General features: G+C 69.7%; 56 protein-coding genes (2 of these 56 cut by a window edge). 28 read left to right on the top strand and 28 right to left on the bottom strand.

The window, feature by feature from the left end:
• Positions 1-200: 200 nt before the first annotated feature.
• Positions 201-896 (bottom strand): helix-turn-helix transcriptional regulator, encoded by a 696-nt coding sequence (locus tag RCH12_RS06970; protein ID WP_327016449.1) that lies wholly within the window; start codon positions 894-896, stop codon positions 201-203.
• 73 nt (positions 897-969) lie between these two features.
• Here RCH12_RS06970 and RCH12_RS06975 point away from each other — a divergent pair, with 73 nt between their 5' ends.
• From RCH12_RS06975 to RCH12_RS06985, 3 genes are all read left to right on the top strand, one after another.
• Positions 970-1,710, top strand: a complete 741-nt coding sequence (locus tag RCH12_RS06975) for an alpha/beta fold hydrolase (protein ID WP_327016450.1) — start codon at positions 970-972, stop codon at positions 1,708-1,710.
• Between the two features lie 104 nt (positions 1,711-1,814).
• Positions 1,815-2,597 (top strand): hypothetical protein, encoded by a 783-nt coding sequence (locus RCH12_RS06980; RefSeq protein WP_327016451.1) that lies wholly within the window; start codon positions 1,815-1,817, stop codon positions 2,595-2,597.
• Between the two features lie 88 nt (positions 2,598-2,685).
• A complete protein-coding gene (locus RCH12_RS06985; RefSeq protein WP_103430123.1) occupies positions 2,686-3,303 on the top strand; it encodes a hypothetical protein in 618 nt (205 codons plus the stop codon).
• 67 nt (positions 3,304-3,370) lie between these two features.
• Here RCH12_RS06985 and RCH12_RS06990 read toward each other — a convergent pair whose 3' ends face one another.
• Complete coding sequence (locus tag RCH12_RS06990) at positions 3,371-4,300, bottom strand: NmrA family NAD(P)-binding protein (protein WP_327016452.1); 930 nt, start codon at positions 4,298-4,300, stop codon at positions 3,371-3,373.
• Positions 4,297-4,887 carry a MarR family winged helix-turn-helix transcriptional regulator gene (locus RCH12_RS06995; protein WP_327016453.1) on the bottom strand — a complete coding sequence of 197 codons (591 nt, stop codon included), beginning with the start codon at positions 4,885-4,887 and terminating at the stop codon, positions 4,297-4,299. Before RCH12_RS06995 ends, RCH12_RS06990 begins: the two co-directional genes overlap by 4 nt.
• 77 nt (positions 4,888-4,964) lie before the next feature.
• Between RCH12_RS06995 and RCH12_RS07000 the strand changes: the two genes are divergently transcribed.
• The 3 genes from RCH12_RS07000 to RCH12_RS07010 all read left to right on the top strand — a co-directional run bounded on the left by RCH12_RS07000 (position 4,965) and on the right by RCH12_RS07010 (position 7,406).
• On the top strand, positions 4,965-5,486 hold the full coding sequence (locus RCH12_RS07000) for a hypothetical protein (RefSeq protein ID WP_327016454.1): 522 nt from the start codon (positions 4,965-4,967) through the stop codon (positions 5,484-5,486).
• 84 nt (positions 5,487-5,570) lie between these two features.
• On the top strand, positions 5,571-6,701 hold the full coding sequence (locus tag RCH12_RS07005) for a hypothetical protein (protein WP_327016455.1): 1,131 nt from the start codon (positions 5,571-5,573) through the stop codon (positions 6,699-6,701).
• Between the two features lie 207 nt (positions 6,702-6,908).
• Entirely contained in the window at positions 6,909-7,406 is a 498-nt protein-coding gene (locus tag RCH12_RS07010; protein ID WP_327016456.1) for a hypothetical protein, read from the top strand.
• Positions 7,407-7,512: 106 nt separating this feature from the next.
• On the opposite strand, the gene RCH12_RS07015 is transcribed toward RCH12_RS07010, so the two are convergent.
• The 4 genes from RCH12_RS07015 to RCH12_RS07030 are packed head-to-tail and all read right to left on the bottom strand — an operon-like array spanning position 7,513 to position 10,501.
• Positions 7,513-8,181 carry an HAD family hydrolase gene (locus tag RCH12_RS07015; protein ID WP_327016457.1) on the bottom strand — a complete coding sequence of 223 codons (669 nt, stop codon included), beginning with the start codon at positions 8,179-8,181 and terminating at the stop codon, positions 7,513-7,515.
• Entirely contained in the window at positions 8,178-9,143 is a 966-nt protein-coding gene (locus RCH12_RS07020; protein ID WP_134480356.1) for a TIGR03557 family F420-dependent LLM class oxidoreductase, read from the bottom strand. The genes RCH12_RS07015 and RCH12_RS07020 overlap by 4 nt, the downstream gene beginning before the upstream one ends.
• 9 nt (positions 9,144-9,152) lie before the next feature.
• Positions 9,153-9,536 (bottom strand): GntR family transcriptional regulator, encoded by a 384-nt coding sequence (locus RCH12_RS07025; RefSeq protein ID WP_088456922.1) that lies wholly within the window; start codon positions 9,534-9,536, stop codon positions 9,153-9,155.
• A complete protein-coding gene (locus RCH12_RS07030) occupies positions 9,533-10,501 on the bottom strand; it encodes a hypothetical protein (RefSeq protein ID WP_327016458.1) in 969 nt (322 codons plus the stop codon). Before RCH12_RS07030 ends, RCH12_RS07025 begins: the two co-directional genes overlap by 4 nt.
• 243 nt (positions 10,502-10,744) lie before the next feature.
• On the opposite strand from RCH12_RS07030, the gene RCH12_RS07035 reads away from it, so the two are divergent.
• The 4 genes from RCH12_RS07035 to RCH12_RS07050 are packed head-to-tail and all read left to right on the top strand — an operon-like array spanning position 10,745 to position 14,677.
• Positions 10,745-11,773 (top strand): iron-siderophore ABC transporter substrate-binding protein, encoded by a 1,029-nt coding sequence (locus RCH12_RS07035; protein WP_327016459.1) that lies wholly within the window; start codon positions 10,745-10,747, stop codon positions 11,771-11,773.
• A gap of 44 nt (positions 11,774-11,817) precedes the next feature.
• Positions 11,818-12,819 (top strand): FecCD family ABC transporter permease, encoded by a 1,002-nt coding sequence (locus RCH12_RS07040; RefSeq protein ID WP_327016460.1) that lies wholly within the window; start codon positions 11,818-11,820, stop codon positions 12,817-12,819.
• Entirely contained in the window at positions 12,816-13,871 is a 1,056-nt protein-coding gene (locus RCH12_RS07045; protein ID WP_327016461.1) for a FecCD family ABC transporter permease, read from the top strand. The genes RCH12_RS07040 and RCH12_RS07045 overlap by 4 nt, the downstream gene beginning before the upstream one ends.
• Positions 13,868-14,677 (top strand): ABC transporter ATP-binding protein, encoded by an 810-nt coding sequence (locus tag RCH12_RS07050; protein WP_327016462.1) that lies wholly within the window; start codon positions 13,868-13,870, stop codon positions 14,675-14,677. Before RCH12_RS07045 ends, RCH12_RS07050 begins: the two co-directional genes overlap by 4 nt.
• A gap of 58 nt (positions 14,678-14,735) precedes the next feature.
• Here the strand turns inward: RCH12_RS07050 and RCH12_RS07055 are convergent, their stop codons facing one another.
• A complete protein-coding gene (locus RCH12_RS07055) occupies positions 14,736-15,623 on the bottom strand; it encodes a MerR family transcriptional regulator (RefSeq protein ID WP_327016463.1) in 888 nt (295 codons plus the stop codon).
• 278 nt (positions 15,624-15,901) lie between these two features.
• Here RCH12_RS07055 and RCH12_RS07060 point away from each other — a divergent pair, with 278 nt between their 5' ends.
• The 6 genes from RCH12_RS07060 to RCH12_RS07085 all read left to right on the top strand — a co-directional run bounded on the left by RCH12_RS07060 (position 15,902) and on the right by RCH12_RS07085 (position 21,804).
• Positions 15,902-16,945: an iron-containing redox enzyme family protein gene (locus RCH12_RS07060; protein WP_207795432.1), complete on the top strand. Its 1,044-nt coding sequence runs from the start codon at positions 15,902-15,904 to the stop codon at positions 16,943-16,945.
• Complete coding sequence (locus RCH12_RS07065; RefSeq protein WP_103430137.1) at positions 16,942-17,241, top strand: CDGSH iron-sulfur domain-containing protein; 300 nt, start codon at positions 16,942-16,944, stop codon at positions 17,239-17,241. Before RCH12_RS07060 ends, RCH12_RS07065 begins: the two co-directional genes overlap by 4 nt.
• Before the next feature lie 63 nt (positions 17,242-17,304).
• Positions 17,305-17,844 (top strand): DUF2510 domain-containing protein, encoded by a 540-nt coding sequence (locus RCH12_RS07070; protein ID WP_327016464.1) that lies wholly within the window; start codon positions 17,305-17,307, stop codon positions 17,842-17,844.
• 52 nt (positions 17,845-17,896) lie between these two features.
• Positions 17,897-18,247, top strand: a complete 351-nt coding sequence (locus RCH12_RS07075; protein WP_103430139.1) for a GntR family transcriptional regulator — start codon at positions 17,897-17,899, stop codon at positions 18,245-18,247.
• A 3-nt stretch (positions 18,248-18,250) separates the two neighbouring features.
• Positions 18,251-19,231, top strand: coding sequence for a hypothetical protein (locus RCH12_RS07080; protein WP_327016465.1), 981 nt, complete (start codon positions 18,251-18,253; stop codon positions 19,229-19,231).
• Between the two features lie 281 nt (positions 19,232-19,512).
• The gene (locus RCH12_RS07085) at positions 19,513-21,804 is read left to right on the top strand and encodes a putative bifunctional diguanylate cyclase/phosphodiesterase (RefSeq protein WP_327016466.1); all 2,292 of its coding nucleotides are present in this window, start codon (positions 19,513-19,515) and stop codon (positions 21,802-21,804) included.
• Positions 21,805-21,891: 87 nt separating this feature from the next.
• On the opposite strand, the gene RCH12_RS07090 is transcribed toward RCH12_RS07085, so the two are convergent.
• On the bottom strand, positions 21,892-22,467 hold the full coding sequence (locus RCH12_RS07090; RefSeq protein ID WP_103430142.1) for a dihydrofolate reductase family protein: 576 nt from the start codon (positions 22,465-22,467) through the stop codon (positions 21,892-21,894).
• Positions 22,468-22,606: 139 nt separating this feature from the next.
• Between RCH12_RS07090 and RCH12_RS07095 the strand changes: the two genes are divergently transcribed.
• Positions 22,607-23,074, top strand: a complete 468-nt coding sequence (locus RCH12_RS07095) for a ribosomal maturation YjgA family protein (protein ID WP_327016467.1) — start codon at positions 22,607-22,609, stop codon at positions 23,072-23,074.
• A gap of 92 nt (positions 23,075-23,166) precedes the next feature.
• On the opposite strand, the gene RCH12_RS07100 is transcribed toward RCH12_RS07095, so the two are convergent.
• Positions 23,167-23,967 (bottom strand): nuclease-related domain-containing protein, encoded by an 801-nt coding sequence (locus tag RCH12_RS07100; protein ID WP_327016468.1) that lies wholly within the window; start codon positions 23,965-23,967, stop codon positions 23,167-23,169.
• Between the two features lie 400 nt (positions 23,968-24,367).
• Between RCH12_RS07100 and RCH12_RS07105 the strand changes: the two genes are divergently transcribed.
• Together RCH12_RS07105 and RCH12_RS07110 are read left to right on the top strand one after the other, a co-directional pair.
• Positions 24,368-25,576, top strand: coding sequence for an MFS transporter (locus tag RCH12_RS07105; protein ID WP_327016469.1), 1,209 nt, complete (start codon positions 24,368-24,370; stop codon positions 25,574-25,576).
• 156 nt (positions 25,577-25,732) lie between these two features.
• Positions 25,733-26,521, top strand: a complete 789-nt coding sequence (locus tag RCH12_RS07110) for an alpha/beta fold hydrolase (RefSeq protein WP_103430145.1) — start codon at positions 25,733-25,735, stop codon at positions 26,519-26,521.
• A 147-nt stretch (positions 26,522-26,668) separates the two neighbouring features.
• Here the strand turns inward: RCH12_RS07110 and arsM are convergent, their stop codons facing one another.
• Together arsM and RCH12_RS07120 are read right to left on the bottom strand one after the other, a co-directional pair.
• Complete coding sequence (gene arsM, locus RCH12_RS07115; RefSeq protein WP_327016470.1) at positions 26,669-27,430, bottom strand: arsenite methyltransferase; 762 nt, start codon at positions 27,428-27,430, stop codon at positions 26,669-26,671.
• Positions 27,431-27,656: 226 nt separating this feature from the next.
• Positions 27,657-28,508, bottom strand: coding sequence for a pyridoxamine 5'-phosphate oxidase family protein (locus RCH12_RS07120; protein WP_327016471.1), 852 nt, complete (start codon positions 28,506-28,508; stop codon positions 27,657-27,659).
• Positions 28,509-28,619: 111 nt separating this feature from the next.
• Here RCH12_RS07120 and pdxR point away from each other — a divergent pair, with 111 nt between their 5' ends.
• A complete protein-coding gene (gene pdxR / locus RCH12_RS07125; RefSeq protein WP_327016472.1) occupies positions 28,620-30,041 on the top strand; it encodes a MocR-like pyridoxine biosynthesis transcription factor PdxR in 1,422 nt (473 codons plus the stop codon).
• Positions 30,042-30,059: 18 nt separating this feature from the next.
• Here the strand turns inward: pdxR and RCH12_RS07130 are convergent, their stop codons facing one another.
• Together RCH12_RS07130 and RCH12_RS07135 are read right to left on the bottom strand one after the other, a co-directional pair.
• Positions 30,060-31,301 (bottom strand): ABC transporter permease, encoded by a 1,242-nt coding sequence (locus tag RCH12_RS07130; protein WP_327016473.1) that lies wholly within the window; start codon positions 31,299-31,301, stop codon positions 30,060-30,062.
• 1 nt (position 31,302) lies between these two features.
• The gene (locus RCH12_RS07135) at positions 31,303-32,226 is read right to left on the bottom strand and encodes an ABC transporter ATP-binding protein (protein WP_243399040.1); all 924 of its coding nucleotides are present in this window, start codon (positions 32,224-32,226) and stop codon (positions 31,303-31,305) included.
• Positions 32,227-32,525: 299 nt separating this feature from the next.
• Between RCH12_RS07135 and RCH12_RS07140 the strand changes: the two genes are divergently transcribed.
• The 3 genes from RCH12_RS07140 to RCH12_RS07150 all read left to right on the top strand — a co-directional run bounded on the left by RCH12_RS07140 (position 32,526) and on the right by RCH12_RS07150 (position 35,307).
• Positions 32,526-33,203, top strand: coding sequence for a response regulator transcription factor (locus tag RCH12_RS07140; protein WP_327016474.1), 678 nt, complete (start codon positions 32,526-32,528; stop codon positions 33,201-33,203).
• Entirely contained in the window at positions 33,196-34,530 is a 1,335-nt protein-coding gene (locus tag RCH12_RS07145) for a sensor histidine kinase (RefSeq protein WP_327016475.1), read from the top strand. Before RCH12_RS07140 ends, RCH12_RS07145 begins: the two co-directional genes overlap by 8 nt.
• Before the next feature lie 111 nt (positions 34,531-34,641).
• Positions 34,642-35,307 carry a PepSY domain-containing protein gene (locus RCH12_RS07150; RefSeq protein WP_327016476.1) on the top strand — a complete coding sequence of 222 codons (666 nt, stop codon included), beginning with the start codon at positions 34,642-34,644 and terminating at the stop codon, positions 35,305-35,307.
• A 19-nt stretch (positions 35,308-35,326) separates the two neighbouring features.
• On the opposite strand, the gene RCH12_RS07155 is transcribed toward RCH12_RS07150, so the two are convergent.
• The 6 genes from RCH12_RS07155 to RCH12_RS07180 form a co-directional block, all read right to left on the bottom strand.
• Complete coding sequence (locus RCH12_RS07155; protein WP_327016477.1) at positions 35,327-36,448, bottom strand: NmrA family NAD(P)-binding protein; 1,122 nt, start codon at positions 36,446-36,448, stop codon at positions 35,327-35,329.
• A gap of 113 nt (positions 36,449-36,561) precedes the next feature.
• Complete coding sequence (locus RCH12_RS07160) at positions 36,562-38,661, bottom strand: alpha-galactosidase (RefSeq protein ID WP_327016478.1); 2,100 nt, start codon at positions 38,659-38,661, stop codon at positions 36,562-36,564.
• Between the two features lie 165 nt (positions 38,662-38,826).
• Positions 38,827-40,158, bottom strand: a complete 1,332-nt coding sequence (locus RCH12_RS07165) for an ABC transporter substrate-binding protein (RefSeq protein ID WP_103429574.1) — start codon at positions 40,156-40,158, stop codon at positions 38,827-38,829.
• 98 nt (positions 40,159-40,256) lie between these two features.
• A complete protein-coding gene (locus RCH12_RS07170) occupies positions 40,257-41,126 on the bottom strand; it encodes a carbohydrate ABC transporter permease (protein ID WP_198415085.1) in 870 nt (289 codons plus the stop codon).
• Between the two features lie 41 nt (positions 41,127-41,167).
• The gene (locus RCH12_RS07175; protein WP_103429573.1) at positions 41,168-42,109 is read right to left on the bottom strand and encodes a carbohydrate ABC transporter permease; all 942 of its coding nucleotides are present in this window, start codon (positions 42,107-42,109) and stop codon (positions 41,168-41,170) included.
• Positions 42,106-44,169: a beta-galactosidase gene (locus RCH12_RS07180; RefSeq protein ID WP_327016479.1), complete on the bottom strand. Its 2,064-nt coding sequence runs from the start codon at positions 44,167-44,169 to the stop codon at positions 42,106-42,108. The genes RCH12_RS07175 and RCH12_RS07180 overlap by 4 nt, the downstream gene beginning before the upstream one ends.
• Positions 44,170-44,307: 138 nt before the next feature.
• On the opposite strand from RCH12_RS07180, the gene RCH12_RS07185 reads away from it, so the two are divergent.
• The 3 genes from RCH12_RS07185 to RCH12_RS07195 all read left to right on the top strand — a co-directional run bounded on the left by RCH12_RS07185 (position 44,308) and on the right by RCH12_RS07195 (position 46,585).
• Positions 44,308-45,330, top strand: coding sequence for a LacI family DNA-binding transcriptional regulator (locus RCH12_RS07185; RefSeq protein WP_103429572.1), 1,023 nt, complete (start codon positions 44,308-44,310; stop codon positions 45,328-45,330).
• A 153-nt stretch (positions 45,331-45,483) separates the two neighbouring features.
• The gene (locus tag RCH12_RS07190; protein ID WP_370290109.1) at positions 45,484-45,753 is read left to right on the top strand and encodes an acylphosphatase; all 270 of its coding nucleotides are present in this window, start codon (positions 45,484-45,486) and stop codon (positions 45,751-45,753) included.
• Between the two features lie 61 nt (positions 45,754-45,814).
• The gene (locus tag RCH12_RS07195) at positions 45,815-46,585 is read left to right on the top strand and encodes a Pr6Pr family membrane protein (RefSeq protein WP_327016480.1); all 771 of its coding nucleotides are present in this window, start codon (positions 45,815-45,817) and stop codon (positions 46,583-46,585) included.
• Between the two features lie 20 nt (positions 46,586-46,605).
• Here RCH12_RS07195 and RCH12_RS07200 read toward each other — a convergent pair whose 3' ends face one another.
• From RCH12_RS07200 to RCH12_RS07230, 7 genes are all read right to left on the bottom strand, one after another.
• Positions 46,606-46,875: a hypothetical protein gene (locus RCH12_RS07200; RefSeq protein ID WP_133163662.1), complete on the bottom strand. Its 270-nt coding sequence runs from the start codon at positions 46,873-46,875 to the stop codon at positions 46,606-46,608.
• A gap of 277 nt (positions 46,876-47,152) precedes the next feature.
• Complete coding sequence (locus tag RCH12_RS07205; protein ID WP_327016481.1) at positions 47,153-48,589, bottom strand: flavin monoamine oxidase family protein; 1,437 nt, start codon at positions 48,587-48,589, stop codon at positions 47,153-47,155.
• Between the two features lie 217 nt (positions 48,590-48,806).
• Positions 48,807-50,438 carry a class I SAM-dependent methyltransferase gene (locus RCH12_RS07210; protein WP_327016482.1) on the bottom strand — a complete coding sequence of 544 codons (1,632 nt, stop codon included), beginning with the start codon at positions 50,436-50,438 and terminating at the stop codon, positions 48,807-48,809.
• A gap of 80 nt (positions 50,439-50,518) precedes the next feature.
• Positions 50,519-51,685 carry an FAD-dependent oxidoreductase gene (locus tag RCH12_RS07215; RefSeq protein WP_327016483.1) on the bottom strand — a complete coding sequence of 389 codons (1,167 nt, stop codon included), beginning with the start codon at positions 51,683-51,685 and terminating at the stop codon, positions 50,519-50,521.
• Complete coding sequence (locus RCH12_RS07220) at positions 51,678-52,445, bottom strand: class I SAM-dependent methyltransferase (protein ID WP_327016484.1); 768 nt, start codon at positions 52,443-52,445, stop codon at positions 51,678-51,680. Before RCH12_RS07220 ends, RCH12_RS07215 begins: the two co-directional genes overlap by 8 nt.
• Positions 52,446-52,448: 3 nt before the next feature.
• Entirely contained in the window at positions 52,449-53,705 is a 1,257-nt protein-coding gene (locus tag RCH12_RS07225) for a type III polyketide synthase (protein WP_243399096.1), read from the bottom strand.
• Between the two features lie 110 nt (positions 53,706-53,815).
• Positions 53,816-54,652: a phosphatase PAP2 family protein gene (locus RCH12_RS07230; protein ID WP_327016485.1), complete on the bottom strand. Its 837-nt coding sequence runs from the start codon at positions 54,650-54,652 to the stop codon at positions 53,816-53,818.
• Between the two features lie 125 nt (positions 54,653-54,777).
• On the opposite strand from RCH12_RS07230, the gene RCH12_RS07235 reads away from it, so the two are divergent.
• Positions 54,778-54,987: a hypothetical protein gene (locus RCH12_RS07235; protein ID WP_088456958.1), complete on the top strand. Its 210-nt coding sequence runs from the start codon at positions 54,778-54,780 to the stop codon at positions 54,985-54,987.
• Positions 54,988-55,144: 157 nt separating this feature from the next.
• A protein-coding gene (locus RCH12_RS07240) for a phosphodiesterase (RefSeq protein ID WP_103430699.1) crosses the window boundary here: on the top strand, positions 55,145-56,052 show its 5' portion. Its footprint extends 31 nt past the window's final position; 908 of the gene's 939 nt are visible here — the first part of the coding sequence; its start codon is at positions 55,145-55,147; its stop codon lies off the right edge, out of view.
• Positions 56,013-56,052, bottom strand: the 3' end of a protein-coding gene (locus RCH12_RS07245; protein WP_103430698.1) for a stealth family protein. The gene runs 1,778 nt beyond the window's last position; only the last 40 of its 1,818 coding nucleotides appear in the window; its start codon lies off the right edge, out of view — the gene reads right to left on this strand; its stop codon occupies positions 56,013-56,015. The two genes, RCH12_RS07240 and RCH12_RS07245, sit on opposite strands and share 71 nt — an antisense overlap.

A 56,052-nucleotide genomic window follows, 5' to 3' on the forward strand; every position in this document is an offset into this window, starting at 1 on the left:
GAGCAGCGAGGCTCAGCGCACAACCACGCCCCAGCACGCCGCCGCAACTCAAATCAGAACACGACTCCCAACCTCAGCCGATCGGTGGAATGAGGATTAGCCGGCGCCTAAACACCTCGCCGTGAGCGCCTATGGCTGGTGATGGTCCCCGCTCCACTCCATCCGCGGGTGTCGTTTTCGCCCTGTGGCTCCTTCTCTGCTCAGCCCCGCTCGTGCACCGGTCTGGCACTCGCCGGGGGCTCTCCGACCTCTTGGATCGAATGGCCGCCGCAGGCCGTCTTGGTAACGCTGGCCCGTTCGATTCGAGACACGGTGAACCATCGCATTGCGTCGCGCAGTCGGCACCACCCGACCAGGTACCACTGGCCGTTCGCGCAGGCGAAGAGCACGGGTTCGACGTCGCGTGTGGTCGTGGTCCCGTCTCCCGATGTGTAACGAATACGGAGTACTCGCTGCTCGGCCATCGCCTCCTCCAGTGCCGATCTGATTGCTCGTGACGCGGAGGGCGGCGCGTTGACCCACACTCGGCCGGCCAGCTCGTCGGCTCGTGCTCGGGTTCGGGGATCGAGGACGTCCAGGATCTTCTTGATGCCGGCTGCGGCCAGATCGGCGTAGGGGGCATCGGACGCAGCGGACACGGCTGCCATGAGCGCCACGGCCTGCGACGGGGACAGGCTGACCGGCGGCAGGGACGCGCCTATAGCCAATCCGTAGCCGCCGCCCGGACCTGGGCGCGACCAGAGAGGCGCGCCGCTGTTCTCTAGCGCAGCGAGGTCTCTCTTGACGGTGCGCACCGACACTTCGAACTCTCTCGCCAGCCGCTCGGCGGAGCAACCCCGCGATCCGTTGCGGCGTAGCATCTCGGTCAACGCATGGAGTCGTTCTGTTCGCTTCACCGTTCGACCCGCAGCAAATTCATGACATAAATAGTGACACACACCTGCCGGTAGTGCCTACGAGAGTAGTGACATGACAACTACATCGAGCAGTCCCACCATCATTCTCATCGCCGGTCACTGGCTCGGCGCTTGGGCGTGGGATGAAGTTCTTGAACACCTGAAGACCGACCTCTCTCGGGCAATCGCGCTGACTCTGCCCGGTCTCGACGGGGACGATCCTGAGCGTGCGGCGAAGACCCTCGACGATCAGGCCGCAGCGATCCTGGACGTCATCACTCGACTCAATGACTCTGAGCATCAGCCCGCGATCATCGTCGCTCACAGTGGCGCAAACGCCCCCGTCAGCCTCGTCCTGGACCGGCACCCTGAGCTTGTCCATCGGGTGGTGTGGGTCGATTCCGGCCCAGTGGCGACGGGAAGCGTCTACGCCCCCGACCTCCCGGAGGGGATGGAGGAGCTTCCGCTGCCGCCGTTCGACGTTCTCGCCCAGCAGGCGAGCCTCGAAGGTCTCAGCGCAGAGGTCCTCGAGCGTTTTCGGGCCCGGGCGGTGCCTGAGCCCGGCCCCGTGCTTCGTCAGCCCGTCGAGCTCACGAACGACGCCCGTCGCATGGTCCCGACCACCCTGGTGTGCTGCTCGCTCCCGAGCGCGCAGGTGCTGGAGCTGGCCCGAGCAGGCCATGCCATGTTCGCCGAGGTCGCGAACCTCGAGCACCTCGATGTCGTCGACCTCCCGACCGGGCACTGGCCGATGTGGAGCCGCCCCGGCGACCTCGCCAAGGCCATTCGGTCGGCGGCATCCCGAACCGACTGAGCCCGCATGCGCGCGGCCGACCTCGCGAGTACCATTCCGGGCATCACTAATCCGTGACCGGCTCGCCAGCACTGCCAGCGCGGAGCCACCCAGAGGAACGCACCGTGCGCGCAGCCAACGAAGACAACAGCGGGACCGCGGCGGCAGGGATCGCCGCGAACACCAATCGGGCAGCGTTGCGTGCCGGTGGAATAACGGTGGTCATTGCCGGGCTCGGGGGTATCGCCTGGTTCACCCTCGAGCTGCTGCCACCGGTGCTCGGCTTCGATGACACCGACAACCCCGCGGTGAGCCTCGACTATCTGCGCCAGTATCCCCAGTTTTACCCTCTGGCCGGGGTCGTACTTGTCACCATGGCACTCGCATTCGTGGTGGCGAGTTTCGCCGTCTCGGACGCGCTCGCACCCCGCGCCAGCAGCATCACGCGCCGAAGCCTGAGCGCGCTCGGAGTCCTGTCGGCGGCGTTTCTCTTCATGCACGGGGTCTTGCGCTTGTCGGTGGGGCCGTTGCTCTACATCGACGGAATGAACAGCAGCTGGGGTGAGTCCGCCTACCTCACCATTCAGACGTTGGGAATCCACGGTTTCGCCCAAGCGAGCCTCCTCTCGCTCTGTGTCTGGACCGTGGGCATCAGTGTCGCCGGGGCACGCTCCCGTGCCCTGCCGATCTGGCTGTGCGTCCTGGGGATCGTCAGCGGCCTCCGGCTCGTGGTGGTCCTCGCGGGTCCCCTCCTGATGGCAGCGAGTATCGAGCTGCCTGAGATCTTCTGGTTTGGCTCGATGGCACTGATTCCGCTGGCGATGCTGTGGTGGCTGGCGCTCGGGGTCGTGCTGCTGGTCATGTCCCGCCCCATCCGCAAGCAGAAACCTGTCGATTCGGTGCCGTGAGCTACGTCGAAGCGGGGGCTTGACCGCACAAAACCACGGCGCTATGTTCCGCCGTGTCGGTGTGGCACGCCTCGGAAGGAGTCCTCGGATGTCCCATGTGTTCTACGGTGTCTGGTTGGTTCGGCGGGGAGGTCTGGGTTGGGCCACGCACGAGGCGAAGTTCCCCACCCTCCCGATTTTGGCTCACATCCAGTTGAGCTCTGTTCACCTGCAGGACGGTGACAGGTTCCAAATGTTTCGACAACAGTATGCGCTGGCCTATATCGAGACTGTGAATACTCCCAGCGGAATCTGGGGGATCCCGAACCCGAACAAAGAGACGGACAACAACGTCTGGCTCACGACGGACCATCTCACATTCCAGCTGCAGGTCGACGGCGTCGTGACCGCTTCGGCGTTCGGTCTGATCCACGACCTGAGCCCGGGAGCAGGCAGCGAAGCCAAGGTGACCTACAGTCGGGATCTCGCCATCTTCGATGACGAGGGCCGGGTGCTGGGCACTCATCGAGTGGTGCAGCTGGAAGGCGGCGGGCGAATCGACCTTGACGACGTGCAGGAACGCGTGCTGGAGCGCGCCACGGCACGGTCCGATCGGCACGTCGATGTGGTTCCGGTCGACCTGGAGGGCATTCCGCCAGACGCCGAGTTCCGCATCAACCTGCGTACGCGCCGCCCGGCGCCTCCCCGCGGTTCAAGTCTGGGCTGATCGTTAGGGGTGCTCTCGCTCGCTCCCCCGCTCTCGTTTACAGAAGGAGTGCGTGCAGGCGACGGACCTACTTGCCGGCTGCCGCAGCGACTTCGGGCTGGCTTGCCAGGTGCGCGGCGAGCACGTCCCGCACTGTTGTCCAGGCATGGGAGCCATAGCGGTCGTTGTCGACGTGGTGCAGCTGGGCCTGGCCGCTGAACATGCTCACGAAGTACTGCATGCCCTGCCAGGCGGGGAAGGTCGCATCCTCGCTCTTCGACAGGCGCCGCACGCCCTTGGCCATCGCCGAGAGGGTGCCGGTGGTGCCGGCCCACTGCAGCGTGAATTTGGTGCCGGTCAGCTCCGACATCGTTTGGGCCACGCTCCGCGCGGTGACCCGGTCGCCGGCGATCTCCACGACCCGGGGCGAGTCGGGGTCGAGGGCGACGAGAGCCACGACCCGGGCGACGTCGTCTTTGGTGGTGAAGTCGAGGATCTGGTCGGCCGAGGACCAGTACATGACTTTGCGGCGACCGAACGCGATCATCGGCGCGGTGCCGGTGAGCATGTCGGCAAACGCACCATTGAGAACGGAGGTGACCTTGATCGGGGCCGCGTCGAGGTCGGCGGCGAACTCGCGGCGCAGCTCGAAGTTGCGATTGGTGCCCAGCGCGATCTGGCGGTAATCCGACGAGTAGTCCGAGGGGATGAACCGCGGCACGCCGGCGGCCACGGCCGCGGCCAGCAGCGCGCGCTGCGCATCCACGATCACCGGTCGGGTTCCGCTCACGGCCGACACGACAACGTCGGAGGCGGAGACGGCTTGGGTGAGCGCCGCGTGGTCGGTGTACTCGGCCGTGACGATGTCGACGCGATCGTTGGCGGCGTAGAGGCCGGCGGCCGAGGCGCTGCCCGGTCGGGTGAGCACGCGGATGCGGGTGTCGTGGGTGAGCAGTTCGCGAACGATGCGCTGGCCGAGGTCACCGGTGGCGCCGGCGACGAGAACGGATGTGGTCATGGGCGGGTCTCGGTTTCTGTCGTGGTCTGGGGGCGGCGGCGGGATCGCTCCGGGGCCGGCACCGGAAGGTTGAGGTCGGAGTTGGTGTCGGGGAGGGATGCCGCGGTGGCGCCGGCGCCGAGAGCGGCCTTGGCCAGCAGCTGCCGCAGTTGGGTTTGTTCGTCGGCGGACAGGCCGCTCATCAGGGCGCCTTCAACCGTGCGGAGAGCCACGCGGGCCGTGCGGAGCAGCGCGTGGCCCGCCTCGGTGGGGTGCACCTGACGGATGCGCCGGTCGCGCAGATCGGGGCGCCGCTCGACGAGCGCATCCGTCTCGAGCGCATCGATGATGTAGGTCATCGCGGTCTTGTCGATGCCGAGCCGGTGCGCCAGCGCGAGCTGCGACGTGGGCTCTTCGGTGGTGATCGCCACGAGCACCTGGTAGCCGCGGGGACCGCCGGGCACATCGGCCACGGCCACGCTGCCGGCCCGGGAGTAGCCATGGAACATCAACGTGAGCGACCAGCCCAGCTCGGTCTCGATGCCGTTGCTGGTCCAGTCGATCTGCGCCGCGGCATCCGTGGGCGAGGTGGGGAGTGATGCGTGCATGCAGAGATCGTATCAGTTTCAGATCATCTCAGAGCCAGAAGGTACCTGTGGAGGCACCGACCTCTAGGGTGAACAGCATGGAGCGAACATGGGGACTTCGATGGATTGGCGTGGTTGGGCTTCCGGTCGCGTTGGTGTTGAGCGGATGCACATCGACTGCAGATGCGGTCTCGCCGCCACCGGCTACCGCCTCCGACTCTGCAACAGATTCGGCAGATGACCAGGCGTCGGATCTGAGCGCGTTCGAACAGCAGCTACCGCTCAGCGGGGAGTTCGTCTCGCAAGCAACGGCCACTGAAGGCACCGTCGACATAGAGCGCCGTAGCGACGGGTCCGTCTGGGTCCTGCTGGACGATTTCCAGACCGGCGACGCGTCAGACCTGCGTCTGTACCTGAAGGAAGACGCGCTGGTTCAGGATGCGGACGGGTACTGGGGCTCCGCCGAGGGCGGTTACGAAATTGCCGTGATCGATCCGGACGCGACGGCCCAAGAGATTGAGGTTCCCGGCGCGTGGGACATGCCGGAGATCCGTTCGCTCACCGTCATGGACTACACCCCGCCCAACTTCCCGGCACTGGGTTCTGTCGCGCTCGACTGACGGCGTGAGTTTGCCGCCGTCGCCCGACCGCTACCCTCTGTAGGAGCCGAGTGTTGGCGGACAGGGCACGCGTGGGGTGGACGGATGCGAACGATAGACAGCACGACGAGCCTGCACACCGCGGCGCTCACCGATCGGGTGAAGCGCGGGGACGTGCGGAAGTTCTACCGGAAGTTTGCGACGCGGTACCCGTCGGTGCGCAACCCGCTCATGCTCATGCGGCGGGTGTGCATGTTCATCGGTACCGGCTGCGTCCCCATCGGAGCCCTCGCCCTGGCCTACGGCATAACGGAGGTGGTCAGCGAAGGCGCACCCGTCGCCGATGTCGTCGCGCCGGTCGCCGTCGGCGCTCTGCTGCTGAGCGTGGGAATCATGATGGCGCGGTTCTTCATGCGCACGTTCAAGCGCCGGGACACCCCCAAGCGGCACTACCGGTTGGCCCGGTTTGCCACCGCCAATAGCCTGAGTTACCTGCCCGGGCCGGTCTCCGGCAAGCACCTGAAACCGTGGGCCTCGCGAGGCGTTCTCACGCTCACGCGGGTGATGCGGCCCGCGTCGGAACGCACGATCGAGTTCGCCAACTACGAGCTGCGGGTTGACACGCTGGGCAGCAGCAACGCCCAGTTCGGCGGATTCTGCGCCGTGCGGCTGAGCACGCCCCTGCCGCACATCCTGTTGCGCGCCCAGGCCGCAAAGGCCGGAAAGTTCGCCCTGGCGGCACTGCCCGACAGTGCCCAGCGGCTCTCTCTCGAGGGAGACTTCGACGACCACTTCACCCTGTACTGCCCGGAGGAGTACGAGCGAGACGCGCTGTACCTCTTTACTCCGGATGTGATGGCCCGCCTGATCGATCGGGTGCGCGGATTCGATGTGGAGATCATCGACGACTGGCTGCTCTTGGTGAGCAGCCGCGACGTGGTGACCCTCGACCCGGAATCTTGGCAGGGACTCTACGACGCCGTGGGGGCCCTGGGCGACAAGATCGGCCGCTGGGAGCGCTGGCGCGATGACCGGCTGCCGGCGGTGCCGCGGGTCGCAACGGGCCCGGATGCCGGTGCGGTGGCGGTCGGGCTGAAGCCGGCCGCTTCCGCGGGCCGGGTGGCTAGGCGCGGGCGACGACTGCGGATGCGCCTGGGCTGGGGTGAGGCGATCGGGCTGATCGCGCTCGGATCGCTGCTCGTCGGCGGCGTGGTGTCGCTCTTCTACTCGCCCTGACCCGCGCCCGGGCCTGGCCGGGGCTGGCGCCCCCAGAACGGCACGAGAACGGGACGGTCGGTGGCTCGACCGGAACCGGTCCGGCGGTCCTTGACACAACTGGCCATAGCTACGGACCATCGCTGCTGGAAGGGTTGTCTTCATCGAGCATCCGCTCGTCGCAGCCGGCGATAGTGCAGTCGCACTGCCCGAGTTCTGCGCCACCGATTGAACGGACCGCTCATCTCCTCCACCGCTTCCCACCCCGCGCCGACCGACTTCGACTTCGTGATCGGCGACTGGACCGTTCATCACGAACGCTTGGACGGGATCTTCGTCGGCGCCGACACCTGGACGGCATTCGAGGGGCTCTCCTCCACGCGCAAGATCCTCGGTGGCCACGGCAACCTCGAGGACAACCTCCTTAGGCATCCGTCGGGCGACTTTCATGCGGTGGCGCTGCGCTCCTACTCCGTCGCCGATGGCGAGTGGCGCATCTGGTGGCTCGACGGGCGTAACCCCACGCACCTCGATACGCCCGTGCGCGGGGCGTTCAGGGAGGGTATCGGTACCTTCCTGGCGGAGGACGTGTTGGAGGGAGTGCCCATCCGCGTGCGCTTCATCTGGGATGCGACCGGGTTTCAGCCCACGTGGGAGCAGGCGTTTTCGAACGATGCGGGCCTGTCGTGGGAGACGAATTGGCGAATGACGTTTCGGCGCGCATAACCGTCAGGCCCGAGGCGGCCGTTGGTTGCAAACGCGGTCGGCCCGCGGGATCTCGACAAGCTCGATCAACGGAGAGGGGCGTGGCATCTTGATCGGTTCAGCCCGCCTATTCGAGCCAGCCCATCTCGTCGAGCCGGTCGAGGAACTCGGCCGGGCCGGCGAAGACCCTCTCGGCACCGGCCTGCATGAGCAGGTCTCCAGCGATGCCTCCGGTGAGCACCCCGAACGAGCGCACACCCGCGCTGGATGCGGCTTTGATGTCCCACTCCGAGTCGCCGACGAAGACGGCCTCGTGGGCTTCGACACCGGCACGGTCGAGAGCCACGCGCACGATGTCGGGGTTGGGCTTGGCCACATCCACGTCGTCGGAGCTGGTGGTGGCATGGATGGCGTCGTCGGCGTTGATGAGATCGAGCAGGATTTCCAGCTCGTCCTCGGGCGCGGAGGTGGCGAGCACCACGATGATGCCCTCGTCGTTGAGGGCTTCGAGCAGCTGCCTGGCGTCCGGCAGCAGCCTGAGCCGCGGGGCGAGAGCCTTGTAGTTCTCGGCGTGCAGGTCTTTGGCGCGGGTGATCCAGGCCTCGTCCCTCTCCCCCACCAGCGAGGTCAACAGCTCACCGGCATCCTGCCCGATGGAGCGGTGGATGAGCCAGGCCTCGACGTCGACGCCGAGGGTCTGGAAGGCCTGATGCCAGGCATCGACGTGCAGGTAATTGGAGTCGACCAGGGTGCCGTCGATGTCGAAGAGCACGGCCTGGGGCGCATGTGTGGTCATCGGGTGCTTTCGTCGAGCAGTCGGGGGCGGAGGTCGTTTTCGAAGAAGTCGAAGAAGCCGTCTTGGTCGGGGCCGGCGTTCATGAGGGCGATGTGGTCGAAGCCGGCCTCGGTGAATTCACCGATCACCTCGAGGTGTCGCTCCACGTCCGGGCCGCAGGCGAACTGCTCGCGGATGTCGTCCTCGCGCACGGTGGCGGCCGCGGCCTCGAAGTTCACCGGGTTCGGCAGCTCGCTCATCACCTTCCAGCCGCTCAGCGCCCAGGCATTGGTGCGGTGGGCGGCCGTGACGGCTTCTTGCTCGGTGCGCGCCCAGGCGAGCGGCGCCTCGGCGTAGAGCGGGCCGGTTCCGCCGGCCTCGCGGTAGCCGGTGACCAGGTCGGCCTTGGGCTCGGTGGCGAACAGGCCGTCGCCGTGCTCGGCGGCGAGCGCCACGGACTTGGGCCCGCTCACCGCGACGGCCAGGGTAGGCAGCACGTCGGGCAGGTCGTAGATGCGGGCGTCTTCGAGCTTGAGGTACTTGCCGTCGTAGTTTTGGAAGCCGCCCTTCCAGAGCAGGCGGATGATGTCCAGCGCCTCGTTGAAGGTGGCGTGCCGCTCGTGGATGCCGGGGAACCCCCGGCCCACGATGTGCTCGTTGAGGCGCTCGCCCGAGCCGACGCCGAGGGTGAAGCGACCGTCGGAGAGAAGCGCCAGGGTGGCGGCGGCCTGCGCGATGATGGCCGGGTGGTACCGCACGCTCGGGCAGGTGACACCCGTGGCGAGTTCGAGGGTGGTGGTCTTCGCGGCGATAGAGCTGAGCACATTCCAGACGAAGGGTGAATGGCCCTGGGCCTCCACCCAGGGGTGGAAGTGATCGCTCATCTCCACAAAATCGAAGCCGGCCTGTTCGGCGCGCACGGCTTGGCGAACGAGTTCCTGTGGTCCGAAGCTCTCAGCGATCAGCTTGTATCCGATTTTCATCCTTCGACGCTACGCAGACGGATGCGCCGGTGCAAGCCTTTGCGGCGGCACCGGGTCGGTCCACTCCACCCGCACTGCACGGATGGCGTCGGCCAAAGTGAGCCCGCCGAGCGCGGCGATGTACTCACGCGCGGCCGCTCGGGCCTCGGCGGGCAGGGGCGTCACATCGCGCACCCGGGTTCCCGAGCGGTTGGAGACGAGCAGACCATCGGATTCCAGCTCCGAGTAGGCGCGCGCCACGGTTCCGGGGGCGAGCCGCAGGTCGCCGGCCAGTTGGCGCACAGAGGCGAGCTTGTCGCCGGGCGCGAGGTTGCCGGAGAGGATCTCGTCGGCAAGCTGCTGTCTGATCTGCTCGAACGGCGGGGTGGGGCTGGCCTCGTCGATGGTGATCATGCGCGCGTGGTCGGCTCGGCGGGCTGGAGGGTGCTGGTCGCAGGGCGCACGGTGAACGGCGGCGTCACAGCATCCAGTACGGCCAGCAGCAGCAGAGCCACACCGATGCCCACCACGATGAGCCCGACGCAGAACAGGGTGAGCGCCACCGTGAACCACGGTTGGATCTCGGCGTAGCTGCCGTCGAACCACTGCCCGCTCGCCGCGCTCATAGCCCTGCCACCCATGAACATCAGCCCGCCCAGATAGACGATGAACGTGCCGGTGGTGAGCTTCACGATCACCCGGGTGATCAGTAGTCGCATCACCTGGTCGGCCTCGCGCAGTGTCGTGTGGGTGGGGCGGGCGGATGCGGCGACCCGCGCCAGTGCCGTCGCGGCCGCGATCGCGAGGGCCACGGTGACGAGCAGCACGGGCACGCCGTAGTACCAGCCGGGGTACGGGGTCGCGGTGCTGCTGTAGGCGCCGCTGTCGATGCGGATGGCGCGGAACAGGCCGTCCTCGGCCGCCTCAGACGTGAGTCCGAAGGCGACGATCACGCCGAGCAACAGCACCCCGGCAGTGGCCGGCAGCACCCGCGCCCAGGCCGGTGCGAAGCTCCAGGGGTGCCGCGGCGCGAGGTCGGCACTGCGTTGACTACCGGATTCCGCCACCGGCACCCCGGGCAGGGCGGCGATGACGAGCAGGCCGGCCAGGCTCATCAGAGCGGGGACCAGGAGGAAAACCAGGTCGTAGCCGGCGGGCATCGCGTGGTCGACGGCAAGGGCCAGGGCACCCACCACAACCGCCGCCGTGGTCGCGAGGGCTGCACGACGCCGGAAGGCGCGCCGCGCGGCGTGCAGGCTGGGCGCCAAACCGGCCGGCACGGTGACGCGCCGGAACGCCTCGGTGGAACGCAGCCGAGCGACCGCCAGCCAGACGAGGGCCAACGCGGCGATGATGACGACGAGCGGGATGAAACCCATAAGCGGCACCCTTCTGTACCAAGTGGTCAATACAGTATCAGGTGTGTCAGGTGATTGATACAGGGCCGTCCGGTCGAGTCGACCGACGCAGAAACGACTTGCTTTTGCATACGAACGCACTGGTAAGGTTAGGCAACCCTTACGACCGCGCCGGTTTGGACCTCTGCGCACGGCCGACGGGTGCGGCATCACAGCTGCCGCCGGTCCGTCCCTGACCCCTGCATCACGATCACGAGGAAAACCATGCCCCGCGCATCCACTCTCATTGCCTTCTCGGCCGCCGCCGTGCTCACCCTGGGCCTGGCCGGCTGCTCCACCTCCCCCGCCGCCGACACCGCCGAGGCCGCATCCGGCGACTTCACGCCGGTCACCATCGAGCACGCCTTCGGCGAGACCGTCATCGAGGCCAAGCCCGAGCGCGTCGCCACCGTCAACTGGGCCAACCAAGAGGTGCCGCTGGCCCTCGGCGTGGTGCCGGTGGGCATGGCCGCCGCCACCTGGGGCGACGACGACACCGACGGCATGCTGCCCTGGGTGAAGGAGAAGCTCGACGAGCTTGGTGCAGAGACCCCCGTGCTGTTCGACGAAACCGACGGCATCGACTTCGAAGCCGTCGCCGACACCAAGCCCGACGTGATCCTGGCCGCATACTCCGGCCTCACCCAGGAGGACTACGACACCCTTACCGCCATCGCACCGGTCGTGGCCTACCCGGAGACCGCCTGGGGCACCTCCTGGCGCGACATGATCTCGCAGAACGCCGCCGGCATGGGCATGGCCGCTGAGGGCGACGACCTCATCGCCGAGCTCGAGACCGAGATCGCCGCCACCGCCGCGAAGTACCCGTCGCTCGAGGGCAAGACCGCGATGTTCCTCACCCACGTGGACGAGGCCGACCTCAGCGAGGTCAGCTTCTACACCACCCACGACACCCGCACGATGTTCTTCGACGACCTCGGCATGGTGAGCGCCCCGAGCATCATCGAGGCCTCCGACGCCACCGACAAGTACTCCCTGACTGTGAGCGCCGAGCAGTCGGATGCGTTCAGCGACGTGGACATCATCGTCACCTACGGCGGCGCCGACCTGGTCGCCACCCTCGAGGGTGACCCGCTGCTGTCGCAGATTCCCGCGGTGGCCAACAAGTCCATCGTGAACCTCTCCGGCGACGGCCCCATGGGCACCGCCGCGAACCCCACCCCGCTGTCGATCTCGTACATCCTCGACGACTACGCTGCCCTGCTCGCCGCGGCGGCCGACAACGCTCGGTGACCTCAACAACCACTGCTTCATCAGCCGCTTCGAGCGTCGCCACCGTGCGACGCCCGAAGCGGCTGCGGTCGTTGTGGTTGCTCGCCGCGCTCGGGGTACTCGCCCTGCTGATGCTGGCCTCGATCACCATCGGCTCCCGCGCGGTGGGCTGGGCTGACATCGTGGCCGCGCTCGGCGGCGGGGTCGACGGGTTCGATCAGGCGGCCGTGGCCACCCGCATCCCGCGCACCCTGCTGGCCGTCGTCGCCGGGGCCGCCCTGGGAATGTCCGGCGCGGTGATGCAGGGCGTGACCCGCAACCCGCTGGCCGACCCGGGCATCCTGGGCGTGAACGTGGGCGCGGCACTGGCCGTGGTCAGCGGCATGGCCTACTTCGGGCTCACGTCCGCCTCGTCGATGATCTGGGTCGCGATCGTCGGCGCCGGGATCACCGCCGTGTTCGTTTATACGATCGGGTCGCTCGGCCGCGGCGGCTCCACCCCGCTCAAACTGGCGCTGGCGGGTGCGGCCACCTCCGCGGCGCTGGCCTCATTCGTCACCGCCGTGGTTCTGCCCCGCAACGACATCGCCGGCGGGGTGCGGTCCTGGCAGATCGGCGGCGTCGGCGGCGCCACGATGGAGAGCATCCGCCAGGTGGCACCGTTTCTCCTGGTGGGTTTCGTGCTCTGCTTCCTCTCCGCCCGGGCGCTCAACTCGCTCGCACTCGGCGACGACCTCGCCGCCGGGCTGGGCGAACGCGTGGCCGTGGCCCGCGGAGCCGCCGCGCTCGGCGCCGTCGTGCTGTGCGGCGCGATCACGGCCGTGGCCGGGCCGATCGGCTTCGTCGGACTCGTCGTGCCGCACTCCTGCCGGCTGCTGGTGGGCGTTGACCACCGCTGGCTGCTGCCGTTCTCCGCGGTGCTTGGCGCCGCGCTGCTCACCGGCGCCGACGTGCTCGGCCGCATCGTGGCGCGGCCCAGCGAGATCGATGTTGGCATCATCACTGCCCTGATCGGCGCCCCGTTCTTCATCTACATCGTGCGCCGACGCAAAGTGCGTGAGCTGTGAGCACCGCCATCGCCGTGAGGCCGCTGTCGACAGCGGATGCCGTGGCTCGCGGCCGCGCGCGCCGCGGCATCCGTCGTCGCCGGGTGATCACCGTGCTGGCGCTGGCGATCGCCGTCGGCTACCTCGTCAGCCTCATGGTCGGCCAGACCATTTACTCCCCCGCCGAGGTGCTCGCCGTGATGCTCGGCCAGGAGGTGCCCGGCGCCGGTTTCACCGTGGGCCGGCTGCGGCTGCCGCGGGCGACCCTGGCCGTGCTGGCCGGGCTGTGTTTCGGGCTGGGCGGGGTGACCTTCCAGACCATGCTGCGGAACCCCCTGGCGAGCCCCGACATCATCGGCATCAGCTCGGGCGCCAGCGCCGCGGCCGCGTTCGCAATCATCGTGCTGGGGCTGGGTTCGACCGCGGTGTCGGTGGTCGCGATCGTGTGTGGGCTGGCCGTGGCGCTGGCCGTCTACGCGCTCGCGTACAAGGGCGGCGTGGCCGGCACCCGGCTCATTCTGATCGGCATCGGTGTGGCCGCGATGCTCGACAGCATGACCGCGTACGTGCTCTCCCAGGCCGCCGAGTGGGACCTGCAGGTGGCCATGCGCTGGCTCACCGGCAGCCTGAACGGCAGCACCTGGGCGCAGACCCTGCCGGTACTGGCCGCGCTGGTGGTGCTCGCGCCGGTGTTGCTCGGCCAGTCCCGCAACCTGTCGATGAGCCAGCTCGGTGACGACACCGCATCCGCTCTGGGGGTGCGGGTGGAGCGGTCCCGGGTGATTCTGATCGTCGCCGCGGTGGGACTGATCGCGTTCGCGACCGCCGCTGCCGGGCCGATCGCGTTCGTGGCGTTCCTGGCCGGGCCGATCGCATCGCGGATCGTGGGGCCGGGCGTCTCGCTGCTCGTGCCGGCCGCTCTGGTGGGCGCGCTGCTCGTACTGGTGGGCGACTTCGCCGGCCAGTACGCGTTCGGCACCCGGTTCCCGGTGGGCGTCGTCACCGGCGTGCTCGGGGCGCCGTACCTGATCTACCTCATCATCCGCACCAACCGCGCCGGAGGCTCCCTGTGACACTCATGCATACCCTCACGGTGGAGAACCTCACCCTCGGCTACGGCGACCGCACCGTGATCGACGGCCTCGACCTGGTCGTGCCGACCGGCCGGATCACCGCGATCGTCGGCGCGAACGCCTGCGGCAAGTCCACCCTGCTGCGCTCGATGTCGCGGCTGCTGGTGCCGCGCGGCGGCCAGGTGCTGCTCGACGGCACCCAGGTGCACCGGATGCCCGCCAAGGAGCTGGCCCGCACGCTGGGGCTGCTGCCCCAGTCGCCGATCGCGCCAGAGGGCATCACCGTGGCCGACCTGGTCGGCCGGGGCCGCAACCCGCACCAGCGGATGTTCTCCCGCTGGAGCGCTGCGGACGACGAGGCCGTGGCCGCGGCGCTGGACGCCACCGACACCGCGTCGTTGGCCGACCGGTCCGTCGACGAACTCTCCGGCGGGCAGCGCCAGCGGGTGTGGATCGCGATGGCGCTGGCCCAGCAGACCGACCTGCTGTTGCTCGACGAGCCGACGACGTTCCTCGACGTGAGTCACCAGGTGGAGGTGCTCGACCTGCTCACCGACCTCAACCGGGCCCGCGGCACCACCATCGTGATGGTGCTGCACGACCTCAACCTCGCCGCCCGGTACGCCGACCACCTCATCGCTCTGGCGGATGGCCGGGTGCACGCGGTGGGCGAGCCGCACGAGGTGCTCACCGAGGAGACCGTGCAGGCGGTCTTCGGGCTGTCGAGCCGGGTGCTGGTCGACCCGACGTCGGGACGCCCGATGATGCTGCCGATCGGGCGGCACAACGTGGTGGTGCCGGTCTAGCGCTCGTCTCGGGGTCGAGCTCGTCGAGGCCACGGTCGGCCCGAGGTATGCGGGTCACTCACCCCGGCTGAACGTCAAAGACGCTCACCGGAGCACCGTCGCCGGTGAACAACGACGGCCCGCGCACAACCTGCCGGGCCGTGGGCCGGATCGCGGTCAGGCGGTGCCGGGCGCGGTGCTCCTCGAAGGCGAGCAGGTGCAGGTATCCGGCGGCGGCCTCGTCGACCGCGGTCGGCTCGGTGGCGGATGCGGCGGCGAAGGTGACCTCGACGCGGCGCGGCAGAGTGCCGGCCACCGCGGTGACCGTGCTCCCGGTGCTCGTGTGCACGGTCTCCTCGATGCGCGCGCGGGCGATCGAGTCGAGGCCGGCCCCGCCGGCGCGGGCCAGGAGCATCTGCCCGCTGGCGTTCCGGACTCCGGTGTCGGGCACCGCGGTCCAGCACACGGTGGCCGGCTCGGCCCCGAGGTCGGTCAGTGCGTCTCGCAGGGCCCCCTCGATGGCGGGCATGTCCACGGCCAGCCCGGTGAAGGTCTCGACGCGACCCTCGGCATCCTCGGGGAGGTCGAGATCGACGATGACGCCGACCCAGTCTTGGGCGGCGGCGGGAGTGCTGTGGGCGATGAAGTCGTCGGGGTCGAAGCTGCTGATCTTCTCGGCCACGGCCAGGGAGAAGTCCTCCAGGTGCCGCCGCAGCGCCACGGTCTGCCGCCACCGGTCGAAGGGGAAGTCCGGTGCCGAGGCCAGTTCGGCCAGCGGCACCTGGGCGCGGCGCAGGAGGTCGACGGTCGCGCCGTGTTGGAGCTGCTGCCGGGCGTAGTAGCGGTACCCCGACCCGGGGTCGACCCACGCCGGCGTCACGATCCCCCGCTCGGCGTAGAGCCTGAGTGCCTTGGCGGTGAGTCCGGTCATAGCCTGGAATTCGCCGGCGGTCAGGTCATCGGTCATGGTGCTCCTGGCTCTGGATGAATGGGTGTCTCCCCATCATGGGCGTCGCCCCTGGGGCGAGGTCAAGCCGGTCGCGGGTCTCGACGAGCTCGACCGACGCAAGGGTGACGTGTCGAGGTCGGGTTGCCGGGTTTCGATGAGCACGTGCGACGAGTCACTGGAGGACCGCGACACCGGTCTGGGCCTAGGGTCCTTCCCAACCTCCCCTGCTAAGGTCGCTCCCTGGCCGCGCCGCCACTCGGGCGTGCGAGCCGGTCAACCAGAGCGAGGTATGGCACGTGAGAATCCCCCAGTCCCGAGGTCCGGTGAGCGCCGCCCTGCTCGAGCTCCTCACGACTTCTCCTACTGCGGCCGAGACCGACCTCGCCACAACGCTGCGCGAGCTCACCGCCAAAGCCCTGGGCGAAACCGCCGACATTCTGCAGGACGATGACCTGCAGACCGCCCTGTTCCTGGCCTACGAGCTGCGCTACAGCGGCCTGCGCGGCATCGACGACGACTGGGAATGGCACCCCGAGGTGCTGGCGCTCTGCGCCGGCATCGAACTCGAGTTTGAGAAGGCCTTGCGCGAACGCGCCCCGATGCCCGAGCTGCCCGCCCCCGGCGTGGAGAGTGTCGCCGCCGCCCTGTTCGAGCTCACCGGTTCGGACACCGGGCCGAGCGTCTCGCGGTACCTGGCGAAGAAGGCCACCGACGAACAGGCGCACGAGTTCCTCATCCTGCGCTCGATCTACCAGCTCAAGGAGGCCGACCCGCACAGCTGGGCGATCCCGCGCCTGCGCAGCCGGGCGAAGGCCGCGCTGGTGGAGATTCAGGCCGACGAGTACGGCGGTGGCCGGTTCGACCGCATGCACTCCGAGCTGTTCGCCCGCACGATGCGCGGCGTGGGCCTGGACGCCACCAACGGTCACTACGTCGACGTGGTGCCGGCGATCACGCTGGCCTCCAGCAACATGATGACGATGTTCGGTTCCCACCGGCGGATGCGTGGCGCCATCGCCGGGCACCTCGCCGCGTTCGAGATGACCTCGTCCCAGCCCAACCGGCTCTACGGCAACGGGTTCCGTCGGCTCGGCTACGACAAGGACGTCACCTTCTACTTCGACGAACACGTCGAAGCGGATGCTGTGCACGAGCAGATCGCGGCCCGCGACCTGGCCGGCTCCCTGGCCACCGACGAACCCGAGCTGCTCGAAGACGTGTTCTTCGGGGCTGCCGCCGGGCTCTTTGTCGACGGCCTGGCCGGCACCCAGCAGCTCGACGCCTGGACCGCCGGCACGTCGGCGCTGCGCGTTGCTGACACCGCGAGCCTGCCGGCATGACCGAGCCCGACGAGCAACCCGCCCAGCGGTGGGACGACCAGTGGGCCGATCAGCCCGCTGCCGGTGCGGACGAGCCCGTGAGCATCACCGCGTACCCCAATGGTCCCCTGCTGGTGCGCGGCACCTTCGAAATCCGCACTCCCACCGGCGAGGTGATCCCGCCGCGGCGGAAGACCGTGGCACTCTGCCGCTGCGGGGTGTCGACGCTCAAGCCCTTCTGCGACGGCAGCCACAAGGCGATCGGGTTCAAGACCGAGCAGGAACCACCAGCCCCGCAGCCGCCGCTGACCGACTGATCGGTCGCTCGTTGTGGCATGCTGAGGCACCGGCGAGACCAGGCACGACCTCAGGGGGACACCATGACCGAGCTCGCACCCGCGGGATGGTACGACGACACGACCGACGCCGAGCAGCTCCGGTGGTGGACGGGCACCGCCTGGACGGATGCGCGAGCACCGCGCCAGCCGGCCCCGACCGCCGAGGTGGCCGCCGAATCGCCCACCGAATCGGAGCCGGCCGCGGTGCCCGTGCCGCTCCCCTACGGGCCGGCATCGGTCACCGGAGCGCCCGCCGCATACCCGGTCTCGGCCACCGGGCTGCCCGTCGCAGCTTCGACCACCGCACCCGGCCGACTGAAGCAGCTGCGCACCAATAACCCATTCGCGTTCTTCAGCATGATCATCGGCCTGATGAGCCTGATGCTCAATCTCCTGGGCCTGCCGGCCATCGCGGCCCTCGTCCTGGGCATCCTGGGCGTGGTGCGCAGCCGCACGCTGGCGCGGGCGGGCGCACCGATCACCGGTCTGGTCGTGTCGATCGTCGGGATCGTGCTGGCGGCGCTGGTCACCCTGCGCTTCGGCACGACCATGATCACATTCATGGCGCACGTCTACGCATAGGGCATCCGGCACCCCCTCGACACGACAGCATTGTTCTACTAACATTGCAAACATGTTGTTTCGTGTGGATCCGGCCTCGACGGTCTCGCTGGCCGAGCAACTCGCCGTGCAGGTGCGAGCCGGCGTCGCCGACGGCAGCCTCGCCCCCGGTACCCGGCTGCCGCCGGCCCGGGAGCTGGCCAGCGCGCTCGACATCAACATGCACACGGTGTTACGCGCCTACAAGCAGCTGCGAGACGACGGGATCCTCGAGATGCGTCAGGGCCGCGGCGCGTCGGTGCGCGCGGATGCCGGCGCCGGCACCGTGCGCCTCGTCGAACTCGCCGACGCGCTGCTCGCCGAGGCGCGCAAACTGGGGGTCGCCCTGCCCGACGTCCTCACCCTGATCCAGACGAGAGGCTGACCCATGCCCACCCAGACCATCCCCGAGGCCACCCCCGCGCTCACCCCGCACGCCACCGGGCGGGAACGGTTCGCCGCCGCCACGCTCTGGCTGCCGGTGGTCACCATCTCGCTGACCGCCACGCTCTGGTACGACCGGCTGCCGGCCGTGCTGCCCAAGCAGTGGAACGGCGCGGAGGTCACCTCGACTGCCGGCACCGAGGTCATGATCGGCATCACGGGCACCATCGCGCTGTTGGCCGCTCTGGCCGGGCTGGTCGCTCTCTCCGACGCCGCAGCTGACATCCGTCGTGGCCTGGTTCTCGCCGCCGGATGCGCCGCCGGGCTAGCCGCAGGCGTCTGGTTGGTAGTCGCCGGCCTGGTCATCGTCACCGGCTCGCCCGAACCGGAGGCGGGCGCGTGGCCGCTGCTCACGCTGCTGGCCCTCGGCTACGGGTTGATCCCCTTCGCGCTGTCACCGCGACGCCCGCACCGGCGCGAACTCGCGGCCCCCGCTCACCCGGCCACGGTACCGCTGGGCGCGACCGAGTCCGGCGCCTGGTTCACCACCGTGACCGTGCCGATGTTCCACTGGCTGGCCGGCGGCCTGGCCCTCGGCGCCGTCGGTCTGGCGGTCTTCAGCGCCCTCGAGAGCGGCGCCGGTTCGGGCGGGGTCCTCACGCTCCTGCTGGTGGCCGGCATCTGCCTCACCTTCGCACGGCTGCGAGTCAGCGTGGATCGTCGGGGCCTGCGGGTGGTCTCGAGCCTGTTGCGGCTGCCGATCAAGCAGATCACCCTCGACCAGGTCGCCTCGGCGCGGGCCGAGATCATCCGCCCGCTCGAGTGGGGCGGCTGGGGCTACCGGATTCTGCCCGGCCGCTCGGCCGTGGTGCTCACGGGCGGACCCGGCATCGTCGTCGAGCGACACAACGGCACCCTCTTCGCCGTGACCGTGCCCGACCCCGAGCTGCCCGCCGCGCTCCTCACCACCCTCGCGGCGCGCTGACCCCCGCCCGCCTGCGTTCTCGTTTGCGGACTTCCCGCCTGCGCAGCGCCAACGAAGGGGGATGTCCGCAATTGAGTGACGGCGGTACCGCAACCCGCACGGCTCGGGCACCGTCATCCGTCAAGAGTGAGAGCGGCTCACTGGTACGTTCAAGGTATGTGTCGCCGCCGCCACCAGGTGCTGCTCCGACACGATCCAAAGAAAGCAGTCAGATGGTCGCAGTCGGGGAACGATCCACGTTGAACAGAGCCGGTCACAGGATGGCCTCGGTCGGATCTGCCATGCTGACCCGACCCGCGGGCGTGCTCGAGGGCACTCGGTGGCTTTTCACCTGGCTCGCGCTGCTGTCGTTGGTGTTCAGCCTGCCGGGTATCATCCCCAACGTCACGGCAAGCCGGTTAGACCTGCTGCTCGCGGTGCTATCCACGGTTGCCCTGTTCGGCTCCTGGATCTACAGCCTGATGCGGCCGCGGGTGCCGTTCGTCCTCGAGGTGCTCGACGCCATGGCCCTGACCGCGCTTGCCTTGGCCGGGCCGGTGCCCTTGGCTGCGGCCCCGCTTTTCTTCGCCGCCGCCTGGTTGCGCACCCTCTACAGCACGCCGTTGCGGTCGGCATTTCGCGGTGCGCTTTACACCGGTGCGGTGCTGACCCTCACGCTGCTCTGGCCGCTCACGCCCGGCCACGCCACAGTTCCGGACCTGGCCCGTCAGGCCGCCACGGTCTCGATCATGCTGTTGGTCATTGTGGTGGCGGAGCAGCTGCGCACCGTGCTGCAGGCCAACGACTGGGCCATCGAACGTGACAAGGCACTCACCCAGACCGGTGCAAGGCTGCTCGGCATGACCGACGCCGACGCGATCCGTCTGCTGTCTTGGACCACAGCCGGCGAGCTGGGTGCCACCACCCCCGGGTTGCGGGTGCTCAAGGTGGTCCGCCACGAGGACCAGTTGCTCGTCGGCGACCGCACTGGCGACTTCATCGTGCCGCCGCCGGCTTCGTTTCCCGGCGATGTGTTGCAGAGCATCGGAACCAAGGGCGAGGCGCGAATCGTGCGGACCGGACCGCTTGACGACGCGGCGGGCTTGCCGTTGCTCTGGGAATGCGTGTCACTCACCGAACAAGAGGACGACGCATGGCTGCTCGTCGGCGCGCCGAAACGCATTCCCGATGGCACCATCCTGTCAGTGCGCAGCCTGGTGAACCAGGTGAACCTGGCGCTGCGCAACAGCCGCTCGCACCATCAGCTCACCAAGCAGGCGCAGCACGACACCCTCACCGGACTCGACAACCGGCTCTCCTTCACCTCCCAGCTCGGTGCCCTCCTCGCCCGCACCGACACCACCGAGGGTCTGCACGTGTTGTTCCTCGACCTTGACGACTTCAAGGACGTCAACGACCACCTGGGGCACCGCGCCGGCGACGCGGTTCTCACCGAAGTGGCCGTGCGGCTGCGGCAGTGCACCCGACCGCAGGACATCTGCTCTCGGCTGGGCGGGGACGAGTTCGCGGTGGTACTCACCGGCACCACGGATGCCGCAGCCGAGGCGATCGCGCAGCGGATGGTGGGGTCACTGGCCGCGCCCATCATCGTGGAAGGGCGGCCCTGCCGGGTGGGCGCGAGCGTGGGGGTCGCCACCGCTACCCCCGGCACGAACCTCGATGAGCTCGTGCATCAGGCCGACGTGGCGATGTACGCCGCCAAGGCCCACGGCAAGGGCCAGGTCCAGCTGTACCGGCCGGGCCTCCTGCAGGGCGAGTCCGCTCTGGTGTCCTTCGAACGGCAGCTGGGCCGGGCCGCCGGCGGCGGCCAGCTCGAGGTGTACTACCAGCCGATCGTGTCCCTGCCCGGGCTGCACTGCACCGGGGCCGAGGCGCTCGTGCGGTGGCGGCATCCGGAGCGGGGCCTCCTGATGCCGTGCGACTTCATTCCGCTGGCCGAAACCTCCGGCGCCATCCTGGGCATCGGCGCGTTTGTGCTCCGGCGTTCCTGCACGGATGCCGTGACCTGGCCGGAGGTGCGGCCGGGCGTGCGGATGACGGTGAACGTGAACATCTCCGCGCGGGAGCTCGAGAGCGATCACTTCGTGGACTCCGTGCTCTGGTGCCTGGCCGACAGCGGGCTGCCCGCCCAACGTCTGGTGCTCGAGCTCACCGAGACCGTGGTGCTGGAGTCGACCGCGGCGGTGGAGCGGCTGAAGGCGCTCGCCGCCCACGGCATCCGCGTGGCCATCGACGACTTCGGCACCGGCTACTCGTCCCTGGCGACGCTGCGGTCGCTGCCGATCTCGGTGGTCAAGCTCGACGCGAGTTTTGTCTCCGGTGCGCTGAGCAACTCGGTGGACCGCACGGTGGTGGAGGCCATCGTGCAGATGAGCGCGAAGCTGGGCATCGACACCATCGCCGAGGGTGTGGAGCGGCTGGACCAGCAGGAGCTGCTGGCGCAGATCGGCACCGACGCGGTGCAGGGGCACCTGTACTGCTCGGCGGTGCCGCTGGCCGAGCTGCGTGAGTGGCTGGCCCGCACCGGCACTCCCCCGCTGGTGGAGCCCGTCGCTCACGTCGAGACCCCGTAAGCCAACCTCAAGGCGCGCCCACCCGTTGGTCGAGCGTGTCGAGACCCGGCAAGCCGACAGCCCAACGCGAGGCCGACGAAACATCCGTCAGCTGCTGGGCAGCACCTCGTAGCTGGACTGGGTGAAGCCCGCGCCGAGCTCGCGCGTGCCCACGTGCCGCAGGTGCACGTCGCCGTCGAGCGGGCCGAACAGCGGGATGCCCGTGCCGAGCAGCACCGGGGCGCGGGTGATGGTGATTTCGCGGATCAGCCCGGCGCGCAGAAAGCTCTGGATGGTGCGGCCACCGTCGACGTACACCCGGCGGCGGCCCTCCGCGACGAGGGTGGCGATCACATCATCGAGCGTGGCGTGTGCGGTGGTGTCCGGCTCGTCTTCGGCGTCGAAGCTGCGCAACAGGGTGCGGCTGAGCACAAGCACCCGCTTGCCGGTATAGGGCCAGTCGACGAAGCCGCGCACGGTGTCGAAGGTGGCACGGCCCACGACGAGGGCATCGACGCTGGCGAAGAACTCGTCGTAACCGGTCTCGCCCAGGGCGTCGCCGGCGGCGACGAGCCAGTCGAAGTCGCCGTTCTCGCGGGCGATGAAGCCGTCGAGGCTGGTGCCCACGAACACGCAGCCGATCAGGGGCGGGACAGCGCCGCCCGGCTCAGAGGTGGGGGTCATGCCAGCACGGTAGCAGCGGCCGCCGACACAGGCGAGGGGTGTGGCGGCTACCGGTCCGCCCGCGAACCATTCGAACGCATCCTGAGTTCGTCGACGCTTCGGCACACGGTACGGTCAGCATATGGATCGGATGCACCACATGTCGCACGGGGGTGACCTGCAGCCGGAATTCCTGGACGACGAGCACCCGCGGGCAATGGGCGACTTCGAGGCCGCCCAGGGCGCCCGGAACCTGGGCTTCCGCAACCGTCGGCTGAAGCTGGCCGCGATCGGCGGCTTGATCATGGCCACCGGTCTGGTCGTGCACTTTCTGACCGAGGGCATCGTCGGCGATTTTGTCGGCGACGCGCTCTACGCGGTCCTGGTGTACCTGGTTGTGTCGATTGTCGCGGTGCGCCGGCCCAGCCGGCAGGTGGCGATCGTCGCGATCCTGATCTGCGTGGCCGTCGAGCTCCTGCAGCTCACCGGCGTGCCCAGCAGCCTCGCCGAGCTCTTCGCTCCGATGCGGTACCTGCTCGGCACCACGTTCAACTCTTTCGACCTGGTCGCCTACGTCATCGGTGTGCTGGCGGCCACGGCCGTGAGCACCTGGCGGAAGCCGGACTGACGCCGGCCGAGCATCCGCTAGCAGGCGGACTCACGCCGACCTGACCATCCGTTATTGGCCGGACTGTCGCCGAATTCGCGGTTTGCGCCGCCTCAGCCGGCCAGCAGGGCCTGCGCCGCGAGTAGCGCTCCGCCCACCGACCCCGCGCACAGCGCCGTCGTTCCGGTGGCGGCCCAGAACACCCGGCGAACCCGGGCCCGACGCACCTGCCCGTCGAGCGCCGCGAAACGTGTCATCACATCCGCCGGGGCCGGGGTCGGATGCTGCCGCCAGGTGGCCGGGCTGTCCAGGATCACCACGGCCTCGGCGATCTCGTCGTCGCTGAGCACCGGCTGCAGCTTGAGCAGCCACCGGCGCAGGGTGCGGGCATCGAGCACCTTCACCTGCACGGGTTTGTCGCGGAAGGTGATCTGCTTGGGGTCGACGAGAGCGATCACCGGTTGCACCGGCGCGACCAGCGGCATCCGCTCACGCAGCACCGTGGTGACCCGCTCGGCCTCGTGCTCGGCTGCGGGCAGGTAGGCCTTCTTGTGGCCGGAGACGGTGACGGTGCGGGTGCCCACCCAGATGTGTTTGCCGCAGTGGTGCTTGGTGTTGATGGTGAAGATGCCGCCGGGGCCCACCAGGATGTGGTCGATGTCGGTGTCGTTCTTGCCGATCGGCACGGCGTGGAAGGCGGTCCAGTCCGGGGGCAGGGTGGCGAGCATCTTGCCGACCGTGATCTCGCCCTGCGCGCCGAGATACCAGCTCACGCTCTCGGGGCAAAGCGGCGACTGGCCGAACAGCCGGGCCACCCTGGTGCGCGGTGGCACCGCGGATTGGCGGGACAGGAGGTGTTCGATGACCAACTGAGCAGCGATGCGGTTGCGCATCGCGGGTGGGTGCAGGGTCACGTTGCTCCTTTGGACGCGCCCGGACGCGGCTGCGCCAGGGAGACCGGGTGGGCCGGGCGGTCGCGCCGGGACCACCACTCGGATGTGCGCCGCTTCGGGGCGTGCAGACCATCCAGGGAGCGGTGCGGGCGGGGCACCCACCACGTTCGGTGGTTCGAGGTTAGCGACCCGACAGGCCCCGGCGGCACCCCCATTGTGGGTGGCGGCGCACAGCGGATGCGCGTGCGCCCGGCCCGCCGCGCGGCAAACCCGCGCGGGCGCGCACAACTGTTGCCCGTGCGGACATTTGCGTCCGGCGCACCGGGCGCAAAAGTCCGGTTCGGCAACAGTTGGGCCCGTGCAGCGGCGAGCGGCGAGCGCGGCATCCGGCAAAATGGCAGGAACACCGAGGAGACCCCCCATGGCCATCGCCACCGCCGCGACACCGACCATCAGCGCCCGCGCCTGGGTCGTGCTCGCCCTCGGCGTGGCCGCACAGACGGCGGGCACCGTCTTCGTCAGCGCCCCCGCGTTCCTTATCCCCCTCCTGCACAGCGAGCGGGGCCTCTCCCTGGCCCAGGCCGGGCTGCTCGCCGCGATCCCCACCTTCGGCATGGTGCTCACCCTCATCCTCTGGGGCGCCCTGGCCGACCGCATCGGCGAGAAATGGGTCATCACCGGCGGCCTGATCCTCACCGCCCTCGCGGCCGGCGGCGCGATCCTCGCCGACGGATACCTCGCGCTGGGCGTGTTCCTGCTGCTGGGCGGCATGGCGTCGGCGAGCACCAACTCCGCCAGCGGACGGATCGTGGTGGGCTGGTTCCCCAAGCACAAGCGCGGCCTGGCCATGGGCATCCGCCAGATGTCGCAGCCGCTCGGCGTGACGGTCGCGGCCGTGACCATCCCGGTGATCGCCGCGGATGCCGGGGTGGGCGCTGCCCTGTTCGTGCCGTTCGCGCTCACCGCGGTGCTGGCCGTTGCGTGCGCGATCGGCCTGGCCAACCCGCCCCGGCCGGCCCCGCGCGCCGGCACCCCGGCCGTGCGAGCCGGCAACCCCTACCGGTCCAGCGGATTCCTCTGGCGGATCCACGCGGCATCCGTGCTGCTGGTGGTGCCGCAGTTCACCATCTCGACGTTCGGGTTGGTCTGGCTGGTCAGCGACCAGGGTTGGGATGCCCTCGCCGCCGGCGTGCTGGTGGGCGCCGCGCAGTTCGTGGGCGCGATCGGTCGCATCGTGATCGGCGTGGTCAGCGACAGGGTCGGCAGCCGGGTACGGCCGCTGCGCTGGCTGGCCGTGAGTGTGGCGAGCGTGCTGCTGGTGCTGGCCGCGGTGGATGCCGCACACTGGGGCGCCGCCGCCGTGGTGTTCGTGCTCGCGACCACCTGCACCGTGGCGCCGAACGGGCTGGCGTTCACGTCGGTGGCGGAGATGGCCGGGCCTGGCTGGTCCGGCAAGGCCCTCGGGGTGCAGAACACCGGCCAGTTCGTCGCGGCGTCACTGGTCGGGCCGCTGATGGGCGCCCTGATCGGGGTGGTCGGCTACCCGCTGACGTTCGCGGTGGCGGCGGTGTTCCCGGCGCTGGCGGTGCCGGTCGTGCCCCGCGCGCACGCCGAGCACGACCACCTGTAGCGCCCGCCTCGAGTTGCCGCAAAGCGCCCCTTCCCCGCCCGCCAAAGGGCCTCTTGCGGCAAGTCAGCGCATCCACCCGACCGGGCTGACCGCCCCAGCCCGGCGACGCCCTGCTGCGCGCGCCGCATCCCCCCGCCGTGTGGTCGAATAGAACCGATGCATACTCCCCCAGCCCCTCCCGCCCGCACCGTCATCGCCCCCGACAACGTGCAGATCGCCACCTACGAGTTCGGCGACCCCGATGCCCCCACCGTGCTCGCGGTGCACGGCTTCGCCTCCAGCGCACTGGCGAACTTCCACGCCACCGGCTGGATCCGCGACCTGGTGCGCGAGGGCTACCACGTGATCGCGATCGACCAGCGCGGCCACGGGCAGAGCGACAAACCGCACTCCGCCGACGGCTACTCGATGGACCTGCTCGTCACCGATGTCCTCACCGTGCTCGACACCTTCATGCTCGACGAGGTCGACTACGTGGGCTACTCGCTCGGCGCCCGCGTCGGCTGGCACGCCGCTCGCTTCATGCCCACCCGCATCAACCGTGCCGTCTTCGGCGGCATCCCCGACGGCGACCCGCTCACCCGGTTCCGGGTCGACCAGGCGCGGGCTCTGGTGCGCGACGGCGTGCCGGTGACGGATGAACTCACCGCCGCCTACCTGAAAATGGCCGGCGCCATCCGCGACAACGACCTCGAAGCGCTGATCGCGCTCGTCGAGGGGATGCGCGACGGCCCCCAGCCGCACGCGGCCAATGCGCCCGAGCAGCGGGTGCTCTTCGCCACCGGCAGTGAGGACCGCATCCTGGAGGCGTCCCGCGCCCTGGCCGAGGCCACCCCGCGCGCAGCGTTCTTCGAGATCCCCGGCCGCAACCACTTCAATGCGCCCACGTCACGGGCGTTCCGGGATGCCGCGATCGAGTTCCTGGGGCTGCCCGGCTCCGACTGAGCCGCGTCTGCTTGCGGACGCGACCATCCCGCCGGTCGAGCATGTCGAGACCCCGCGAGCCCACCCTGTCGACGCGATCACGACACACACGCACGTCACAAGGTCTCGACAAGCTCGACCAACGACTGGGCGCGACCCCCCAGCCGGCTAGCTGGGCTTGACGGCCTTGATGATGGCGCCGTGCATCTGCGGGGCCACCTCGTGGGTGAAGTCCACGCTGATGTCGGTGAAGCCCGCCGCCGCCAGCGACACACGGTACTCCGCGTCGGACAGCGCCCCGGCGATGCACCCCGCGTAGGAGCCGCGCTCGATGCGTTCGCTCTCGCTGAGCTGGTTCTCGGCGACCACATCGGAGAGCCCGAGCCGGCCGCCGGGAGTGAGCACCCGGAACATCTCGCGCACGACGGAGTCCTTGTCGGCCGAGAGGTTGATCACGCAATTGGAGATGATCACGTTCACCGCCGCATCCGCCAGCGGAATCTCTTCGATGAAACCCTTGAGGAACTCGACGTTCGTGGCGCCGGCCTTGGCGGCGTTCGCGCGGGCCAGGGCCAGCATCTCGTCGGTCATGTCGAGGCCGTAGGCGAACCCGGTGGGGCCCACCCGGCGGGCGGAGAGCAGCACGTCGATGCCGCCGCCGGAGCCGAGGTCGAGCACCGTCTCGCCTTCGCGCAGGTCGGCCACCGCGGTCGGGTTGCCGCAGCCGATGCTGGCCAGCATCGCCTCGTCCGGCACCTCGCTGGACTCCGCGCCGGTGTACAGCACCGAGCCGAACACGGCACTGGTCTCCAGCGGCGTGCCGCAGCAGGAAGCGCTGCTCACATCGGTGACCTGCAGGGCCTGCGCAGCGTAACGCTCTCGCACCTGCTCGGTGATGGCGGACTTCTCGGTCGCGGTCTTCTCGGTCATACGTGGTCCCAGCCCTGATTGATATAGACGGATGTCGATATAGCCAGTATGGAGGGACGAGCGACGCGCGTCAATCCGACCGCGCCGCAGCGGCCCGAGCACGGGCGCCCGCTGACCCCGCCGCGCAACTGTTGCCGATGCGGACATTTGCGCCCGGTGCGCCGGTAACAATTGTCCGCACGGGGCACAGTTGGGGCGGATGCGCGCCGCCGGCGCCGCACACCGACTATGGCATCGGAGCAGCCACGGCCGGCTCGGCTCGGGCGGCAGCGGCAGCGGCAGCGGCATCCGCCGCGCCAGCAATGCGGGCGGCGTACGCGGTCGCCGCGGCCGAGACCGGCGTGCCCGGTGCGGTGAGCGGTGAGGTCTCCGGCGCCAGGGCGGTCAGCCGCAGCGGCAGCACGCCGGCCCAGACGGCGCGGTCCTCGCCGTCGTCGGGCTCCTCGGAAGCACCGTGCGCGCGCACCTTCACACTGACCTCGTCCAGCGGCAGGCGCAGCACGAGCGTGGCGGCCAGTTCGCGTTTTGTCATCGGGCGCACCTCGGCCGTGCGGCCGGGCATCAGGTGGTCGGAGACGATGCGCATCGCCTCGGCCTTCTCGGCCGGGTCGGCCACGATCGTGGCCGTGCCGAACACCACGGCACTGCGGTAGTTCATCGAGCTGTCGAACAGGGACCGGGCGTACACGAGGCCGTCGAGGTGGGTCACGGTGACCGAGATCGGGCTGCCGGATGCCATCATTCGGAAGATCCCGCTGCCGGTGGAGCCGTGCAGGTAGATGGCATCGCCGCCGCGGCCGAAGCCCATCGGCAGCACCAGCGGCAGTCCGTCGCGCACGATCGCCACGTGGGCGACCAGGGCGTCGTCCAGGATGCGGTACAGCTCGGCGCGGTCGGTGCGCTGGCGATCGGGGGAACGGGTGACGCGGGTGCGGTCGGTGATGGGCAAGTCCGCCGAGGGCACGTCTGGCGCCGGCAACGTGGTGGCGGGCCGGGCTGCCGGCAGCGCGACGGCGGCGAGGCCGGCAGGCGACGCGTCGGTTTTCGGGTCTTCGTGGGGCTGGCTGGTGTGGGGCATGCTACTAGGATCGGGGACATAGTGGATCAACGACAGAGCCACCTCTAGCGCCGACGAGTAGACCAGTTGGCGCCGCGGCGCCCCGGAGCACCACCCGAACGAGGACCGATCATGAACGCACATGAGCTGCCGATCCTGCTCGACCGCGGTGCCACGCTCCCCCTCGCGGCGCAGCTGGCCACGGCCCTCCGGCGGGCCATTCTTGACGGAACGCTGCGCCACGATGAGGCCTTACCCTCGACCCGCGCCCTCGCCGCCTCCGTGCGGGTGTCGCGCGGCACCGTCGTCGCCGCGTACGACCAGCTCGCCGGCGAGGGCTACCTGGTGGCCCGACCCGGCTCGGCGACCCGGGTGATGGTCGAGCGACCCCCAGTCGGGACCCCGACGCCGCAACCACCGGCGACCCCACCGACCGGCCTACCCAGCGAGCGGCCGATCATCGACCTGGCCCCCGGGCATCCGTCGACCCGCACCCTCGTCGACCCGGCCTGGACCGCCGCCTGGCGGGCCGCCGTGTCGGCGTCCGGCCGCTGTGACTCACCGCCGGCGAACGGCACCCTCGAGCTGCGCACCGCGATCGCCGAGCACGTGCGGCGAACCCGGGGCCTGGCCTGCCAGCCGGATGACGTGATGGTCACGGCCGGCACCAGCGACGCCCTGGCCGGCATCGGACTCGCACTCGCCACCCCGGCCGACGCTCCCAGGTTCACCCCGCACATCGCCGTCGAGGACCCGGGCTACCCCACCGCCCGGCGGGTGCTGCGCCGGGTGGGCTCCCTCATCCGGCCGGTGCACACCGACGAGAACGGCATCAACCTGGCCGAGCTCGCTGCCCTCGCCCCGGCGCCGCACGCGGTGCTGGTGACCCCGAGCCACCAGTACCCCCTGGGCAGCAGCCTCACGGTACAGGGTCGCCTCGATCTGCTCGACTGGGCGCGGGCCACGGATGCCGTGATCATCGAAGACGACTACGACAGCGAGTTCCGCTTCGACGCGATGCCGCTGCCCGCCCTCGCCACCCTCGACGGGTCGGGCCGAGTCGCGCTGGTCGGCAGCTTCTCCAAAACCGTCACCCCGTGGATCCGCTGCGGCTACCTCGTGGCCACCGGACCCCTCGGTGCGGCGCTGCGCGAGGTGCGGGACGACCTCGGCCCGTCGGTCTCCGGGGTGCAGCAGGCGGCCCTCGCCCGCTACCTCGACAGCGGCGGCCTGGCCCGCAACGTCACCCGGGTGCGCCGCGAGTACGCCCACCGCCGCGCCCTGGTGATCGGCAGGCTCGGCGCGCTGCCCGGCGTGCGGCTGACCGGCCTCGACGGCGGACTGCATGTGGTGGTGCACACCCGGGCGGATGCATCCGCTCTCGTCACGCAGGCCGCCGCGCGCGGGGTGCGGGTCGCGTCGCTGGCCGACTACGCGGTTCTGGCCCGAGGGCAGCACGGCCTGGTGCTCGGCTACGGTGCCCCGACGGATCTCGAGCTCGGGAACGCGCTGGACGTGCTCGTGGGGCTCCTCACCGCGCCGACCGCGAGTTGATGTGCGGCGACGATGAACTCAGCCCCGGGCGAGGCTCCTGGCCGAGCGCCCGGCAAACACGGTCTTGAACGACACCCTGTTCGTGTACTCGATGGACCCGTACCGAAACAGCCGAACGGCGAGCTGCAGCACGACGGCGCTGAGGAGGAACAGCTCCGTGATGACGATGGCCGCTTCCCAGCCCGCGAGGGAGCCGAAGGCGTTGCGGAGCATCGCGGTGATCGGCGCCGAATAGGGGAAGTAGGTGAACACCTGCACGACGGCGCTGTGCGGGTCCGAGAGCACCAGCGATACCGAGTAGAGCGGCACGATCATCAGGATGATCAGCGCGGTGAACCAGCCGCCGGCATCCTTCGCGTTGGGCATCACCGCCCCGATCGCGACGGCGGTGCCCGTGAACAGGGCGAACCCGCCCAGGGCCAGCAGCGCGCCGACGATCATCTGGCCGGGATCAAAGGTGAAACTGGCGAGATCCACCTCCGGCAGGTTCAACGAGGTCCGGAAGAACAGGTAACCGACCGCCACCGGCACGAGGAACACCAGCACCTGCACGAAACCGACGATGAAGACCGAGATGATCTTCCCGCTGATCAGGGCGGTGGGGTTCAGGGTGGTGAGGATCATCTCCGTGACCCGGTTCTCCTTTTCTTCCAGGGTGCTGGTGAGCATCTGGTTGGAGAGCAGGGTGAAGGTCAGGAAGAACATCGCCAGGAAGATCAGCGGCGGGATCACGCCCATGAACCCGGCCGCTTCCTCCCCGCCTGTGTAGGTGGTGGAGGTCACCGACACGTCGCCCTGCGCCATCGTTGTCAGCGCCGGATCCCCGATCTGGTCCTGGGCGCTGGTGATCAGCACCTGGATCGCCACACCCTCATACTCGCCGTTGCCGAACAGGCCCTTGTCGATTCCGTAGACCTGGGTCGGGGTCGTGGCCGGGTCCGCCGGGTACACAAAATGGGCGTCCTCCTCCCCCGCCTTCACGTCGGCGATCGCGGATGCGTCATCCGTGACCGGCGTACCGCCCAAGGCTGCCGCCACGGTCGGGTCGACATAACCGGATGCGTCGCTGTAGGTGAAGGTGAGCTTCGCGTCCGACTGGGCATCGATGTTGCTCATCGACGACGTGTTGCCCAGGGTCACCAGGCCCACCACGATGCCGATCGCGATCGGCACCAGCAGGGTGATGACCCAGAACTTCTTCTTGCCCAGGGTGCGGCCCACTTCGAACCCGATGACCGTGCGGAGATTGTGCTGACCCATCTCAGGCACCTGCCATTTCGTTCTGGTCGCCATAGACGCTGACGAAGATCTCCTCGAGCGAGAGCTTGCTCGTGGTGAAGCTCCGGATCAGAACACCGGCATCGACCAGGTCGCGCAAGATCAGGGCCTCGTCGACGGTGCCGATGAGGGTGAGTTCGGCGTAGTTGCGGTCGCGGAGGCTGATCTCGTAGTGCCCAGATGCGGGTATCTCGCCGGAGTAGCCGACCCGGATCATCGTGCCGCCGTACTGGTTCTGTACCTCTGGGATCGTGCCGTAGGCCTCCGCCCGGCCGCCCTTCAACAGGATCACCCGGTCGCACAGCCGCTCGACTTCCTCCATCTGGTGGGTGACCATCAGCACCGTGGCACCGGCCTTCTTCTGGTCCTCGATGATGTCCATCAGCAGTCGCCGGTTCACCGGGTCGAACCCCTTCGTGGGCTCATCCAGGATCAGCAGCTCCGGGTCGTTCATGATCGTGACACCGAGCTGAACCTTCTGCTGCTGGCCGCCGGAGAGCTTGTCCACCCGAACCTTCGCCTTATCCGCCAGCCCCACCCTCTCGAGATAGTTCGTGGACCAGGCCACCGCGGCCTTCTTGCTCAGACCCTTGAGCTGGCCGAAGTACGTCATCACGGCGAGAACGGATTCCTTTTTGTACAGTCCGCGTTCTTCCGGGAGATAGCCCAGCCGGATGCCGGACTCCGGCGTGAACGGGCGCCCATCGATATGCAGGATGCCGTCGGTCGGGAGGTAGATGCCCAGCAGCGCCCGCAGCGTGGTGGTCTTGCCGGAACCGTTGGACCCGAGGAACCCGAACGTCTCGCCGCGCTGCACATCGAAGGAAAGGTCCTCGATGACCGTGGTGCCGGCGAAATCCATCCGGAAATGGTCGATGTGAACCAGAGACTCTGCTGCAGACGTCATGCCAACACCCTAGCGCCGGGCTGGGCTCCTCCGCAGATAACCCCGCCTTGACCAGCAGATTTTTACCGAGTCGTGAGAACAGGCCGACCGGCGGGACACACCCCCGTCACGGCGCCCACTCATTTGCGGACTTCCCGCCTTCGTCTCCGCAACGAAGGCGGGAAGTCCGCGAACGAACCGCCCAGGACCGACGATCCAGCAGCATCCGGGCCGGCCACAGCAGTTTCAGCTTGCCTTCAGCGGCATCGGCCAGACTGGCAGCGGCGGCCGTACGGCCGACCTACTGACGAGGGGGCCGGATGCGCGTGCTGGTGGTGGAGGACGAGGTGCGGCTCGCGACCGGGCTCAAGCGCGGCCTCGAGGCCGAGGGGTTCGCGGTCGACATCGCCGGCACCGGTCCGGACGGGCTCTGGCTGGCCCGCGAGAACGAGTACGCGGTCATCCTGCTCGACATCATGCTGCCGGGCCAGAGCGGCTACAGGGTCTGCGAGACCCTGCGGGCCGAGCAGAACTGGACCCCGATCCTGATGCTCACCGCCAAGGACGGCGAGTGGGACCAGGTCGAGGCGCTCGACACCGGCGCCGACGACTACCTCACCAAACCGTTCTCCTCCGCCGTGCTGCTGGCCCGGATGCGCGCCCTGATCCGCCGCGGCACCACCGCCAGGCCCACCGTGCTGCGCGCCGGCGACCTGCACCTCGACCCCGCCACCCGCCGGGTCAGCCGGGGCGACGCATCCGTTGACGTCACCGCCCGGGAATTCGCGGTGCTCGAATACCTGATGCGCAACCGGGGCAGCGTCGTGAGCAAGCGTGACGTGCTCGACAACGTCTGGGACTTCGACTTCGAGGGTGACCCGAACATCGTGGAGGTGTACGTGCGGCACCTGCGCAACAAGGTGGACCGGCCGTTCGACCGGGCCGCGATCGAGACCCTGCGCGGTGCCGGCTACCGGTTGGCGGCCAACGGTGGCTGAGCGGACCCGCAGCCGGTCGTTGCGCGGTCGGATCACCCTGGTGTCCACCGCGATCGTTGCCGCAACGCTGGTCGGCGGCGCGGTCGTGTTCGCGCTGGTGCTGCGCGGTGTGCTGCTGGACGAGTTGCACACGGCCGTGGAACGCGACCTCGAGCAGATCGAGACCGAGCTCGACACCGGCAGCGGTCTGAGCGGCCTCGATGCCGACGATGATGACGTGCTCTTCCAGATCACCGACGGCTCCGGCGCTCTCCTTGCCGCCAGCGAGGCGCTCGAGGGCCGGCAGCTGGGCGTCGACGGCGACGACGACGCGCAGACCATCCGGGTGCCAGACGAGGACACCGACTACCTGGTCGTGGCCGAGGAACACGACGACACCACCGTCGTCGCCGGCCGCTCTCTGGAGAACGTCGACGAGGCCGTCGCCACGGTCGGCGTGCTGCTGGCCGGAGCCGTGCCGCTGCTGACCGGGATTGTGGCCTTGCTCACCTGGATCGTGGTGGGCCGGGCGCTGGCCCCTGTCGAGCGGATGCGCCGGGAGGTCGACACTGTCACCGCCACCAACCTCGAGCGCCGCATCAACGACCCCGGCCGCGACGACGAGATCGGCCGGCTCGCGCACACCATGAACAGCATGCTCGACAGGCTCGACACCTCCCAGCGCGCCCAACGGCAGTTCGTCTCGGATGCCTCGCACGAGCTCCGCTCCCCGCTCGCGTCGCTGCGCCAGTACGCCGAGGTGGCCCAGGCGCATCCCGACAGGGTCAACCTCGACGATCTGTCCGAGGCAGTTCTCGACGAGGGCGACCGGCTGGAGCGGCTGGTGGCGGGGATGCTGCTGCTGGCGCGGGTGTCCGAGCGGAGGGCCACGGCGACCGGAACAGCCGTGGATCTGGACGACCTGATGCTCGCCGAGGCCCGCCGGCTGCGCGACACCATGGCGCTCAGCGTCGACAGCAGCGGGGTGGGTGCGGCCCGGGTGCACGGTGACCAGAACCTGCTCGGCCAGGTGGTGCGGAACCTCGTCGACAACGCCGCCCAACACGCTTCCGGGCGGGTGAGCCTGTCGCTCGGCCTGGTCGACGGGCAGGCGCTGCTGGCCGTGGAGGACGACGGCCACGGGGTGCCGCCCGGCGAGCGCGACCGCGTGTTCGAGCGCTTCGTGCGGCTGGACGAATCCCGGGCACGGGCATCCGGCGGCACCGGGCTGGGTCTGGCCATCGTGCGGGAGAGCGTGCAGGCGCACGGCGGCACCGTGCGCATCGTCGACAGCGCCCTGGGCGGCGCCCGGTTCGAGGTGCGCCTGCCCGCTGCAGCCGAGGCCTGACCTCGTTTCTGAAGCGGCCTTCAGCGGGCTTCAGCCTGGCTTCAGCGGTGGCTTGGCACAGTGGGACTATCAGCCACGGCAGCCGTGGCACTCACGAACAAGGGACACACCATGAAGAAGAAGACCATCTGGATCACCGGTGCAGCCGTTGCCGCCGTTCTCGTGGTGGGCGGCGCCGGCCTGGCCATCGCTGACCCGTTCGATTCTGACGGCCCGCTCACCGGCAGCGCCCTCGACAAGGCCAGTGCCGCCGCGCTGGATGCCGTGGGCAGCGGCACGGTCACCGACACCGAGACCGCCGACGACAACGACGCGCACGCCTACGAGGTGGAGGTGACCCTCGCCGACGGGACCGACGTCGACGTGGCGCTGGATGAGAAGTTCGCCGTGCTCTGGGTCGACGGCCTGCCCGCGGATGGCACCACCTCGGTGCCGGGAACCGGCAGCGGATCGGGAAGCGGCTCCGGCTCCGGCGACGGTGACGACGACGGCCGCAGCGACGACACCGGTAGCGATGACTCGGTCGCTGACGACACCGGCACCGACGACTCGACCACCGTGACCCCGCTCACCGACGCCGACCGCGACGCCGCCTCGGCCGCGGCGCTGGCCACCCTGCCCGCCGGCACCGTCGGCACCGTCACCGAGGTCGAGCGCAGTGACGACTTCGACCACGCCTACGAGGTCGAGATCACCCTCGAGAACGGTCAGGACGTCGACGTCGAACTCGATGCGGCCTTCGCGGTGCTCAAGGTCGACGGCGCGCCGACCGCATAGCCCCGGCGGTCCTGGGGGCTCAGAGCCAGGTCTGGCGGTGCTCCTCGAGGAAACCACGCATCGTGGTCGCCGGCCGACCGGTGAGCCGGCGGATGCCGCGATTCGGCAGCGCGGTCAGCCGCCGGCGCGCCGCCCGGTACCACCTCGCCTGCGCGGCGATGTCCGGGCCGGTCACCCCCTGTTTCGCCGCCAGCTCGGCGAATTCGGCCTCGGTCGTGGCGGTGTACCGGATGGGCCGGCCGAGCACCCCGGTGAGACTTTCCGCCACCTGCGGGAAGCTCAGGGACTCCTCCCCCGCCAGAGAGTAGGACTTGCCCAGGTGACCGGGTTCGGTGAGCACCCGAGCGGCGCACCGGCCCACGTCGGCCGCGTCGACGAACGCAACCCTGGCCCCGCCCGCCGGCAGCACGATCTCACTCCGCAGACGGATGTCGTCGCGGTACAGGGTGGACAGGGTCTGCATCAGCACGTTCGGCCGCAGGATGGTGTGCGGCGTGCGGGTGCGCTTGAGGTACTGCTCCACCACGTGATGCGGCGACCGCGTGTCGAACCGCACACCGGGCGCCGACAGGAACACGATCTGCCGCACCCCGCTCTCCTCCATCGCCTGGTCGATGAACGGGATGAGGGTGCGCCCCACGTTGCCGATCGTGGGCGGCACGAGCAGGAACACCCTGTCGACGCCGGCCAGGGCGCGCGCCCAGGTGCTGCGGTCGGCGAAGTCGAAGGCGCGCACGGTGGCCCCGCCGCCGGTTGTGCCGGTTGCGGCGGCGGGCCGGCCCGCGCCGGCCGCGGCTCCCGCGCCGGGCCGGCCGATCATTCGGCCGGGCGATGCGGAGGCGCCATGGCCACCCGGCTTGTGCGCCGGGTTGCGGGACGGCTTCTGATTCGGTGCCCGCAGCGGTTTGCCGGCGGGACGTGCTGTGCCGGGCCCGGCGGGCTGCTGGCCGGCCGCGGTGCCGCTGGCGCGCCGGGCGCCCTCGGCGATCCACGCGCGGGGGTCCCGCATGCCGGCAATCACGGTTTCGCCCGCCTCGGCCAGGGCATCCACGACGGCCCGCCCCACGGTGCCGGAGGCCCCGGTGACCAGGATCCCGCCCGTCAGCACTGTGCGCCGCGGCGACGAGGTCTGCTCGGTCATGCCCCTTACGTTAGTGCCGCCCAGCCCCACATCCTCCGCGAAAGCGGGCGTGTGGCTGCCACGACCCCCGCGAAGCGACCACGCGGCCGCTTTCGCGGATCCTCCGGGCTGAGTCAGACCGCGTCGAGGGTGAACAGGGCCGCCTGCTCGGGGGTGAGGAGCGGGGCGGACAGGCCCACCTCGGCGAGCACGGCGCCGGTGAGCACCAGCTCCCCCGCGTCGGCAGCCTGCCAGGCCGGCGGCACGGTCTGCACGGTGCGCGGCACCGGGCCCACGAGCAACGGTCGCACCCGGTAGCGCCGGGCGGGGTCCAAGCCGGGGAACCGGATCGGGGCGGGTAGCGCGGTGCGGGGCGCGGCCAACGCGACCTGCGCGAACACGGCGGCGGAGCCATCCGCGGCCACCACGCCGTGCAGTTCGATCGCCGGGTCCGACCCGTCGGCGTGCACAACGTTGCCGCTGTGCAGCAGCGCCCGGTGCTCCTTGTATATCGCGATCCAGGCCGCGATCTGGTCGAGCTCGACGGCGGATGCCTGGGTGAGGTCCCACTCGATGCCGGCGCTGCCGAACAGAGCCGTGGCCAGCCGGAAGCCCAGCGCCGAGGTGCGCCCGGTGGTGTGTGCGGTGGCGGCGCCGAGGTGGCCGCCGAGGTATTCCGGCGGCACCAGCACGCTCGTGTAGCGCTGGATCTGCTGGCGTTCCAGCGGGTCGTTGGTGTCGCTGGTCCAGACCCGGTCCACCCGTTCGAGGATGCCCAGGTCGATGCGTCCGCCGCCGGACGCGCAGGACTCGATCTCCAGGCCCGGCTGCGCGGCGCGCACGGCGTCGATCAGCCGGTACAGCGCGGCGGTCTGCCGGTGCACCGAGCCGCCGAGCAGGTCCCGGTTGTGGTCCCACTTGAGGTACGCGATGGGATATTCGGTCAGCAGCGCGGAGAGGCGCTCGAGCAACCAGGCGAAGGCATCCGGGTTGGCCAGGTCGAGTACCCGCTGGCCGCGCCAGGTGGGGGCGGATGCCGAGCCGAGCAGCCAGTCCGGGTGCGCCCGGGCCAGGTCGGAGTCGGGGTTGACCATCTCCGGCTCCACCCAGAGGCCGAAGTCCAGGCCGGCCGCGTGCACCCGCTCGATCAGCGGGTGCAGGCCCTCGGGCCACTTGGCGGCGTCGACGAACCAGTCGCCGAGGGCGCGCTGGTCGTCGGTACGGCCGGAGAACCAGCCGTCGTCGAGTACGAACCGTTCCACGCCGACCTTCGCGGCGGCGTCGACGAGGCGGCTGAGGGTGGGCAGATCGTGGTCGAAGTACACGGCCTCCCAGGTGTTCAGCAGCACCGGGCGCGGGCCGGTGATGGTCGACCAGGAGCGGATCCACGGGTGCAGCCGGGCGCTGAGGCCGTCCAGGCCCGCGTCGGAGTACACCGCCACGGTCCACGGGCTGGTGTAGCTCGCTCCCTCGGCCAGGCTCAGCTCGCCGGGCGCGAGCAGTTCGCCCGCGCCGAGGGCGGCGTAGCCGAGCGTGCTGCGTTCGGCCCAGACCAGCTTGTCGCCGCTGTACGCCAGGTGCACCGCCCACACCTCGCCGCGGCGGAAGCCGAAGCCGGGGGTGCCGGCCACGGTGAGGTAGGAGTCATCGTGGCCGGGCCGGCCGTGCCGGGACTCCCGGCTCCAGACGCCCTGGCCGAGGGTGCTGCGCTGCGGCCGGCGTTCGTGGCTCCACAGCCCGGTGAAGTCGAGCAGCTCGGCGGCCCGGTCGGGCACCGGCAGGATCGCGTCGAGGCCGGCGAGCTCGAGCGTGCCCTCGCCGGTGTTGGTGAGGGTGTGCCGTAGGCGGAGCACACCCTGGGCGGTGAGTTCGAGCTCGGTCGAGACGGTGACGGATGTCTCCGCATCCGCCAGCTCGATGACCAGCGTGTTGTCGCCATCCTCATGCACCGCCACCAGGACCAGCGCCGGGTCGAGGGTGCCCGTGCCGGTGCGGAACCCGCCGAGCGCGGGCCGGCCGCTCCAGCCCTCGGCGAGGGCGGGCAGCAGGCTGAGGCGGAGCGGCACGTCGAGGGAACTCGGGCCGACGGGCGGCACACTCACGGCGGCCAGCGCGGCGAGGTCGGCCGGTGACAGCTCGCCGAGGTCGGCGCCCCAGTGCACGATCACCGGCGTGCCGCTGCCGGACGCGTCGAGAACAAGGCTGGTGCCCGCGGCACGGAGGTGGTGGATCATGACACTGCTTTCTTCGTTGGATGAAAGAGGAGTTTGAGCACATCGCACGCGGACCTGCGGACGGCGTCGGCACGACGCCGAGGCATCCGCACGCGTCACACACGACCGTACCGCCCGGCGCGACAAGGCACCGGGCGGTACGGGGTGACGGGCAAAGCGGGTCAGCTACTCCTTGACGGGAATCGACTGCGCCTTGAGCGCGTCGATGGTGGCGCTCTGGCCGGTGGTCAGGGCCTCGGCGAGGGTGCCGTTGCCGCTGACGGCTGCCTTGAAGCCATCCGAGACGTCGTTGTACGTCTGGGTCATGGTCGGACCCCAGACGAAGTCACTCGACACCTGGCCGGAGGCGGCGGCGAACTCGTCGTAGATGGGCTGGTTGCCGTAGAACTCCACGCCTTCCTTGAGCACGGGCAGGTCCAGGCCGGCCTTGGCGGCCGGGTACAGGTTGGCTGCCTCGTTGAGCATGGTCAGCGACTCGCTCGAGCTGTTCAGCCACAGGGCGAACTGCGCGGCTTCGTACGGGTGCTCGGAGCCGGTGAACACTGCGGTGGACGAGCCACCCCAGTTGCCGCTGGCCTCATCGCCGGCTTCCCACTGCGGGGACTGGGCCACGGCCCACTTGCCGGCGGTGTCGGGCGCACCGCTGGCGATGGAGTTCGCACCCCAGGCTGCGGAGTTCCAGGTCCAGGCCGCGCCGGTGTTGTAGGCGTTGTCCCACTCGGTGGTCCACGGCGGCTGCGTCGAGACGAGGTCCCGGTCGATCAGGTCCTGCCAGTAGTCGGCCACCTTGATCGACTCGTCGCCGGTGAGGTCGACGTTCCAGTTCTCGCCGTCGTTGCCGAACCAGGTTCCGCCGGCCTGCCAGACGAGCCCGGCGAACTGGTTGATGTCGCTCTGCGAGAAGTTGGTGATGTACGCGCCGGTGGCCCGCACCTGCTCGGCGGCGGTGGCGTACTCTTCCCAGGTGGTGGGGATCGCGATGCCGTTGGCCTCGAAGAGGTCGGCCCGGTAGAACATGGCCATCGGGCCGGAGTCCTGCGGGATGGCGTAGACGGCGTCCTCTTCGTTGAAGCTGACCTGGCCCCAGGTCCAGTCGACGAAGTCGGCCTTGGCGTCCATCACACCGTCGCAGGATGCGAGGTTGACCAGGCCGTCCTGCACGCGGAAGTTGGGCAGTGCGTCGTATTCGATCTGGCCGAGGTCGGGCGCATTGCCGGCCTCGAGCTGGTTGAAGAAGTTGGCGTAGGTGCCGCCGTTGCCGTTCGGGCCGGTCTGCACGGCCACCTGGATGTCGGGGTTGGCCTCGTTCCAGACGTCGACGACCTCTTCGATGCCGGGGATCCAGGACGTGAAGGTCAGATCGACCTTGCCCTCGGCGGGCTCGCAGGCAGCAGCGTCGGCGCTGTCGCTGGAGGTGCCGGCGGCGGAGCAGCCGGTCATGGCGACCGTGGCTGCGGTGAGCAGGGCAACGGTGGCCGCTCTCTTGGTGATTCGCATTGTTTTCCTTTGTTGGGGTGTTCGCTGAAAAGGAGTGGTGCAGGGTGACACGGGTGGTGCGGGTGAAGCCGGGTGAAGAGTCGGAGAGAGTCGAGGGGTTACTTGACGCTGCCGGCGCCGAGGCCGTTGCGCCAGAAGCGCTGCAGCAGCAGGAACAGGATGATCAGCGGGATGATCGACAGCAGCGCGCCGATCAGCACGTAGCCGCGGAGTTCGGGGATCTGGTTGACCTGGGAGTTCCAGGCGTAGAGGCCGAGGGTGACCGGGAACAGGGTCTCGTCGCGCAGCATGATCAGCGGCAGGAAGAAGTTGTTCCAGATGGCCACGAACTGGAAGAGGAACACCGTGACCAGGGCGGGGAACATCAGCTTCACCGAGACGGTGAAGAAGGTGCGCACCTCGCCGGCGCCGTCCAGGCGGGCGGCCTCGATCAGTTCGTCCGGCACGCTGGCCGAGGCGAAGATGCGGGTGAGGTACACGCCGAACGGGCTGACCAGGCTGGGCAGGAACACCGCCCAGAAGGTGTTGGTGAGGCTGACCTGGCTGAAGATCAGGAACAGCGGCAGTGCCAGCGCGGTGGCGGGCACGAGGACCCCGCCGAGGACGATGTTGAACAGGAGTTCCCGGCCCGGGAAGCGGTACTTCGCCAGGGCGTAACCGCACATGGCGGCGAACAGGGTGGCCAGCAGGGCGCCGGCGCCGGCGTAGAGGGCGCTGTTGAGCATCCACTTGAGGAAGACGCCGTCACGGTAGGCGATCAGGTTGCCGATGTTGGCGAACAGGTTGAAGTCGGCGAACCAGAGCGGGTTGGTGCTGGTGAACTGGGAGCTGCTCTTGGTGCCGGCGACGAACAGCCACCAGATCGGGATGAGGAAGTAGAGCGTGAAGACCAGCATCACGGTCATCGCGCCGACGCGGGAGAGCGGGCTCTCCTTGGGTCCCTTCGGCGTGTTCTCGGCGCGGCGCATCGCGCGCTTGGTCGGGACGGCGACGGGCTCGGTGAGGGCGCTCATTTGCCTTCCTTCCGCTGGGTGAACTTGAGGAACGAGAACGAGAGCACGAAGGTGGCCAGGGCCAGCACCACGCTGAACGCGGCGGCGAGGTTCACGTTGGGGATCGAGGAGGTGGAGTAGACCATCAGGTTCGGGGTGAAGGTGCTGGTCACCGCGGAGCTGAAGGAGCGGAACACCTGCGGCTCGGCGAGCAGCTGCAGGGTGCCGATGATGGAGAAGATGCCGGTGAGCACGATCGCAGGCATGATCAGCGGGATCTTGATCGACCAGGCGATGCGCAACTGCCCGGCGCCGTCGAGGCGGGCGGCCTCATAGATCTCGGTGGGGATGGCCAGCAGTGCCGAGTAGATGATGAGCATGTTGTAGCCCACGTAGACCCAGGTGACGACGTTCGCGATGGCCCAGAGCACCAGGTCGGCGGAGAGGAAGCTGACGTTGCTGGTCAGTGCCGTGAACGGGGACAGGTTGGGTGAGTAGAGGAAGCCCCACATGATCGCGGCGATGACGCCGGGCACGGCGTACGGCACGAAGAAGGCGAGCCTGAAAAAGCGCTTGCCGCGCAGCAGCGGGCTGTCCAGCAGCAGCGCGAACAGCAGCGCCAGGCCGAGCATCACCGGAACCTGCACCACACCGAAGGCGAGCACCCGGGTGATCGACTCCCAGAACGGTCCGTTCTGGAACACCAGGATGTACTGGGTCAGGCCGCCGAACACCTCGGTGGCTTTGCCGAAGGTGCCGTCGCGCTCCACCACGAGCAGCGACTGGTAGATCGCGTAGCCGATCGGCAGCAGGTAGAACAGGGTGAACAGGATGGCGAACGGCACGATGAAAATCGCGATTGCGCCCGGGTGCGAGACCTTGATTTTGCGGGGCCGGGGCGCCGGGCTGCGGGAACCCGCACGCCGGGCATCCGCGGCCTGAAGGGCTGGTGCGCTCATGATGCGGTGTCCTCTCTGAGAACGCGTACAGCTCCGGCCGGTACGCGCAGGGTGCGGGCGATGTCGGCGCCGGTGACGAGCTCGACCCCCGCCGCGCTCACCTCCAGGTCGGTGTCGCCGTGGTTGATGATGAAGCGGTAGGAGCGGCCGGGGGCGGCGCGGCGGATGACCTCGATGAGGCCGTCGCCCTCCGGACCGACCGCGGTGACGTGAGCGTGCCCGGCGATGGTGCGGAGCACGTCGCGGTAGGTGTCGGCGTCTGGCGCGGTGGCCAGGTACCAGGCGGTGCCGGCGCCGTGCCGGTTGCGGGTGAGCGCGGGCACGCCGGGCAGGGCGCCGTCGGTGTAGTGCGCCACGGCCTCCGCGCCGGTCAGCTGCAGGCGTTCGGTCCACAGGGTCCCGGCGGCACCGGCGGCCAGACCGATCGGGGCGCCCAGGCCCACGGTGGTACCGGGGCGGAGCGGCACGAACTCCTCGACGCGCACGCCGAGCAGGTCGCGGAACGCGCCGGGGTAACCGCCCAGGCGCACCCTGTCGTCTTCGTCGACGATGCCGCTGTAGAAGGTGACCAGGGTGTGGCCGCCGCCGGCGACGTAGCCGGCCAGGTTGTCGGCCTGGGCGTCGGTGACCAGGTACAGAGCGGGCACCACGACGAGGTTGTAGCCGGCCAGGTCGGCATCCGGGGAGACGATGTCGACGGTGACGCCGAGCCTGTGCAGCGCGGTGTACGCGGCGTGCACCTGCTCGAGGTAGGTCACCGACTGGGACGGCCGGGATTCGCCGTCGCCGGCCCACCAGGCCTCCCAGCTGAACAGGATCGCGGCATCCGCGACGACGCGCGTGCCGATGATCTCGTCGAGCCTGTCGAGGGTGGCGCCCAGCTCAACGACCTCACGCCAGAGCACGGTGTCGGTGCCGGCGTGCGGCACCAGTGCGGAGTGGAACTTCTCCGAGCCCTGCTGGGAGGCGCGCCACTGGAAGAAGCAGATCGCCTCGGCGCCTCGGGCCACGTGGGCCAGCGAGTTGCGGGTCAGCTCCCCCGGCGTCTTGGCCAGGTTCAGCGGCTGCCAGTTGACGGCGCTGGTGGCCTGCTCCATCAGCAGCCACGCCCCGCCGCCGGCCAGGCCGCGGGTGAGGTCGGCGGCGAAGGCCAGCTCGGTGGTGGGGTCGGCGAGCCGGTGGTCGAGGTAGTGGTCGTTGGCGATCACGTCGACGGCGGATGCCCAGGACCAGTAGTCGAGGTTGCGAATGTGCGCGGCCACCATGAAGTTCGTCGTGACGGGCAGGCTGCTGTGCCGGCGGATGACGGCTTCTTCGGCCTTGTAGTAGCCCAGCAGCTCGTCGGAGCTGAACCGCTGGAAGTCGAGCACCTGGCCGGGGTTGCGGCTGGAGAGGGTGAGCCTGGGGGTGTGCACCTCGGCCCAGTCGGTGTACCGCTGGCTCCAGAAGCTGGTGCCCCAGGCGGCATTGAGGGCGGCGATGCTGCCGTACTTGGCCTCGAGCCAGAGCCGGAACGCGGCGGCGGTGTCGTCGTCGTAGCAGAGCGCGTTGTGGCAGCCGAGTTCGTTGGAGACGTGCCAGAGGGCCACGGCGGGGTGGTCGCCGAAGCGCTTGGCGACCTGCTCGACCAGGCGCAGCGCGTGCTCGCGGAACACCGGCGAGCTGGGGCACCAGGCCTGACGGCCGCCGGGGTAGCGGGTGGTGCCGTCTTCGGTCTGCGGCAGGATCTCGGGGTGCAGGGTGGTCAGCCACGGCGGCGGCGACGAGGTGCCGGTCCCCAGGTTCACCCGGATGCCGTGGGCGTGCAGCAGGTCAACGATCGTGTCGAGCAGGGTGAAGTCGTACTCCCCCGGGGCCGGCTCCAGCGCGGACCAGCCGAAGATGTTGATCGCGACGAGGTCGACGCCGGCCTGCTGCATGAGCAGCACGTCCTCGGCCCAGACGTCCGGACCCCACTGCTCGGGGTTGTAGTCACAGCCGTAGGCGATGCCGTTCTGCACGAACGGTGTCGTCGGGGTGACCTGACGGGTCACGGCCGGGGTGGCTACTGGCGTGGTCATCTGCTCCTGCTTCATGCTACGTCTGTGAACGTGCACAGATCGAGGAGCAAATGACTCCTCGTTGAGTGTCTGTGAACGTACACAGAGTAAGTACAGCCTGCCCACGATGTCAAGCTCGGGGACGGGTACAGTTATCGAATGGTGACAATTCCGGGGCGGCGCAAGCGTGCGACGATCCACGACGTCGCCGCGGAGGCGGGGGTGTCCCGTGGCACCGTGAGCCGGGTGGTGAACAACGAACCCTACGTGTCGGCCGAGGCTCGGCTGGCCATCGAGGCGGCCATCGCGAAGGTCGGCTACGTGCCGAACACCGCCGCCCGCAACCTCGTCATGCAGCGCTCCCAGGCCGTGGGCCTGATCGTGCACGAGCCGCATTCTTTGTTCCTCGAAGACCCCAACATCGGCGAGATCCTGCTCGGCGCCAACTCGGCGCTCTCCCTGGCCGACTACCAGATGGTCAGCCTGGTCATCGAGTCCGAGCGCGACACCGAGAGGGTGGCGCGGTACCTCAGCGGCGGCTTCGTCGACGGTGTCGTCGTCGTGTCGGCCCGAGAACAAGACCCGATCACCCGGGTAATCGAACGGCTGGACCTGCCGGCGGCGTTTGTCGGGCATCCGCAGGACCTGCGCGACCTGCCGTACGTGGGTATCAACAACCGTGCCGCGGCCCGCGCCATCACCGAGCGCCTGATCGGCACCGGCCGCCGCCGCATCGGCATGATCGCCGCGGCCCTGGACCGCGACTCCGGCGCCGACCGGTTGGCCGGTTTCACGGATGCCCTGGGCGACCGGTTCGACCCCGCGCTGGTGGCGCCGGTGCCGCTGTACACCTACGCCGACGGCCGCGACGGAATGCGCGCACTACTGGCCCGCGACCCCCTGATCGACGGGGTCTTCGCGGCCTCCGACGTGATCGCCGCCGGCGCCCTGAACGCCCTGCGTGAGGCCGGCCGCAGCGTGCCGGGCGAGGTGGGCATCGTCGGCTTCGACGACAGCGCCTGGGCACTCCGCTGCCAGCCGTTGCTCTCCACGGTGCGCCAGCCCGCCAACGGCCTCGGCCAGCGCGCGGCCGAGTCGGTGCTCAGCCAGCTGCGGGGTGAGGCGCCGGAACTGGGCGGCATCCTGCTCGACACCCAAATAGTCTGGCGCGACTCCGCCTGACCGTCGACGGGTCGATCGCGGGCCCAACTGTTCCCGCTGCGGACAAGTGCACCCGGCACACCGGGCACAATTGTCCGCATGGGCAACAGTTGCGGCCCGCCGCGCGGGCGGGCGGGGTTGTCAGGGCGGTGGGGTGCGCCCAGAATGGGGAGCGTGAGTCGCAAGCGAGTGATCGTCAACGGGATGGTTCAGGGCGTGGGGTTTCGGTACTACACCGAGGCGCAGGCCGGCACCCTCGGCCTGGGCGGTTTCGTGCGCAACCGGTCCGACGGCGCCGTCGAAGCCGAGATAGAGGGTGACGACGACGCGGTCGAACGGATGCTGGCCTGGCTGCACACCGGACCGCGTTCGGCGAGCGTGGAATCGGTGCAGGTGACCGACCTGGCCGAACACGGCGAGGCGAGTTTCAGCATCCGCCTGTAGTAACCCACCCCGATGCCGGTGATGGCCGCGGGCGACCGGCACTCTGGCGTACCGTGGGAGTATGGGCGCGCAGGCATCCGGTCCCGGCCGGACGGGACCGACGGTGCGCGAATTCCCCTCGCAACGGGAGGAACCACAGGCGCGCGAGCCGTTCCGCGCGCGCAAACGCCTGTCCCTGCGCTCCAGTTACGGCATCGGCCGGCTGCTGTTGGCCGTCGCCGGGATTGCGGGGCTGATCGGCAACTACGAGTACGTGTTGCTGTTCCCCACCTTCGCCGCGTACAACGTGTTCACCTACTTCACGGTTCAGAGTGCGATCGCGGCGGTGATCGCGTTCGTGCTCGGCGCGATCGTGGCGTTCCGGCAGCCGAAGGACCCACAGTGGCTGGACGTGTTCCGGGCGCTCGTGACCACGTACATCCTGGTCTCCGGAATCGTGTTCCTCACCATCGTCATCCAGTCGTCATCGCGCGACTACTCGATCGAGGTGCCCTGGCCGAGCCAGGTGCTGCACTTCTACATCCCCACCCTGGCGCTGCTGGATTGGCTGACCGATACCGGCAAGGCCCGGCTGTCCTGGCGTTTTCTGCGCTGGATCCTGCCGTACCCGATCGCCTGGGGAATCTTCACGTTCGTGCGCGGCTCGTTCGTGGGCTGGTACCCGTACTTCTTCCTCGACCCGGCCCAGGTCAGCGGCCCGCTCGAAACCGCGTTCTATTGCCTGATCGCCGTGCTGCTGTTCTTGGGCATCGCGGCGGTGCTCGTGGCCACGTCGCGGCTCAGTTGGCGTCCCCGCCCGCGTGGCGACCGCGCGTCATCGGTGCCCAACTAGAACCTGCCGCGGCCGACCTGCTACTGCTCGACGGGGAGAAAGGTGTACTGGCTGGTGAGGTGCTCGGACTCGCAGGTGCCGCAGTAGAGCACGCCGGAGGCCTGCATCGCCGAGACCCGCGGCGAACACTGGATCACCTTGGGGCCGCAGCACGGGGAGATCACCATGTAGGCGCCGGGCTCGGCGGCGGCGTGGCCGCTCAGGCTCCGGTGGTGGTGGCTGCCCTCGCAGGGCAGGTTGGTGTCGAAGTCGAGCAGCGACACTGAATCAAGATTTGTCAGAATATACATGTTTCACACGGTCAATCAGAATTGGCATCGGCCGCGGTGCAGGTGGGACACCAGGATCGCGACCGCACCCGGTGGCCGACGGCGAAAAGCACCCACCCGGACTCCGTCGGCACGTCCAGTCGGGAAACGACTGGATCTCCCCGTGGGGGTGTCCCTGAGATGGGCGGCCCCTTCACCGACTAGACGTTTCGTGGAGCTTACACCGGAACTCTGAGCTTTGCTCGTTAATGTTCCGACGGCGAATCACTCCGCCAGGAGCCCCCAACAGAAGGGCCGGTCAGGGCGCGGGGGTGGCCGTGGCGACGACCGCGAACGGCTCCAGGCTGCGCAATGCGGCGTCGGTGAACTCCGTGTTGTCGGACTTCGCCAGCCCCAACGCCCGCTCGCCGCTGACAAAACCCACCAGGATCGGCTCGTTGGTGATCGGCATCATGTTCACCCAGACCCTGAAGTCGAGGGTGTCGTCTCCGACCGTGGTCCACAGGGCGGCGTCGGTGTCCCAGAACGGTTCCTCGAAGCGCAGCCAGATCTTGTCGAGAGTGCCCATCCCGAGCGCGGCGATCGCGCCCCGGTGCGCGAACGGCAGGGGCGGGTCGAATTCGATCACGTCGCTCTTGAGCACGCCCAGCGGCACGGTCACGATCGCGCGGTCCACGGTGAGCGACTCGCCGGTACCCAGGCGCAGGCTGACGGCGGTGTCGGTGTACGCCGCCCGGGTCACCACGCTGGAGTAGAGCACGTCCAGGTCGGCCGCGTCTTCGTCGAGCAGCGTGCCGTAGCCGCCGAGCACGATGCGGATGTCGTCCGCGGCGGTCGTCGCCGGGATGGGGGCATACCAGCCGGACATCTCCTCGGCCGGGGCCCCGGACTCGAGGGTGGTGGAGGTGGCGAGCTGGTAGTCCAGCCAGTCGGCGTCGGAGACCCCGGCTTCGCCATCCGCCATCGACAGCGTGGCGGAGCCGTTGGCGACGAGGGCCTTGGCCAGGGAGGTGTCTTCGGCCTGCGCGGCGGCCCAGGCCAGCGCCGCGGTGACGGCGTCGGCGCCGACGGGAGAGACCGGGGTGACGGTGCCGGCCGGGGTGCGCGCCTCCGGGGTCGGTGTGAAGGGCGCGTGCGAGACCTCGAGGCCGGTGAACTCCTCGTCGAGGGAGGTGGTGCTGCCGGCGACGATGAACGACGGGCCGAGTTCGACGGGCATCGGCCAGGAGTCGCTGGTGACGGTGTGGATGCGGCCGCCGAGCCTGTCGCGGGCCTCGATCACGAGCACGGTGAAACCGGCGTCGGTGAGCAGCCGGGCGGCGGCGACGCCGGCAGCTCCGGCGCCGATCACGGCCACCCGCTCGCCGGGTTCGGCGACGGCTGCCAGGGCCCTGGCCGCGCGCTGGCCGGAGCCGCGAGCGCCCTGCACGGTGCCGGGGGCGGTGTCTGAGAGCGCCTCGCCGGCGAGGAAAAGCCTGTCGAGGATGGGCTCGGCCAGGTCCTCGCGCTGTTGCGGCGTCGAGGAGACCGCCGCGAAGCTGTAGGAGCCGCGGGCGAACGGGTCGTCGGACCAGGAGCTGCGCAGCATGTCCTGGGGCTGCGGCACCAGGGACGGCGCCGGCGTGGCGGAGGGAGTGGGCGAGCCCGTCGGCGTGGGCCGGGGCGGCACGCATCCGCTGAGCGCGAGCAGGGAGAGCCCGGAAAGGGAGCTGATCAGGAAGGTCCGACGTTGCATCGCTGTGTTCGCGTCAGATGACGCACTCCTCTCGGCCCCTCGAAGTGGTACCCCTCACGCTACCTCAGGCCGTGGCCGCCCGGTTCGGCCGGGGTCGGGGCGCGCCGGGTGGGGCCCCTCGGCAGCAACTGTTGCCGATGCGGACAAATGGTCCCGGCACACCGGGCGCAAATGTCCGCTTCGGTAACAGTTGGCGCCGCCGGCGGGCGCCCGTGGCCTAGGCGGCGGGCGGCTCGAGGAAGCCGTCGTCGAGCAGGCCGCGCACCCGGGGCAGCAGCTCGGCCCGCAGCGCGGCCGCGTCGGCGTCGAGCAGCTGGGCGATCGCATCGATGATGGCCCCCACCGGAAGCTCGCCGTCGCAGGCGCCGATCAGGGCGGCCTGGGCGGTATCCAGCGGCACCGACCGGCCGAAGCCGCCGCCCTGGTGCAGGGTCATCAGCGTCGGATCTTCCTGGCCGGGCCAGAAGTGCCGTTCCTCGGTGACGTCGGATGCCACGGTGAGCGTGCTGCGGGACAGCGCGTCGTCATCCAACCCGGCTTGCCAGTCGTGCGCGGCCAGGCACTCGGCCAGGTGGTGGCCGATGCCGGCCGGGTTGTGCCCCAGGGCCTCCGGCAGTCGTTCGAGGCGGAGCAGGCGGGGGCGGGCAGGCGCGGCGGGCCGGCGTCGGCCATCCGTCGGGCGGCGCAGCAGCATGTAGCCGAAGCCCACCTGACGCACCCCGCGGGCCTCGAAGTCGTCGAGCCAGGCACCGTAGAGCCGGTCGAAGTCGGGGGTGTCCGGGCGGGTGCCGCCGTCGCGGATCCAGGTTTCGGCGTAGCCCGTTGGCGGCTGCACCTCGCGTTCGATGATCCAGGCGTCCAGCGCGGTCTCCGCCGGGCTCTCCAGCCAGCCGGTGAGCCTGTCGAAGGCGTCGTCGTCGTGATACTCCCAGTTACCGAGCAGCTGGGCCACCCCGCCGGGGGTGAGGTGGTCGGCGGCGCCGCGCACCACGGCCTCGACGAGGGCGTCGCCGACCAGGCCGCCGTCGCGGTACTCGTAGCTGGGCACGCCCTCCACCCGCGGGGTGATCACGAACGGCGGGTTGGAGATGATGTGGTCGAACCGCTCCCCCGCGACCGGGTCGAACAGGCTGCCGAGCCGGAACTCGATGTTCTCGACGCCGTTCAGCCGGGCGTTGAGCGCCGCGAGCTCGAGGGCGCGCTCGGAGATGTCGGTGGCCACCACCCTGGTCGCGTGCCTGGCGGCATGCAAGGCCTGGATGCCGCAGCCGGTGCCGAGGTCCAGCGCGCTGTCGACGGCGGTGGGGATCATCAGGGCACTCAGGGTGAGCGACGCGCCGCCGACGCCGAGCACGTGGTTTTCGCCGAGCGGATGCCCCAGGGCCAGTTCGCCCAGGTCCGAGGTGATCCACCAGCTGCCGGCGCCGTGCGCGTCCACGAAGCTGTACGGCCGCAGGTCCACCAACGGCGCCACCTGTGCCGGGCCGAGTGCCGGGTCCGCCGGGGCGGCGCGGTCGGCCAGGGGGCCGGGCTGCGCGGCGCGCTCGTCGTGGCTGGCGGCGACGAGGCCGAGCTGCTCGGCGCCGTCCACGCCGAGGGACGGCAGGGCCGCGGCGAGCTCGGCCCGTTCGACGGGTAGGCCGAGCACGAAGATCTGGGCAAGCACCACGTTGGGTTCGGGCACGGTGAGGGTGGCGCGCAGCGTGGCGAGCGCCCGCAGGGCCGGCACCCGCTGATTGCGCCGCAGGGCGGCATCCGCTTCGATGCCCCACAGCCCGGTCAGGGCGGTCACCGAGAAGTTGGCGGCGGCGAGGTCGGCGCGGAGCAGGTCGATCAGAGGTGCAGTCACCCCTCTATTCAACTGCACGCCGGGCCCGGCCTATACGACGCACCCATCCCGTGGACGGGACCCTTGGACCGGGAGGCCGGCTAGAGCCAGCGCATCGTGAACGCCCGCGTGAGCAGGCCGTTCAACGGCGGTGTCGCCAGGACCCGCACGATCACGTTCCGCAGCCGCAGCCGCAGTCCGCGCGCCGGACGGCCCATCGCCATGTTGAACCCGGCCTGCCTGGCGGCCATGCGGGCGCTGCGCCGCCGGCGGCGGTCGTAGCCGGCGAGCGTCACCCTGGCTTCGATCGGCTGCGCGAGAGCGTGCGTGAGGGCCGGCGCCAACGCCACCGCGTCGAGCCAGCCCAGGTTCATACCCTGCCCGCCGATCGGGCTGATCTCGTGCGCCGCATCCCCCACCAGCAGCACCCGGCCCTGCACCATCGTGGCGGCCAGCCGCTGCCGCACCGAGAACGAGCTCGGCACGGCGTCGGAGGCCGGCAACAGCACCCCGGTGCGACCGAGCACCAGCGCCGTCAGATCCTCGAGCGAGGCATCCTCCATCAGGGTCGGCGTCAGCGCCACCCAACGGCGCCGCCCGCCCGGCAGTGGGAACGACTCGACGACGCCGCCCCGTTCGAAGAACAAAACGGCCTCGCTGCCGTGTTCGCCGGTGTCCGGATAGTCGGCCATCAGGTAGGTGTCCCCGCCGCCGAGCGGTCGGGAGGCGATGCCGACGGCGTCGCGCAGCTGCCCGCGGGCGCCGTCGGCCACCACCACGTACCGCGCCGTCCCCACGACCTCGAGCCCGTTGTCGTCGGCAGCCCCGGCCCTGTCGGCACTCGGCTCGGCGATCAGGTCCACGTGGTGACCGCGATCGTGCAGCATGCCCACTGCCACGCCGGAGCGCAGGCCGCCCGGCCGCAGCTGCCGGAACCGCGCCCGCAGCACGGCTTCGGTCTCGTGCTGCGGCAGCGCCACGACAAACGGGAACCGCCCCGTCGTCTGCGCGAACGACAGCCGCCCCAACGTGCGGCCGCCGCTCTGCACACTGCCGGTCTCGATGCGCACCGCGCGGGCCAGCACCTCCTCGGCCACGCCGGCCTGGCGCAGCACCCGCATCGACGGCGGGTGGATGCCGATGGCCCGCGCGAGCATCGACGGTTCGGTGCGCCGTTCGAGTACCTCCACGTCCACGCCGCGCTCGGCCAGCAGACAGGCCAGCAGGATGCCCACCGGGCCACCGCCGACCACGATCACGTCACGCATGCGCCCGCCTTCCAGCCGCCGGTGCGGCCGAAGCAGCCGAAACGGCCCGCCCGGGTTCGGGCACCGCGGGGGCCTGCCAACGCAGCATCAGCCGGTACGGCACCTCCCGATGCACGCTCCAGCCCGGCGGCGCCACGGCCGCCAGCTCGCGCCAGGTGAAGCTGCGCCGGATCGAGGTGAGGCCGTCGGCGCGAATGTAGGAGCGACGAAAGAACGGCCACGTTCCCAGCCCGAAGCCGAGGTAGGCCAGCGGGGAGCGCTCGATGTCGCCGTGCAGGACCAGGCCGCGGCTGAGCCGTTCCGAGTCCACGAGCAGCGCGCCGAGCTCGACGCCGTTGAGGTGGTGCAGCACGTGGTTGGAGAGCACGATGTCGAACCGCTCCCCCGCGGCCACGAGGTCGCTGCTGAGCGCCCGGCGAAACTGCAGCCCAGGCAACGGCGGCCGGCCGGCCGCGTAGGCGTGCGCGCGGGCATCCGGGTCGATCGCGGTCACGGTCAGGCGCAGCCCGTCGCGCGCGGCCCAGCGGGCCAGCGACCGGGCCACATCGCCGCCGCCGGAGCCGATGTCGAGCAGGCTGGTCTCGGTGCCGGCCGACAGGCGCGGCCGGATGTCGCGGCGGTAGGTGTGCCGCAGCCCGGAGACGACGGCGTTGACGTACCGGAAGTTCGCGTAGGTGCGCCGCAGCGTCTCGGCGTCGCAGTGCGGATCGTCCATGATCTCGACGGCGTCGACCGCCCGTTCGCGGAGCCTCGGCAGCACGGGTCAGCCGCGCTGCACTGTCATCAGGCCTGACTCCACGGTCAGACCCGGCCCGAACGCCATCGCGCAGACCCTGTCCCCGTCGGCGGTGGCCGCGCCCTCGAGGATCTCCTTCATGACGAAGAGGATGGTGGCGCTGGACATGTTGCCGTTGGTGCGCAGGGTTTCCCGCGACGGCACCAGCTGCGCCTCGGTGAGGCCGAGTTTGGCCTCGGTTTTGTCGAGGATGCTGCGCCCGCCGGGGTGGATCGCCCAGTGCGCGATGGCGGTGCTCAGAGCCGAACCCGTGGTCGCGGCCGTGAGCACCTGGCCGGGGCTCCCGCCGCCGTCCACCGACTGCGATTGCTGCTCCTGCGCCTGCACGGTCACGGCGTCGGCCTCGGCCACCACGCCCGCCGCCAGTGCCAGGGTCAGCGACTCGTCCCGGCCGAACAGCGGCGCCAGGGCCGACTCGATGTGCTCGTCGATGATGTGCGGCACGTACGAGCTCAGCACCATCTCGAAGCCCTCGTCGCCGATCTTCCAGGCCATGTCGCCCTCGCCGACGGGCGTGATCACGGTCTCGAAGTGGTCCAGGTTGAGGGCGGTCTCGCCGGCGACCGGCGCACGGCTGCTCACGATGCCGGCGGCCGCGCCATCCGAGAACAACGACGACGCCACGATGGTGTCGGGGTCGCTGGAGGTGCGCAGGTGCAGCGAGCACAGCTCGGCGCTGACCACGAGCACCACGGCGGACGGATCGGCCAGCACGAACTGCTTCGCGGTGCGTAGCGCCGGCATGGCCGCGTAACAGCCCATGAATCCGAGGTGGTAGCGCTGGGTGGACGGCGCCAGACCCAGCTCGCGCACCAGCATGTAGTCGGGGCCCGGCGCGTAGAAGCCCGTGCAGGAGACCGTCACGACGTGGGTGATGTCACTGGCGTCCAGCCCTGGGCACGCGGCCAGCGCACGCCGGCCGGCCTCCACGAACAGCTTCGTGGCCTGCTCGATGTACAGCTCGTTGCGCACCCGGGTGCCGGGCACGAGCAGCCGCTGGGTGGCGGCGTCGAAGAACTGCGGCTCTGGCGCCTGCGAGTCGAGGGTGAGTTCCTCGATCACGGTATGCCGGGTGTCGATCCCCGACAGGTTGAAGGACGCGGTCACCAACCGCTGCGCCAGCCGGCTGAGGCCAGGTTGGGCGGCGAAGATGTCCCTGACCTGCTCCTGCACAAGGACGGTGGGCGGAACAACGGTCTGGAGCGCTCTCAGCGTGACGGCCATGCCCCAGTGTTACACGCACCGCGCCGTAGGCACATCCCCCTGCGCGGCGAGGCGCGCGGCGGATGCGCCGGCCGATGGGCTCCCGGCCGATGGACGCCCGGCCGTGGCCGCTACGGCAGGCGGTCGAAGAGGCGGGTGGCGGTGATGGCGAGCACAAAACCGACCGCGACGATCGCGGTGACCGCGCCGAGATAGGCCACCGGCGCATCCGAGATGCCGAACGCCCCGGTGGCGCCGATGCCCGCGGCCACCGCGGTGACGATGCCGGCGAGTACCGCGATCCCGGTCTGCAGCTTCAGGCCCACCCTGGCCGGGGTGGGGGTGCGTGCGGTGCGCTGCCGGCCGCCGGACCGGGTGAGCACGGCCCCGGCAACGCAGCCCCAGAACGCCACGACGAGCAGCGCCGCGATCACGTCGCTGGGCCGGTGCCACAGGCTCACCAGTGTGGATACCCCGGCGGCGACCGCGAATGCCGCCCCGATGGTGCCGGCCAGCCACCGCGTGTGCGGGCTGGCAACGAGGAACACGACCAAGGCGGATGCCGCCGCCACCGTCGTATGCCCGGAGGGGAATGAGTTGGGGACGTAGCCGTCCACACCGAGCTCCGGGCGGGTGAGGATCACGTTCTTGAGCAGCTGGGTGGTCACGACGGCAGCCGTCGCGGCGCTCACGGCAACCACGAGCGGGAACCAGGCGCGTCGCACAGCCGCGATGATGAGGCTCACGACAGCTCCGACGGCGACCATCACCGAGGGGATCAGATCGAGCAGCTGCCGGGTGACCGTGGTGCCGGTAGAGCCGTCCTCGGCCCCGTTGAAGGCCAGCTGATCGATGACCTGCCCGGCGACATCCCGCACAAAAAAGAGGTACAACGCCACAAACGCGAGGACGCAGAGCGACGCGGCTCCGATATAACGGGTGGGGGTGAGGCGGGAGATCGAGGGCACTCTCTAGCTTCCCACGGCAGCATGGGTGAACCGTGAAAGCCTGGTGCACAACACATGTGCGTCAGGTGCTGAGATACGCTCAGGTTACCTCTTGACATGGTGAGTCTGCGGCGTAGCGTCGAACTATGTTCGGTAGGCAGACGAGGCGGGAACGGTCCACGCGGGGCGCGGATCGCTCACTCGACCGCGGTGGGTACCCGGGCCTGGAGGGCGACTTCGAGTCCGAGCGGCGCCGGGCGGCGGCCGCGGACCACGACACCATCGAACCGTACGAGCACGACGAGGGTGCCGTGGCGGTGCTGCCGGTCACGGAGCCCGGGCTGACGCATCCCTGAGACAGATCGCGAGACGGGATCCTGAGGATTTATCCTTCGGGTCCCGTCTTTTCGCGTGTTGGACACGCTATGTTCATAGTTCTCTGGTCGACTGGTTGTGTAGCATCCGCAGCGTAATCCCCGTAAAGTGCCTAAGTACCAAACGAATGGAAGCTCCGTGAGCATTCGAACGGCCGAATACCCCAGGCCGGATTATTTTCTTCTCCACCTCAGCGACACGCACCTGCTCGCAGACGGCAACCGTCTTTACGGCAGCGTGGACAGTGCCGCACACGTGCAGCGGTTGGTCGCGGATGTCGAGGCATCCGGCGGCAGGCCCGATGCGATCATCATCACCGGCGACCTCGCCGACAAGGGTGAGCCGCACGCCTACGCGCAGCTGCGTGGCATCGTCGAACCCGCCGCGGAGCGCCTCGGCGCCAGGGTCATCTGGGTGATGGGAAACCATGACAACCGGGCGAACTTCCGCACCGAGCTCCTCGGTGAGGAACCCAGTCAGGCGCCGATCGACCACGTCGACTTCATCGGCGGGTTGCGCATCATCACCCTGGACACCTCGGTGCCCGGCAGTCACTATGGCGAGATCACCGAGAATCAGCTCGAGTGGCTCAGCCTGCAGCTGAGCGTCCCAGCGCCGGACGGCACCATCCTGGCCATGCACCACCCGCCGGTGCCGAGCATGCTCGACCTGTCGGTGGCGGTGGAGCTGCGCGATCAGGCCAGCCTCGCGCAGGTGCTGCGCGGCACGGATGTGCGCAGCATCCTGGCCGGGCACCTGCACTACTCGTCCACCGCCACGTTCGCCGGCATCCCCGTGTCGGTGGCGTCGGCCACCTGCTACACCCAGGACCTCAACGTTCCCGTCGGCGGCACTCGCGGTCGCGACGGCGCGCGGGCGTTCAACCTCGTGCACGTCTACGCCGACACCGTGCTGCACTCGGTGGTGCCGCTGGGCGACTTCGAGCCGCTGGACTACATCGACGCCGCCGAAAGCGCCCGCCGCCTGGCCGCCTCCGGCATCGAGATCATGCCTGCGGGGAGTCTGCCCGCATACCGGGAGCCGCC

It is taken from the genome of Cryobacterium sp. MP_3.1 (genome assembly GCF_035984795.1).
Taxonomy (GTDB): Bacteria; Actinomycetota; Actinomycetes; order Actinomycetales; family Microbacteriaceae; genus Cryobacterium; species Cryobacterium zongtaii.

Coding starts and splice junctions, on each gene's coding strand:
- RCH12_RS07205 (WP_327016481.1), bottom strand. CDS start 48,589: ATGCAACGTCGGACCTTCCTGATCAGCTCCCTTTCCGGGCTCTCCCTG.
- RCH12_RS07080 (WP_327016465.1), top strand. CDS start 18,251: ATGCCCACCCAGACCATCCCCGAGGCCACCCCCGCGCTCACCCCGCAC.
- RCH12_RS07065 (WP_103430137.1), top strand. CDS start 16,942: ATGACCGAGCCCGACGAGCAACCCGCCCAGCGGTGGGACGACCAGTGG.
- RCH12_RS07105 (WP_327016469.1), top strand. CDS start 24,368: ATGGCCATCGCCACCGCCGCGACACCGACCATCAGCGCCCGCGCCTGG.
- RCH12_RS07055 (WP_327016463.1), bottom strand. CDS start 15,623: ATGACCGATGACCTGACCGCCGGCGAATTCCAGGCTATGACCGGACTC.
- RCH12_RS07235 (WP_088456958.1), top strand. CDS start 54,778: ATGTTCGGTAGGCAGACGAGGCGGGAACGGTCCACGCGGGGCGCGGAT.
- RCH12_RS07020 (WP_134480356.1), bottom strand. CDS start 9,143: ATGAAAATCGGATACAAGCTGATCGCTGAGAGCTTCGGACCACAGGAA.
- RCH12_RS07070 (WP_327016464.1), top strand. CDS start 17,305: ATGACCGAGCTCGCACCCGCGGGATGGTACGACGACACGACCGACGCC.
- RCH12_RS07135 (WP_243399040.1), bottom strand. CDS start 32,226: ATGACGTCTGCAGCAGAGTCTCTGGTTCACATCGACCATTTCCGGATG.
- RCH12_RS07155 (WP_327016477.1), bottom strand. CDS start 36,448: ATGACCGAGCAGACCTCGTCGCCGCGGCGCACAGTGCTGACGGGCGGG.
- RCH12_RS07160 (WP_327016478.1), bottom strand. CDS start 38,661: ATGATCCACCACCTCCGTGCCGCGGGCACCAGCCTTGTTCTCGACGCG.
- RCH12_RS06975 (WP_327016450.1), top strand. CDS start 970: ATGACAACTACATCGAGCAGTCCCACCATCATTCTCATCGCCGGTCAC.
- RCH12_RS07015 (WP_327016457.1), bottom strand. CDS start 8,181: ATGACCACACATGCGCCCCAGGCCGTGCTCTTCGACATCGACGGCACC.
- RCH12_RS07025 (WP_088456922.1), bottom strand. CDS start 9,536: ATGATCACCATCGACGAGGCCAGCCCCACCCCGCCGTTCGAGCAGATC.
- RCH12_RS07030 (WP_327016458.1), bottom strand. CDS start 10,501: ATGGGTTTCATCCCGCTCGTCGTCATCATCGCCGCGTTGGCCCTCGTC.
- RCH12_RS07005 (WP_327016455.1), top strand. CDS start 5,571: ATGCGAACGATAGACAGCACGACGAGCCTGCACACCGCGGCGCTCACC.
- RCH12_RS07085 (WP_327016466.1), top strand. CDS start 19,513: ATGCTGACCCGACCCGCGGGCGTGCTCGAGGGCACTCGGTGGCTTTTC.
- RCH12_RS07035 (WP_327016459.1), top strand. CDS start 10,745: ATGCCCCGCGCATCCACTCTCATTGCCTTCTCGGCCGCCGCCGTGCTC.
- RCH12_RS07185 (WP_103429572.1), top strand. CDS start 44,308: ATGGTGACAATTCCGGGGCGGCGCAAGCGTGCGACGATCCACGACGTC.
- RCH12_RS07165 (WP_103429574.1), bottom strand. CDS start 40,158: ATGCGAATCACCAAGAGAGCGGCCACCGTTGCCCTGCTCACCGCAGCC.
- pdxR (WP_327016472.1), top strand. CDS start 28,620: ATGAACGCACATGAGCTGCCGATCCTGCTCGACCGCGGTGCCACGCTC.
- RCH12_RS07000 (WP_327016454.1), top strand. CDS start 4,965: ATGGAGCGAACATGGGGACTTCGATGGATTGGCGTGGTTGGGCTTCCG.
- RCH12_RS07110 (WP_103430145.1), top strand. CDS start 25,733: ATGCATACTCCCCCAGCCCCTCCCGCCCGCACCGTCATCGCCCCCGAC.
- RCH12_RS07225 (WP_243399096.1), bottom strand. CDS start 53,705: ATGGCCGTCACGCTGAGAGCGCTCCAGACCGTTGTTCCGCCCACCGTC.
- arsM (WP_327016470.1), bottom strand. CDS start 27,430: ATGACCGAGAAGACCGCGACCGAGAAGTCCGCCATCACCGAGCAGGTG.
- RCH12_RS07170 (WP_198415085.1), bottom strand. CDS start 41,126: ATGCGCCGCGCCGAGAACACGCCGAAGGGACCCAAGGAGAGCCCGCTC.
- RCH12_RS06990 (WP_327016452.1), bottom strand. CDS start 4,300: ATGACCACATCCGTTCTCGTCGCCGGCGCCACCGGTGACCTCGGCCAG.
- RCH12_RS07200 (WP_133163662.1), bottom strand. CDS start 46,875: ATGTATATTCTGACAAATCTTGATTCAGTGTCGCTGCTCGACTTCGAC.
- RCH12_RS07175 (WP_103429573.1), bottom strand. CDS start 42,109: ATGAGCGCACCAGCCCTTCAGGCCGCGGATGCCCGGCGTGCGGGTTCC.
- RCH12_RS07095 (WP_327016467.1), top strand. CDS start 22,607: ATGTCGCACGGGGGTGACCTGCAGCCGGAATTCCTGGACGACGAGCAC.
- RCH12_RS06995 (WP_327016453.1), bottom strand. CDS start 4,887: ATGCACGCATCACTCCCCACCTCGCCCACGGATGCCGCGGCGCAGATC.
- RCH12_RS07195 (WP_327016480.1), top strand. CDS start 45,815: ATGGGCGCGCAGGCATCCGGTCCCGGCCGGACGGGACCGACGGTGCGC.
- RCH12_RS06985 (WP_103430123.1), top strand. CDS start 2,686: ATGTCCCATGTGTTCTACGGTGTCTGGTTGGTTCGGCGGGGAGGTCTG.
- RCH12_RS07215 (WP_327016483.1), bottom strand. CDS start 51,685: ATGCGTGACGTGATCGTGGTCGGCGGTGGCCCGGTGGGCATCCTGCTG.
- RCH12_RS07075 (WP_103430139.1), top strand. CDS start 17,897: ATGTTGTTTCGTGTGGATCCGGCCTCGACGGTCTCGCTGGCCGAGCAA.
- RCH12_RS07120 (WP_327016471.1), bottom strand. CDS start 28,508: ATGCCCCACACCAGCCAGCCCCACGAAGACCCGAAAACCGACGCGTCG.
- RCH12_RS07130 (WP_327016473.1), bottom strand. CDS start 31,301: ATGGGTCAGCACAATCTCCGCACGGTCATCGGGTTCGAAGTGGGCCGC.
- RCH12_RS07090 (WP_103430142.1), bottom strand. CDS start 22,467: ATGACCCCCACCTCTGAGCCGGGCGGCGCTGTCCCGCCCCTGATCGGC.
- RCH12_RS07180 (WP_327016479.1), bottom strand. CDS start 44,169: ATGACCACGCCAGTAGCCACCCCGGCCGTGACCCGTCAGGTCACCCCG.
- RCH12_RS07150 (WP_327016476.1), top strand. CDS start 34,642: ATGAAGAAGAAGACCATCTGGATCACCGGTGCAGCCGTTGCCGCCGTT.
- RCH12_RS07140 (WP_327016474.1), top strand. CDS start 32,526: ATGCGCGTGCTGGTGGTGGAGGACGAGGTGCGGCTCGCGACCGGGCTC.